The organism is Arthrobacter sp. YAF17 (assembly GCF_052113365.1).
Classification (GTDB): domain Bacteria; phylum Actinomycetota; class Actinomycetes; order Actinomycetales; family Micrococcaceae; genus Arthrobacter.
In genome coordinates this window covers 1-56,814 of sequence record NZ_JBFRDB010000020.1, presented here as the reverse complement: position 1 = coordinate 56,814, position 56,814 = coordinate 1, and the positions used below count along the sequence as shown (strand labels likewise).

The following is a 56,814-nucleotide window of genomic DNA, read 5'->3' as shown; positions in this document are numbered from 1 at the left end:
CCTCGTCGCGGCGGCCGCCGCCGAATACGGCGTCGAACTTGTTGCGCTGGATCGCGTCCAGCAGCGGCACGGTCTGCAGCGGGTTGCGCGTGCCGTCGGCCCGCTCGGCCAGCTCGCCGGAGTCAATGAACTCCTGCACCGACCCGACGACGAGCCTGAGCCCCAGCCGCTCCACGGTCCGGTCACGGAACTCGATGACCTCAGGAAAGTTGTGCCCGGTATCCACATGCAGCACCGGGAACGGAACCTTCCCCGGCCAGAAGGCCTTCGTAGCCAGGTGCAGCATCACCACAGAATCCTTGCCGCCGGAAAACAGCAGCGCAGGCTTCTCAAACTCGGCAACAACCTCGCGAATAATGTGGATCGCTTCTGATTCCAAAGTGTCCAACGACGAAAGGCGGGCCGCGCGCGGGGCCGCAGAACTCAGGCGACCCGACCGCAGAGCCGCAGCGGCAGATGCCGCCCCGGGAGTGGCATCGGGCCTTCCGTAGCTGGACGGCATGCTGCTTGCAGCATTGCCGTCCAGCGAAGGGGCGGGGGCGGCATCTGCCGCGGAGGCGTAGCCGGCCGTCGTCGTCGTCGTGCTCAAGTTGCTCATACGTGTAGTCCGCATTCTGTCTTGTCGGTTCCTGCCCAGCGTCCGGCGCGGGGATCGTCGCCGGGCGCTACCTTGCGGGTGCAGGGCTGGCAGCCAATGGACGGGTAGCCCTGTGAAAGCAGCGGGTTGACGGGGAGGAGGTTGTCGTCGGAGTACTGGACCAGCTGGTCGAAGCTCCAGGCCGCGACCGGGTTGACCTTGACCAGGCCGTTGGTTTCGTCCCAGGTGACCAGGGGGGTGTTGGTGCGGGTGGGGGCCTCGTCGCGGCGGACGCCGGTGAACCAAAGTTCGTAACCGGCGAGGGTGCGGCGCAGCGGGGCCACCTTGCGCAGCGCGCAGCACTGGGCGGGGTCGCGGGCGAAGAGGTCCTTGCCGAGGAGCCGGTCCTGCTGCTCCACGGTGTTCTCCGGCAGCACGTCGACGACGTTGACGTGCAGGTTCGCGGCGACCTCGTCGCGGGTCGTGTGGGTTTCCGGGAAGTGGTAGCCGGTCTCCAGGAAAAGCACGTCGACGCCGGGGAGCTGGTCCGCGACGAGCGCCGGAAGGACAGCGTCGGCCATGGAGCAGGCGACGGCTACCGCCGGGAGATCGAAGTTGCGCGCCACCCAGGCGATCACCTCGCGGGCCGGGGCGTCCCAGCCGAGCTCGGCGGCACCGGCCTCGGCGAGGACCTTCAGCTCGTCGTGGGTGCGGAGGGAGGGGCCACCGCCTGCCAGCGGCTGAATGTTAGTCACTGCAGATCACCCTCGTCGGCCGCGAACGCCCATTCGGCGAAGGTCTGGCCCTCGGCGTGGTCGGCCACGAACTTCCGCACCACACGCTCCACATAGTCGGGCAGGTCTTCGGCCGTGACCTTAAGGCCGCGGACAGTCCGTCCCAGGCCCGCCTCCTCGCGGTCCGATGAAGCCAGCCCGCCGCCGAGGTGGACCTGGAAACCCGGGGTGGGATCGCCGTCGGGCGTGGGAAGCATCATGCCCTTGAGGCCGATGTCTGCGGTCTGGATCCGGGCGCAGGAGTTGGGGCAGCCGTTGATGTGCAGCGAGAGCGCCTGCGGGAGCTGGCTGGTTTCGACGAGGTCGGCGAGGCGGCGTTCCAGCTCGGCGACGGCGGTGGCGGCCGTGACCTTGGTTTCGACGATGGCCAGCTTGCAGTATTCGATCCCGGTGCAGGCGATGGTGCCGCGGCGGAACACGGACGGCCGGGCCGACAGGCCCAGGGCGTCGAGTTCGGCGACGAGCGGTTCCACGTCGTCCTTGGGCACATCGAGGACCACGAGCTTCTGGTGCGGGGTGGTGCGCAGCCGCTGGGAGCCGCGGGCCTCGAGGGTGTCCGCGAGCATGACGAGCTGGCTGCCGGACAGCCGTCCGGCCAGCGGGGTGGCTCCGATGAAGAACTTGCCGTCCTTCTGCTCGTGCACGCCGATGTGGTCGCCCGGGGTGGTGGGCTTGGGGGCGGCCGGGCCGTCGTCGAGCTTGTAGCCGAGGTATTCGTCCTCGAGCACCTGGCGGAACTTCACCGGGCCCCAGTCGGCCAACAGGAACTTCAGGCGGGCCTTGGTGCGCATGCGCCGGTAGCCGTAGTCGCGGAAGATGCTGGTGACGCCGAGCCAGACGTCGGCGGCCTGGTCGGGGCGGACGAAGGCGCCGAGGCGCTTGCCCAGCATGGGGTTCGTGGAGAGCGCGCCGCCCACCCAGAGGTCGTAGCCGATGCCAAGTTCGGGGTGGACCAGGCCCACCAGGGCGACGTCGTTGATCTCGTGGACCACGTCCTGGCTGGGGTGGCCGGTGATGGCGGTTTTGAATTTGCGCGGCAGGTTGGCCAGTTCGGGGTCGCCGATAAAGCGCTCGGCGAGCTCGTGGATCAGCGGCGTGGGATCGATGATCTCGTCCTTCGCGATGCCGGCGACCGGGGAGCCGAGGATCACGCGGGGGACGTCGCCGCAGGCTTCCGTGGTGGACAGGTCCACCGACTCGAGGCGGCGCCAGATTTCCGGCACGTCCTCGACCCGGATCCAGTGCAGCTGGATGTTCTGGCGGTCGGTGAGGTCTGCCGAGTCGCGGGCGAAGTCGACGGAGATCTGGCCGATGACGCGCAGCTGCTGAGTGGTGAGGGCGCCGCCGTCAATCCTGACGCGCAGCATAAAGTACTTGTCTTCGAGCTCGTGCGGCTCGAGCGTGGCGGTCTTGCCGCCGTCGATCCCGGGCTTGCGCTGGGTGTAGAGGCCCCACCAACGGAAGCGCCCGTGCAGGTCGGTGCCGTCGATCGAGTCGAAGCCATGCTTGGAGTAGACGGACTCGATACGCTCGCGGACGTTGAGGCCGTTGTCCTCCTGCTTCCAGGTTTCGTTGGCGTTCAGCGGGGCGGTGCCGTCCACTTTCCACTGCCCGTGCGGCTTTGCGGCGGGGCGGGCGGTGGGGCGCTTGGTGCGGCCTGGGGCAGCCTGGTCCGGGGACGCTCCGGCTAGAGCTGTATCAGTCATGGATCGACTGTAGGGGTGGCTGTAATGCCGTCACAAAGGGTCGGCAACGCGAGGTCACCTAGGGCAATAAATCGTCACGAAGCATCGGCGAGCCTTGAAGTGGCGGGGGTGGTGTGCTTGCGGCGACCGCCGTCGGCCGCCCGCCGCGCCGGTGTTCAGCCTCCCGCCGCGCGGGCGTTCAGCCGCCCGCCGCGCGGGCTGCGTCGTAGCGTTCCAGCGCGATTTCGGCGAGCACCGGTGACGGCAGCAACGGCGCCGTGACGAGGTCCGCGCCGGCCTTGGCGAGCTGGTCGTGGAAGAAGCCGGGGGCCAGCAGATAGGCGGCGATGACCACCCGGCCGCCCAGATCGACTCCGCCCGCCGACTCCCCCGCACCGGCGCCGCCGGCGGCCTCCTCCCGGAGCATGGCGACGGCGTCGGGCACCGAAGGCTTAGCCGACGCGCCGTACGCTGCCACGATCCGGTTGGAACGCAGGGCGCGGAGCTGGCCCGCGAGTTCCTCGACATTCTGCGCGGCGGTGGGGTCGGAGGAACCGGCAGCGGCGAGGATCACGGCGTCGTTGTCGGTCACGCCGGCTTCGCGGAGACGCTGGTCCAGCAGGGCCGCGAGTCTCGGATCCGGCCCCAGCGGAGCAGCGGCGCGGGTGTCCGGCCGGCTCTTGACGGCACGGGCGATGTCCACCTTGACGTGGTAGCCCACGCTGAGCAGCAGGGGGACGACGACGGCGGACTCCCCCGCCGGCAGGCCCGCGACGACGGCGGGCAGCTCGGGGTCCTGAACGTCGACATAGGCCTCGCGGATATCCAGTCCCGGCCGCAGCGCGGCGATTCCGGCGCGCAGCGCATTGACTTCGGCAGCACCCTCAGTACTCGAGGTGCCATGGGCGCAGGCGATCAGGATGGGGCTATTCATAGCCGTTAGCGTAACCTTGGAGCCGCCCCATCCGCCCCTCGAGATTCGACCGGGACGCTCCATGACTTTTTCCTTTAGCGCCGTCCTGATCTGGCTGGACCTGGCCGGCGTCTTCTTCTTCGCCGTGTCAGGGTCCCTGCTCGCGGCGCGGAAACAGTTCGACATCATCGGCTCGCTGCTGCTGGCCTCGGTGGTCAGCCTGGGCGGCGGCGTCATCCGCGACATCATCATCAACGCGGGTCCGCCCACGGCCTTCATCAACCCGGCCTACCTGGCGCCGCCGCTGCTCGCCACGGTGCTGGTGTATTTCCTGTTCTCCAGCGTCCAGCGCTTCACCTCCCTGCTGGTCCTGTTCGACGCCGGCGGCCTGGCCCTGTTCTGCATCACCGGGTCCCTCAAGGCAATAGCGGCCGGGATGAACCCCATTGCGGCCGTGCTCCTCGGGGTCACGACCGCGGTGGGCGGCGGCCTGCTCCGGGACATTACCGCCAATGAGGTGCCGCAGCTGTTCGACCCGAAGGATCTGTATGCGCTGCCGGCGTTCGCGGGGGCGGCCCTGACGGTGGTGCTGTCCGTCACCGGCACCTTCAACGCGGTCAGCGCGGGTGCCGTGGCTGCCGTCGTTTTCGCCTTCCGGGTCACTGCATGGCGGCGCAAGTGGCACGTTCCGCTGGCGGTCCGCGGCTGGCACCGGCTCGGCCTGAACACCGGGGATGGCGGGACCAAGGATTAGCTAGGATAAGAACCATGACTGACATGTTCCTCGAGAAGTTCCGCGCGCTTGTTCCGAAGTATCTCGAAGACGAATGGCAGGAAGAGGATGGACTCCCGGCCGACGAGCTGGATGCGGCCCTCGCCGAGCACAAGTTCCAGGTGCCGCTGGCATTGCGGGAGTTCTACCTCGCGGTCGGCGGCTGCGAGGACATCATGGAGGCGTACCACTACTTCTGGGACCCCGAAGAGCTCGAGGTCGATGACGAAGGCTTCCTCATGTTCCTCGAGGACGAGGAAGAACAGTTCACCTGGGGCTTCCGGGTCGGCGACCTCAGCGTTCCGGACCCGATCGTGTACCGCCGCAACAACGCCCGCGCCCAGTGGAAGAGCGAGGAAGGAACCTTCTCCGAGTTCGTCTTCGACATGTTCGAATGGGCGTTCAACGACGAGGACGAGGACTAACGCAGGCTCCGATCCTCCCCGTCCGCCGATCCTCCCCATGTTTGGCGGCCTTCACCGGGGTGTCGGGGCCGACCCGCCGGAAGTCTGCGCCGTCGGAAGTTCGTACGTGGGGAAATTCAGCGGATGACTCGGCCGCGCAGTACCTGCCACACCTCATCGATGACTTTTTGCGGGTTGTGGACCACATCTTGGTACCCATACCGAAGTACTGCGTAGCCCGTAAGGGTGCTGGCGTTGTTCCGCCGTCTGTCCTTCTTCACTTGAGCGGGCTCCAGATGGGTGCTTCCGTCAATCTCCACGATCAGGAACCCCTCAAGCAAAAAGTCCACACGGCCAATCCCGGGCAGCTCCACTTGCGTCTGTGTGTAGATGCCCTGGACCCTGAACAACAGCCTGGCAACGACTTCAATGGCCGAGTCCGCCGAGCCATCGACCAGCTCAAGAACCGCGCGGGCGGCACCGTTCCGATTTCCCGGCAGCCGCTGCCCCAAGTAGTCCAGCGTCGTACGCCCCTGCAACAGGGCGCTTTCCACCATCACCGCGGCTTCCATCGGGGGCAGGCACCGCAGAGCATGGAGCAGGGTGTCAGTCAGCCCGGCAACAGGACGGGGAAACTCCGGCGGCACCAAGCTGCCGCGGTGGATTACGACGCCGGCGGCGGACCCGTGCCGGCAAAGGAGATGAAGCCGCTCGGGTGCGTGGAGCCGCCACAGACCCTGGTGCGGCGCCGCCGACGCGCAACACAGCAGTCCATTGGTCAACACCGCCGCCACCAGATCAGGAGCTGCGCCCGCCAGTGTCACGATTCCATGGCGCAGCCGCACGATTTCCCCGGCCGAGACGGCGTCCCTGACAGTCCGTTCAGAGAAGCCTGCCTGCAAAAGCGTCCCCGTCCGTGCCACGGAACCGGCGTATTTCAGGTAACTGGTGAGGTCCATGCACCCAGCACAGTCCCGTACTCGACAGAGGGACAGGCGCAGTGCAGCCTATGTGGGCCAATCCGCCGCCGGCGATCCCCCAACTTTGGAGCAGCGGTACGGCGCGTCGCCCCGGTTTCAGGCTTGGCCCACGCCAAAGGTGAGGAGACTCCGCCAACCCAACCATCAAAACCCGTGACAACAAATTTACAGCCTGCCTAGACAGCGTGACATTTCTGTCATAGGCTCAGTCATGGGTTCACTAAATGCCTCCGGTGGATCTGATGCGAACGGAGAAATGGCCCCGGTTCCGCACAACGGATGACTCGAAACGTTGTGAGGAACCGGGGCCATTCCGTTTAAGACTGGCAGCCCCGCCTGCGGGAACTCAACCGGCAAATATCAGCTGGCGCGGTCCACCACGGCCAGCGCGAAGTTGGTCAGCGAGTCCTTTACCACTCCCTCGGGCAGCGGCGCGAGGGCGGCAATAGCCTCATCGGCCCAGGCACGGGCCACCACCCAGGATTCGGCCGTGACCGGGTGCTCCCGCAGGCCGGCGACCGCGGCCGCGAGGGCCTCATCGGAGCTGAGGTCACCGTCGATGAGCTTCAGGAGTTCGACGGCGGTCAGGTCCCCGTCGCGGGCGGCGTTGCGCAGCAGCAGCACGGGCAGCGTCGGCACACCCTCGCGCAGGTCGGTGCCCGGGGACTTGCCGGACTTGACCTTAACGCCGGTGACGTCGATGACGTCGTCGGCGAGCTGGAAGGCGACGCCCACCTTTTCGCCGTACTCGACCAGCATCGGCTCGTAGGCTTCATCGGCGCCGGAGAAGATCGCGCCGAGCTGTCCGGAGGCCGCCACCAGCGAACCGGTCTTGTCGGCGATGACGGACAGGTAGTGCTCCACCGGATCCTCATCCGGGCGCGGACCCACGGTTTCGTGCAGCTGGCCCAGGCACAGCCGCTCAAAGGTGCGCGCCTGGATGCCCAGGGCACGGGAGCCAAGTTCGGAAACCAGGATGGAGGCCCGGGCAAAAATCAGGTCGCCGGTCAGCACCGCGACGGAGTTCCCCCAGACCTCGTGCGCCGTGGGGGCGCCGCGGCGGAACGGCGCGGAGTCCATCACGTCGTCGTGATAGAGCGTCGCCAGGTGCGTCAGTTCAACGACGACGGCGGCCTGCACCACGGCGGGCAGCGAAGCGTCGCCCAGGTGGGCGCAGAGCAGGGTCAGGAGGGGGCGGATACGCTTGCCGCCCGCTTCCACGAGGTGGCGCGACGTCGCGTCAGCCAGCGGATCCGAGTTGGCAATGGCCTCGCGGAGCTTCTTCTCCACACGGGCCAGGTTCGTGGTGATGGCGGGCCCCAGTTCGGGGTCCCCCGCGATCGCGGCGAAGCCGGCCGGCAGCTGCAATCCGGTGGCGATGGCGGTGGTGTTGAGGTCGGGCTCAGAGCTCGGCAGGCCGTGTCCGGCGTGCGTCCAGCTTTGGTCTGCAGAGTTGGTCACGGGTTAACCCTAACTTTTGTTGCGGAATCCGCGGAGTTGGCGCTGGAGTGCGAAGTGCCGTGCGTGCCGGACGGGCCCTGGTTGGACGTCGCCGGGACCAGCGATTCCAGGACCCGGATGACGCGGTCCTCGAAGCCCTTGGCCGCGGGATCGGTCAGGTTGGCCAGCAGCCGCACCACGAACCGCATGAGCACAGGAATGGGCATGCCCGTCCGGAGAGCCAGTTTCATCACGGCCGGCTTCCCGATCAGGGCGGCGAAGGCGCGGCCCAGGGAGAAGTGCGACCCCCACTGGTCCCGCACGTAGTCCGCGTACCCTGCAAGCCGGGCATCGGCGTCGGAAGCGCTCCACCGGCCGGAGGCAGAACGGGACGCGGAAAGAGAAGCGGAACGAGACGAAGCGTCGATGATGAACTCGGCCGCGAAACGCGCGGACTCCATGGCGTAGGAGATGCCCTCGCCGTTGAACGGGGAGACCATGCCGCCGGCGTCGCCGAGCAGCAGCAGCCCCGGCGAATAATGCGGGGTGCGGTTGAAGCCCATGGGCAGCGCGGCGCCGCGGATCTCGCCCACCTGGTTCTCCGGGGTGAAGCCCCAGTCGGCGGGCATGCCGGCGGTCCATTCGCGCAGGACCTGCTTGTAATCCAGCTTGCCGAATTCCTTGGAGGAGTTCAGGATGCCCAGGCCGACGTTGGAGGTGCCGTCCCCGACGCCGAACACCCAGCCGTAGCCGGGCAGCAGTTTGCCGTCGCGGCCGGGGAGCTCCAGCCAGCCCTCCATCCAGTCATCATCGTGCCGCGGCGAGGTGAAGTAGGTGCGGACGGCGACGCCGAGCGGGCGGTCGTCGCGCTTCCGGAGGCCGAGCGAGACAGCGGTGCGGGTCGAGTTGCCGTCCGCCGCGAGGACGACGTCGGCGGGAAAGTCGCGGGTTTCGCCGGTCTTTCGCCCGGCGTCGTCGAGCAGCGCGGCCCGGACCCCGGTGACGCGGCCGTCGTCGGAGCGCAGTGCCTCGGTGACGCTGTGGCGTTCCAGCACGACGGCGCCCGCGGACCGGGCGTGCTGCGCCAGTTCCTCGTCGAAGCCGAGCCGGGTCCGGATCAGCCCGTACTGCGGGAAATCGGAGACCTCGGGCCAGGGAAGTTCGATGCTGCGGCCGCCGGCCAGCAGGCGCAGGCCCTTGTTGCGGCGCCAGCCCTCGGCTTCGGGGTGCGGCAGGCCGAGCTTCTGGATCTCGCGGACGGCGCGGGGAGTGAGTCCGTCGCCGCAGACCTTTTCACGGGGAAAGCTGGTCTTTTCCAGCACCGTGACGTCGATGCCTGCCCTGGCCAGGTAGTAGGCGGCAGTGGATCCGGCCGGACCGGCTCCGACGATCAGTACTTTCACGGCAGCGACGAACTAACGCGCGGGCCGGGTGTTGCGGCGCAGCCTCGCCACCGGTCCGGTGTGGGCGGCCAGGGCTGCGGCGCCCGCGGCGGGGCCGGACTCCGTTCCGGGCTTCACGGCCCGGTGCACGGCGACGATGCCGCCGCTGAGGTTGCGGTAGGTGACGCTCTCCCAGCCGGCCTCCTGCAGCCAGGCCGCGAGGTGGTCCTGGTCCGGCCAGGCGCGGATGGATTCGGCGAGGTAGACGTAGGCGTCCGGGTTCGACGAGACCTTGACGGCGATCGCGGGCAGCGCGCGCATGAGGTATTCGGTGTACATGGTGCGCCACAGCGGCACCACGGGCTGGGAGAACTCGGCGATGACCAGCTTGCCGCCGGGCTTGGTGACCCGCAGCATCTCGGCGAGGGCCTTTTTCGGCTCGTTGACGTTGCGCAGGCCAAAGGAGATGGTGCTGGCATCGAAGGTGTTGTCCGCGAACGGCAGGCGGGTGGCGTCACCGGCGATGAAATCGATGTCGGGGCGGCGGCGCTTGCCGACCTTGAGCATGCCGAGCGAGAAGTCGCAGGCGATCACGTCGATGCCGGCGTCGGCATACGGTTCGCTGGAGGTGCCCGTGCCGGCGGCGAGGTCGAGCACCCGCTGGCCCGCCTTCACATCCATGGCTTCGACCACGACCTTGCGCCAACGCCGTGTCTGCCCCATCGACAGGACATCGTTGACGACGTCGTATTTGGGGGCGACGTCGTCAAACATCGTGGCTACTTCGTCCGGACGCTTATCCAAGGATGCTCGGTTCACCCTGTCATTGTCTCAAATGTTCGGCACACCCACGAACCACGCCCTGAGCAGGGCCTCCGGCGGGTCGGGAGTAGGGTTAGTCTCACTATGACCAGCGCGCCCCGTACCAGAATTATCAGGACACTGACAGTCCCCCTCGATGCAGAATCATTTCCCGGGGGGCTGCCTTCGTTTCTGGTCCGCGACGACCTTCTCTGCTGGACCCGCCGCGAAGCGGGCCTGGTCGGCTTCGGCGAGGTGGCCCGGTTCACCGCCACAGGACCCGAGCGCTTCCTCGAGGCGGACATCTGGTGGCGCCACCTGGTCCTCGAAGCCGAGATCGAGGACGCCGTGGAGTGGCCCGGCACCGGCCCGGTCGCTTTCGGCTCCTTCGCCTTCTCCAAAGCCTCCGCGCATGAGTCGCGGCTGATCGTCCCGGAAATCGTCGTGGGGCTCCGTGGCGGCGAGGCCTGGCTCACCCAGCTGACGTTCGACGACGTCGAACTCACCGCAGCGGGCGCCCGCGCCGCACTGGACCGCTGGCTTGGCAGCGGCGGGGCCGTAGCCGGTGCCCGTGCTGGTGCGGGCGGCACCGTACCGGACGGCCCGACGTCGGAAGCCGGCGCCGGTGCCGCTGCCGCACAGGCGGGCAGCGCCGTCGTCCGCCCTGTGACGTTGGCCGCCGGGGCAACGCTGCACACCGGGTCGCTGAGCGAGGAAGCCTGGATGGCCGCCGTCGCCGCCGGCGTCGAAGAGATCCGGGCCGGTGCCCTCGAGAAGCTGGTACTGGCGCGGGACATCGTGGCCACCCTCCCCACCGGCGTCAATGCCGCCCAGGTGCTGCGCGAACTGTCGGCCCGGTACCGCGAATGCTGGACCTACGGCGTCGACGGGCTGGTGGGCGCCACTCCGGAGATGCTGATCCAGGTGGAGGGGCGCACCGCGCAGGCCCGCGTCCTGGCCGGCACCCTGGACCGCCGCGACGCCGACGGCATGGCGGGCTCGCCGCTGGAGTTCGCCGAGCGGGTACTGGCGGGGTCCGAGAAGCAGCGGCACGAACACGACATCGCCATCCAGTCGCTGACCACCCAGCTGGCGCCGTTCTCGGAGGCGATGAACGCGCACAGCGAACCGTTCATCCTGGAGCTCCCGAACGTCTGGCACCTCGCCTCGGACGTGAAGGCCGAGCTGACCGAGGTCGAGGGCCATGTGCCCACGTGCCTCGCCCTGATTAACGCCCTGCATCCCACGGCGGCGGTCTGCGGCACGCCGACCACCGTGGCGGGCGCCCTGATCCGCAAGCTGGAGCACCTGGACCGCGGGCCCTACGCCGGGCCGGTCGGCTGGCTGGACGCCGCCGGCAACGGGGAATGGGGCATCGCGCTGCGCGGCGCCGTCATCGAGTCACCGGAGACGGTGCGGCTGTACGCTGGCTGCGGCGTCGTCGAGGGCTCCGTGCCCGAAGCCGAGCTCGCCGAGACGTGGGCGAAGTTCCGGCCGATGCTGGAGTCCCTCGGCATCAACAGCTAGAGTCCGGGATAAGAGACACTGCGGGCCTGGCGGACCTTGCGCTAGTCTCGACATTAGTTATCCAATGGTGAAACAAAGTTTCCTGTGATGCACATCTCGTTTTCGGCGATACACTATAAGCCGTTTAAGTCACGCCTGCTCCTGCAATAACCTGCAACAAAAGGGAAGAAACCATGCAGCTCAAGTCCCTCGCCACGGCAAAGTTGTCCGCCAAGGCAGCCGCAATCCTCGCCGTCGGCGCTCTCACGCTCACGGCCTGTGGCGGCAGTTCCACCCCCGCAGCCTCCTCTGAGGGCGGCGTGCAGCTCATCACCCCCGGCAAGCTGACCGTTTGCTCGGACGTGCCCTACGAGCCGTTCGAATTCCAGAAGGACGGCAAGATCGTCGGCTTCGACATGGACATCGCAGCGGAGGTGGCCAAGGACCTGAAGGCCGAACTCAGCGTTGTGGACAGCTCCTTCGAGGCCATCGAGACCGGTACCGCCCTGACCCAGTGCGACGTCTCGATCTCCTCGATTTCCATCACGGACACCCGCAAGTCGGTCATGGACTTCTCCGACCCGTACCTTGACGACGACCTGACCCTCGTGGCCTCTGTCTCGTCAGGCATCACCAACCTCGAAGGCGCCAAGGGCAAGAAGGTAGGCGTCCAGCAGGCCACCACCGGCGCACAATATGCCAAGGATAAGGGCCTCGACGCGCAGCAGTTCGAGGACACGGGGCTCCTTGTGCAGGCGCTCAAGGCCGGCACCATCGACGCCGCCCTCGGCAACCAGTCCGTCCTCGGCTACGCCATCAAGGATGACTCCAATTTCAAGCGCGTGGAGAACTTCGCCACCGGTGAAAAGCTGGGCATCGCCATCAAGAAGGGCAACACCGCAATGGCCACCCAGGTCAACGGCACACTCAAGCGCCTGACAGACGACGGCACCATGGCGAAGTTCAAGACCACCTGGTTCGGCGAAACTTCCAAGTAGCCAGCACCCGGCCTGAGACCTACGCAGTTGAGGCCCCGTACCGCTGAACAACAGTCCGTACGGGGCCTCAACTGCGCGAAACGAATGTGAGAACACCATGGCAATGACCGCACGTCAACGAGCCAGAGTCAGCCTGTACGTCCAGGCGGGGATCTTTGTGGTGGCTGTGATCGCCCTGATCCTGGCCACGGACTGGAAGACCATCAGCAACAGCGTCTTCAACTTCGCCAAGATTGGCCCGATGTTCCCGGACATCATCCTGGTGGGCCTCAAGAACACCCTGATCTACACGGCCCTTGGCTTCATCGTGGGCCTGTCCGGCGGCCTGCTGCTGGCCCTCATGAAGCTCTCCTCCTTCCCGCTGTACCGCTGGATGGCCACCGGCTACATCGAGTTCTTCCGCGGCATCCCGGCCCTGCTGGTCTTCATTGCGTTCGGCTACGGCGTGCCGCTGGCCTTCGGTGTCTCCTGGAACGTGGCCGTGGTGGTCATGGTCTCGCTCGGCATGGTGGCCTCGGCCTATATTGCCGAAACCCTGCGCGCCGGCCTGCAAGCCGTGCCGAAAGGCCAAATGGAGGCCGCCCGGTCGCTCGGAATGCCGCAGTGGCGGGCGATGGTCTCCATCGTCATCCCGCAGGCGTTCCGGATCGTCCTGCCGCCGCTGACCAACGAGGTCATCCTGCTGACCAAGGACTCTTCGCTCATCTACGTGCTGGGCCTCACCGCTTCGCAGTACGAGCTCACGAAGTTCGGCCGCGACGGCATCTCCAGCCTCGGCGCGGGCCTGACGCCGCTCCTGGTCGCCGGCGCCTTCTACCTGGTGATCACCATCCCGCTGAGCCTCTTGGCCCGGAAGTTCGAAAGCCGCTCCGCGCGGACAAAGCGATAGGCAGGACAGTCATGAACGACGTCGTACACAACGCGAATGACCGCAGCGGGGCCGTCAAGGCCGCTGGCGTGTCCATCACGGACCTCCGCAAGTCCTATGGATCCAACGAGGTGCTCAAGGGCATCAGCCTCGAGGTGAAGCCCGGCGAGGTTGTCTGCCTGATCGGCCCGTCCGGCTCCGGCAAGTCCACCCTGCTCCGCTGCGTCAACCTGCTGGAGCAGCCGAACGAGGGCAGCGTCCACGTCGGCGGCTTCGAGGCAACCGACCTGGATGTGGACATCGACAAGATGCGCCGCAAGGTGGGCATGGTCTTCCAGCAGTTCAACCTCTTCCCGCACCTGAGCGCGCTGAAGAACTGCACCATCGCCCAGACCAAGGTGCTCAAGCGCAGCCAGGAGGATGCCGCGGCCGTGGCCATGAAGAACCTGGAGCGTGTGGGCCTCGGGCACCTCGCCGACCGTTTCCCTGACCAGCTCTCCGGCGGCCAGCAGCAGCGTGTGGCCATTGCCCGCGCGCTGAGCATGGACCCCGAGCTGATGCTGTTCGATGAGCCCACCTCGGCCCTGGACCCGGAGACCGTAGGCGATGTCCTGGCCGTCATGCGCAACCTGGCCAAGGAGGGTATGACCATGCTTGTGGTGACCCACGAGATGGGCTTCGCCCGCGAAGTGGCCGACCGCGTGGTGTTCATGGACGGCGGCGTTGTGGTGGAGGAAGGCGTGGCCGAGCGGGTCATCAGCGCCCCCACCCATGCCCGCACCAAGGAATTCCTGCGCCGTGTCCTCGACCCGACGCACATCGACATCGCGGAGTAATCCTTTCGCGCCGATTTCGGACAGCCGCTACGTGGATCCACGTGGCGGCTGTCCGTTTTCGTAGCGGATTCCCGGTCACCTACTGCGCGGAGAGGACTCCGGCCACCGCCGCGCCTACGGCGGCCCTGATGCGCACGTGCAGTTCGCGCAGCCCGCGCCGGTCCGTCCGCACCTCGATGATGCTGCGGCCCTCCCACGGTTCCGCCAGCGCCCCGGCGAGCTCCGCCGTCGTGCTGACCGGGCGGTGCGCCACACCGTAGGCCGCCGCGAGGGCCGCAAGGTTCACGCCGTGCGGGGTGCCGAAGAGGCGGTCGACGGCGGTTCCGTAGCGGCCCGCGGCCTCGACAGCACCGTGTTCCAGCAGCCCGAAGATGGCCCCGCCCGCGTCGTTGAGGACCACCATCCGCAGGTTGGGCTCCTCTTCCCCTGCACCCAGCAGCAGCCCGCCGGCGTCGTGCAGGAAGGTGACGTCGCCCAGCAGCACGGTGGTTTCCTGCCGGCCGCCCAAGGCAATGCCCGTGGCCGTGGCCAGCGTCCCGTCGATGCCGGAGAGGCCCCGGTTGGCGAACACGACGGCGCCCGGCTCCGCGGCGGGCGCGCCGGCGAGGTCCACGTCGCGGATGCCATTGGAGGAGCCGAGCACAAGCTGTCCGCGCGTATGTTCCCAGACCAGGGCGCCGACGGCGGGCCCCGAGACCTCCGCGGAACCGGAGAGCGCCGTTCCGGCCAACGCCACGCCGACGGCGTGCTGCGCGGCGGCCCCGGCCAGGAGCCAGGCATCGAGCCACGCCGCGGACCCGCGGCCGGCGAAGTCGGCCAGGTCCGCCAGGTTGTCGAGCGGGAGCTCGGTGCGGCGGCCGGGCTCGTACCAGGCCACGGGCACCGGCTGGTACAGGGCGGAGGGGACGTCGGCGCGGGCCAGCAGGGCGCTCACGGGCCGGGAGAGGGTGGGCCGGCCGAAGAGCACCACGCGCTCGATCGGCTGCGCGGCGTCCGGGCCGAACGCATCCAGGACAATCCGGTACGGTCCCACGGCGTTCGGGCCGAACCGCGCGTTGGAGGACGGCTCGGCAAGCAGCGGCAGGCCGTGGGCCCGTGCGAAGGCTTCGGCGACCGGACCGGCGTCGTGCCCTGCCAGCACCACGGTGCGCCGTTCCGGCAGGCCGGCCGAGGCGGGCGGGAAATCGAGGGCCAGCGGACCGCGGGGCGCGCGGTACACCCGGCGGCCGGATTCGGGCGGCAGCCGGTCGCCGGGCGCGGGAACGAGCGGGTCGCGGAAGGCCAGGTTGAGCTGCACCGGCCCGGGCGGGGTGTCCTCGAAGGCGCCAGTGGCGGCGCTCAAGGCGGTCTCGACCGCGCGCCGCGGGTCGCTGCCGGCGGGCACATCAGCCGCGAAGCGGACATGCTCACCGAAGAGATCCAGCTGCACCGTGGTCTGGTTGGCGCCCGTCCCGCGGAGTTCGACGGGACGGTCGGCCGAGATCACGACGAGCGGGACAGCGGCGTGGTTGGCCTCCATCACCGCCGGCAGGAGATTCCCGACGGCGGTCCCGGAGGTGGTGAGCACGGCCGCGGGCGCCCCCGTGGCCAGCGCCAGGCCCAGGGCCGTGAAGCCGGCGTCCCGCTCGTCGATCCGCACCAGCAGCTCGACCCGGCCGGCGGCGTCGGCCTCGGCCAGGGCGTAGGCCATCGGCGCCGAACGTGAACCGGGCGCCACCACCACATAGCGCACCCCCTCGAGCAGCAGGGCGGCGACCGCGATCCGCGCGGCATCAACCGCGCTCAGCTCCCCCGCGCCCGGGGCATCCCCGCCTTCGCCGTGCCCCGGGCTCACATGTTCTCCGGGGTCTCGATGCCGAGCAGGTCCAGGCCTTCGGACAGCCGGCGCAGGACCAGGGCACAGAGGGCCAGCCGCGACTCCCGGACCGAATCGTCGGATTTCAGCACGGGGCACTGGTCGTAGAAGGACGTGAAGAGCTGGGCGAGTTCGAACAGGTACGTGCACAGCCGGTGCGGCTCCAGCGCCTCGCGGACCTTGTGCAGCGTGGCGCCGTACTCCAGGAGGTGCAGGGCCAGGGCGCGTTCGGCAGGTTCGACGACGGCGATCACCGTCGCCGGCGTGCCGCCGTCGCTGTCGGTCCCGGCTGTTTCGGTCCCCGCGCCTTCGGTCCCGGCGGTGTGCTCCTCCAGCACACCGGCCTTGCGGAGGATCGAACGGATCCTCGCGGCGGCGTACTGCACGTAGGGGCCGGTGTTGCCGCTCAGGGCCAGCATCCGGTCGAAGTCGAAGACGTATTCGGTGTCGTGCCCCACGGAGAGGTCGGCGTATTTCACGGCACCGATGCCCACCTGCCGGGCGGTCGCAGCGCGTTCTTCCCCGGTGAGTTCGGGCCTGCTGGCGTCGATGACGGCGCGGGCGCGGTCAACGGCTTCCTCCAGCAGGGCCATCAGCTTGACCGGGGCACCGGAGCGTGACTTCAGGATCTTCCCGTCCTCACCCAGCACGTTGCCGATCTGCACGTGCACGGCCTCCACCGTGTCCGGCAGCCAGCCGGCGTCGCGGGCTGTGGCCATGACCATACGCAGGTGCATGTTCTGCGGGGCGCCCACCACATACAGGACGCGGTTGGCCTCGAGCTCGCGGACCCGGTACCGGATGGTGGCGAGGTCCGTGGTTCCGTAACCGTAGCCGCCGTCGGACTTGCGGATGATGAGCGGCATCGGCTGGCCGTCGCGGCCGGTGAAGCCGGCCGGAAAAGTGCACAGGGCGCCGTCGCTGATCCGGGCGATGCCGCGTTCCTCGAGTTCGTGGCACAGCTGTGCCAGATGGGCGTCGTAGGAGCTTTCGCCGGCGATGTGGTCGTCGGTGAGGCTGATGCCCAGCATCGAGTAGATGGCGTTGAAGTAGCGTTTCGACTGGGCCACGAGCCGCTGCCAGACGGCGAAGGTATCCGCGTCGCCGCCCTGCAGGGCCACCACCCGGAGCCGCGCGCGGGTGGCGAACCCGTCCTCATCGGTGGCGGAGGCGTCGAACTTGGCCCGGGCCGCCTGGTAGAACGCGCTCGGATCATCGACCAGCAGCGCAGCCTCCGGGGAGTCCTCGCCGATCTCCAGCCAGTGCTCGATCAGCATGCCAAACGGCGTGCCCCAGTCGCCGATGTGGTTCTGTCGGATCACGGTGTCACCCAGCGCCTCAAAAACCTTCACAAGGCTGTCACCCACCACCGTGGTGCGCAGGTGGCCGACGTGCATTTCCTTCGCGACGTTCGGGGAGGAATAGTCGACGACGATGCGCTGGGCTTCCGCCGCGGCCGGGGCCCCGGGAGACTCGGCGTTGAGCAGCTCTTCGATCCAGGTCCCGTCGAAGGTCAGGTTGATGAAGCCGGGTCCGGAGATTTCGACGGCGGTGCAGATCCCGTCCAGGTCGAGGGCAGCGACAATCCTGGCGGCGGCGTCCCGCGGCGGCATGCCGACCTTCTTGGCCAGTGCCATGGCGGCGTTGATCTGGATGTCGGCGAATTGCGATGGCCGGACCACGGGATCCGTCCCGCGGTACTCTTCGCCGAACGCGCTGGCAATTGCTGCCTGGACTCTGGGGACAACCATTTCGGCCGGATTATTCACACTGTTCAAATTATCAGTTCCTCCCCGCCCCGACGCTCCCTCACATCCGGCGGACAAATCCGGAACGCCCCCGCAGATCTGGCCGCCACAAGAGGAACGCTCCCCCACTTCCTGTCCGTCGAGCAGAGGAAGTGAGGGAGCGCCGGCCCCGATCCCGCCAAACGTGCGGGAGCGTCAACCAACAGCCCGTCAGAAGTGAGGGAGCGCCGGTCCCGACCCGCCCAACGTGCGGGAGCGTCAGGAAGGAGCTAGCCGTCCTTGCGGAAGACCTGAACGACCGCGGGGCGCGGGGCGCGTGCCTGGCCCCGCGCCGGCGTCGTCCCGGCCGGAACGTAGTCCGGGAAGTAGGACAACGGGGCCTCGAAGGTGCCGTCCTCGCCCGGGTGCTGCACGGAGACGAACACCGTGCGCTCCTGGTCGTGGATGATCGGCCCGCAGGTTTCGCCGTCGCGCGGGACGGCGAGGAACTGCTCCACCCGTCCCCGCTCGGCGCCGTCGAGGGTGACCTTGAACAGTCCGTCGGCCTTGCCGATGCCGGAGGGGGCGCCGTCGGTGGAGATCCAGAGGTTTCCCACCGAGTCGAACGCGAGGTTGTCCGGGCAGGAGATGGGCGAGACCTGGTCCGCCGGGAAGCCGGAGAAGTAGGTCACGTCTCCGGAGGCGGGATCGCCGCAGACCATCAGCAGGTTCCAAGTGAACTTCGTGGAGGTCTGGTCGCCGGTCTCGGTGATCTCCACGACGTGGCCGTCGCGGTTTTCGTTGCGGGGGTTGATTTCGGTGGCGCCTTCCTTGCCGGCCTTGCCGCGGTCCGAGTTGTTGGTGCAGGCGACGTAGACCTTCCCGGTGTGCAGGCTGGGCTCGACGTCCTCGCAACGGTCCATCTTCGTGGGGCCCAGCTTGTTGCCCAGCGCATCCACCCTGCCGGCCTTGTCGGCAGCCACGCGGGTGTACACGAGCACTTCCTCGACGGACATCCCGGCCACCTTGGATTCCCCGCCGACCACGAGCGGCAGCCACTCGCCCGTGCCGTCGAAGCTGCCGTCGGCCGGCACTGCACCCGTCCCGGTGATCTCGGCAACCGGGGAGTTGCCCGTAAACCTGGCAACGTACAGGTCGCCGGCGGAGAGCAGCGTCATGTTGTGCTTGCGGTCGCCTTCGCGGTACTTGCCGGCGGAGACGAACTTGTAGAGGTAGTCGAACCGCTCGTCGTCGCCCGAATAGGCCACCACGTGGCCGGATTCGGCCACGATCACGTTGGCGCCCTCGTGCTTGAACCGGCCCAGGGAGGAGTGCTTCTTCGGCGTCGACGTCGGATCGAACGGGTCTACCTCCACGATCCAGCCGAAGCGGTTGGCTTCGTTGGCGAAGTCGGGGTTGCGGGTGTCGAAGCGCGGGTCGTCGAGTTCCCACCGGCGGGCCGTGGGCTTGTTGGTGAGCCCGTAGCGCTTGTCTTCGGCGGAGGTGCCGGGCGAGACGAAGTACCCGTTGAAGTTCTCTTCGCCGGAGAGGATGGTGCCCCAGGGGGTGGTGCCGCCGGCGCAGTTTCCCAGGGTTCCGAGGATGGTGCGGCCGGTCGGATCGGCCGCGGTGCGGACCAGCGGCGAGCCCGCCACCGGGCCGGTGAGCTCGTACGCCGTGGTGTTCAGGTAGCGCCGGTTGAGCTTTGCGCCCTTGACGTAGCTCCAGGGCTTGTTCTTGTTTTTGCGCTCCAGCTCAACGACGGAGAGCCCGTGGGCCGCGGCGCCGATCGCCCGGACGTCAGCGGCGGCCAGCGAGGCGGGGAACATGATGGTCTCATTCGTGTATTCGTGGTTGGCGAACAGCACGGCACGCCGGCCCTTGCTGCCGGGAAGTTCGAGGATGTCCGTGTAGTCGTTGTTGTAGCCGAACTGCCGAGCCTGGGCTGCCGCGCTCTGGTTGTTGAGGTCGAAGTCCGGGGCATCGTCAAAGATCGGATCACCCCAGCGGATCAACGGCTGCCAGGTGAAGCCTTCCGGAACGGTGAAAGCGTCGACGGCGGCGTCGACGGGCGCAATGGCGTCGAACCGGAGCTTGGACGGGCCGTAGCCGTTCTTGGCTGCCGCGGAAAGGCCTGTTCCGCCGTCGGCCACCGCAGTCCCGGGCGAGGTGAGGGCTCCCCCGAACGCGACGGCGAGCGCGCCGGCGGCACCGAAGCCCAGGGCCGTGCGGCGGGACATCGTGGCCGAGGCGATGTCGCGGAAGTAGCTGTTCGAGCTGGTGTTGCAGACCTCGCCCGAGCAGGCGTTGTCGCACTTCAGCGCGCAGGTGACGGGGCTGCGCTTGCCTTTGGTGTGGCCAAGCATGGGCAGCAGGGAAAATTTGCGTCCGGAGGAGACAGACATGGAGAGACCTTCCACGGGGTGGTTGCGGGCCTCCCCACCGTTCCAGCCCCGGGGTACGTGCAGGGGTCGCCTGGGTAAAGTTGCGGTGAATTCGCCGCCAGAACTGAGGGAGCGTCACGCCCACGCCCGCCAGAACTGAGGGAGCGTCACGCCCACGCCCGCCGGAGGTGAGGGAGCGTCGCACACACGCCCACCGCAAGTGAGGGAGCGTCCTAACGGGACGGGGCGGCCAGCACCGCATGGACCCGCCGCAGCCGGTCCAGCCACCAGTCCCTGCGTTCCGGGGACGCGGCGTAGCGGGACAGCAGCCCCGGATCGGCGGCGACCTCGCGGAGGCGGATGGCGCCGTCGTCGGGGACGAGGGAATCCCGGGTCACGTCGGCGCCGAGCAGGGAGACGGTCCCCAGCCCGCAGGCGTAGGGAAGTTCGGGCAGGGCCGCAGCGAGCGCCAGCCCGGCGCGGATCCCCACGGACGTGTCCAGCGCCGAACTGACGACGGCGGGGAGCCCGGCCTGCGCCACGATGTCGAGGGCGCGCCGCACTCCTCCCAAAGGGGCCACCTTTACGACGATCAGGTCCGACGCACCGGCGCGGGCCACCTTGAGCGGGTCGTCCTCCTTGCGCACGCTCTCGTCCGCGGCGATCAGCACCGGGACCCCGGCGGCGCGCAGCCGGCGGCGGACCTCGGCGAGGCCGGCGATGTCCGGGACCGGCTGTTCCGCGTATTCCAGCCCGACGCCGGCCAGCCGCGTCAGTGCCGCGACGGCGGTCGGCACGTCCCAGCCCCCGTTCGCGTCGACCCGGATCGCGGCGTCGGGGAGCGCTTCGCGGACCGCGGCAACCCGCGCCGCGTCGTCCTCAAGCGACTGGCCCGGCTCGGCGACTTTGATCTTGACGGCGTCCACCCGCCCGAAGCGGGCCAGGATTTCCGGCACCCGGTCCGCAGCGACTGCGGGGACCGTGGCATTGACGGGAATCACCGTACGCAGCGGGGCCGGGAAGCCCTGCCACCCGGCTTCGACGGCTGCGGCGAGCCAGCGGGCGGCTTCGACATCGCCGTACTCCGGGAAGGGACAGAACTCGCCCCAGCCCTGCGGTCCGGGGAGGAGCAGGGCTTCGCGCTGGGTAATGCCCCGGAACCTCACCCGCATCGGCAGGCTCACCACCCGGGCAACGTCGAGAAGCTCATCCAGTCCAGGGAGCTGCACCATCTAGCCGACCGTCGAATCGGTAAGGTGTGTCAGGTCGGCCAGCAACGGAAAAACGACCTCGAACAGCACGAACAGAGCGCCCGCCAGGATAGCCGCCGACAGAAGGATCCGCACCCAAAAAGGCCCGGGAAGTTGCCGAAAAAGCCAGGCGTACATGGTCTACCCTTTCCCCTGCAGCGCAGCGAGCTGCTTGGCGATGGCCGCCGGAGGTCCGGCGTTGAGCGGCTGCCATGAATCGAATACCGAGTAGGCGATGATGCGCTCCTCCGACCCAAAGCGCGGATTGCAGCTTGTCATGGTCAATAGTCGTTGATCCGGCTGGACGCCGGGTTGCGCCGGCACCGGCAGGATCACATCCGTGCGGTCCGGGAGGACGATCTCCTGGTTCCGGAAGACGTAGGTGTAGAAACCGTCGGCGGTCTGGACGTAGATCTTGTCCCCCGGCACCAGTGTGTGGATGTTGTCCAGGACTGCGCCGTGCGTCTGGCGGTGCCCTGCCATCGCAAAGTTCCCCACGGCTCCGGGCATGGCCGTTCCCGCGTAGCGGCCCAGCCCCAGGGTGTCGATCACGTCGCTGCTGGTGCCCTCGATGATCGGCCGGCTGTACTCGGCCCCGAAGCGGGGCACATAGACCACGCCGATCGCCTGCCCGTGACGGGCTGCGCTGCCGACCGGCACGGCCCCGGAATCCGCAGGGTCAGCAGGATCCGTCTTCCCCGGCAGGGTGCCGGCGGGATCGCCCGGAACGGGCACCTGGTGCTCCTGGACGAACTGCTTCACGGCCGCCCCCTGCGCCGCGTCCGCCTCAACGTTTGTCCACCACAATTGCCAGGCGACGAAGAGAGCCGCAATCACGCCGAGTGTTATCAGCAGTTCGCCCATGATCTGGACGGCCAGCAGGGAACGACGCCGGCGGGGGCGGTGCGTTTCTCGCGCAACTTCGGCGCGGCCATTCAGTAGGTTCGACATGCCACTCCTGTTGACTACCGCTGGACGCTGCCGATGAAGCATCGCCCATTCGGAAGAATCGGCAAGACCGACGATTGCACAGTTCCGGACCGGATCTGCGCCATCACACATTCGTTCTCGCCCAGGACTCCGACGTCGACGGCGTCCGCGGCCAGTCCGGTGGGGGTCCGGGACGCCGAAACCTCGACGGCGGCCGGGGCGAATCCGGCCGCGGACAGGCTCTCCAGGACCTGTGCTGTACTCGGTTGCGGCGAGGACGCCACCAACGTGCGCAGCGCCGCCTCGACGACCGCGGACACGCCGGACGGGGCCGGGGTCTTGGCCGGTCCCGCAGCGGATGAGGAAACGGTAGGGACATCTGATGCACGTGCCGGAGCGGCGCTCACCGATCCGGCGGACACGGTTGATCCGGAGGTGACCGTGGGGGCGGGGGCCGAACACGCCGCCATCCCGACGATAAACGGCAGGAACGCTGCTGCCAGGCCCACGTGCACGCCGCCACTGAACCGGCTGCCGATGGACCCGAGGCCGCGGCGGCGGAGGGGTGCCTGGTCGCGGGAAGTCATCGGAATCATCCTTTCATAGAGTGGCCGCCGCTCCGGCTCCCGGGCCCCAGGGACGGACATGTCCCACCCCGGGCCGGCGGACGCGGAGGACATGACCAGTGGGCGCGTCCAGGAGTGGACATATTGGCACGATGTCCGCTCTTGGCGGCAAGGGAGGGGCATGTGCCGGGCGCTAGGGAAGCGCCGGGTGCCTCAGTTCCCAGACGTCCGCTGCGGCGCCGTGCGGCAGTTCCAGCTGCCACTCCTCACCGGGGCCGGGGTAGGCACGCACGGTGGTGGGCACCGAGCCGTGGCGGTAGACCTCCACCATCGAGGCATCAACGAAGATTCTGAGTTCGTCGCCGCCGGCGACCGTGTCCGCGAGAATGGTCCGCCGCTGCCCTGCCGACGCGAGGACCAGCCGGATGGCACCCTCTCCCCCGACCACCCGGACCTCCGCCCCGGCCGGCAGCCTCAGGGTGCCCGCGGCACCGCGGTGGAGGCGTGCGCCACGGTAGGCACGGAGCTCGGTCGCGGGTTCGACGGCGAGGACCCCGCCGTGAACGGAGAGCTGGCGGGGGAAAGTCAGGACCCCTGCCCAGCCGGCGTCGTCGATTTCTCCCTGACTGCGCCCGGGACGTCCCTCACGGTCTTCCGCCTCGCCGGACCACCCCCACAGCAGCGCCCGTTCCGGTAGTGCGAGAATCTGCGGGGCGTAGAACTCCCGGCCCAGGTCGGCCCTCCCGCCCGACGCCGGACGGAACACCGGCAGCCCGGCGGCGTTCGGGGCGAGCGAGCCCAGGAGGTAGCCGACGCCGTTGGGGTGGTCGTGGTGGTCGGTCCCGAGCCACAGCGAGGCCATCAGGAGCCAGGTGTCCGCCCCGGACGAATCCGGGACCCGGACCAGCTGCGGGCACTCCCAGATCTCCGCGGGCAGGTGCCTCGCAGCGAGCGGGTCCTCGGTGCTGACCCAGATCCCCTCGTACCTCCAGTGGCGGAGGTCGTCGACGGTGTACAGCAACACGGCCGCGTGGCCGGAGGCCAGCCCGGCACCCTGGAGCGCGAAGCGGCGGCCCTGGAAGATGAAGAGAAAGGGGTCGCGGACGGCGGTGACCTGCGGGTCCGGGGGTATCTCCGCGGCAATGTGGCCCTCCTGGGTCCAGGTACGCAGGCCCTTGTCCGCCCGGGCCAGGACCACGCGGGCATGGCCGCCCACTGCCTCGACCCCGGAATACGCGGCGGTGGGGACGCCGCCGTCGTCCGTCACGACGCCCGACCAGCAGCCGAGCGCGTCCGGTCCGCCGGGCTGGGGCCGGAGCGCCACCGGTTCCTCGTCCCAGTGGACCAGGTCCGGGGAACTCAGGTGTCCCCAGCAAATGCCCTGATGCCGTGCCGAATCCGGGTTGTACTGGAAGAACACGTGAAAGCGGCCGTCCGCGTAGCCCAGGCCGTTGGGATCGTTGATCCAGCCCCGCGCGGGCCTCGGATGGAACTGGGGAAAGGCCGGGTCCGGATGCTGCGCCGCGGTGTCCATGGCCAAAACACTACCCGCGCCCTACGGCGGGCACCCTCAGAAATTTCGCAGAGTTGTGTGGGAACCTGATACGGATGAGTTTTCGGCAGGATCACACCAGCAGGCACACGGCGTCGGGCTACCCGCAGCCGCCGTCCAAGCCTGCCCTTAACGGCCCCGCCGCGAACCGCGCGGCCGGCATTCCCGGACGGGGATCCGGCTTCCTGTTCCTGCTGGCCACCCTCGGCAGCATGGCCGCGCTCGCCGCGACGTACTATTTCTTCGTCCGCACCACCACCGGCCAGTTCATCGACGAATCAGCCCTCGTGGAGGCGGTGGAGATCCACGGCACCGCCGGCAAGGCCGCGAACCAGCTCCTCGACTGGCTGCCCGCGCTGTCCCTGCTGATCGCCACGGTGGTGGTTCTCTTCGTGACCGTGATGCGGCGGCGCTGGGCGGCCGCCGGGATTGCAGTGGCGGCCTGCGTGGGCGCCAACGTGGCCACCCAAATCCTGAAGGACATCGTTCCCGTCCGGCCCTACCGAGGGGTCGAAACCCTGGAACTGAACTCGCTGCCTTCCGGGCACACCACCCTGGCCGCGTCCGCCGCGGCCGCGGTGTTCCTGATGGTCTCCCCGCGCTGGCGGCCCCTCGTTGGCTTCCTGGGCGGCAGCTTCGCCGTCGCCACCGGCGTCTCCACGCTGATCAACCAGTGGCACCGGCCCGCCGACGTCGTCGCCGCCTTCCTGGTGGTGGCGGTTTTTATGCTCCCGGCGGGCTGGCTGATCATTCGCAAGGGGCCGGACTGGAACGTCTGGGACGGCTACGGACAGCATTGGGCATCCTCGCGGCTGTGGCTGGCGCTTCCTGCCATGGCGGGTCTCGTCGCGGCCGCGGTTGCCGCCTTTTCCCTGCTGAGCGTCGCCGCAGGAACCGGTCTGGAGAACAACACCACGCACTACTTCTGGGCCGGAACCGCGCTGATCGTTATCGCGGGCTACCTCGCCACGGTCACCGGCGTGTGGCTGTTCGGGCATGCGGCACGACGGCGGCCCACGCCCCGCCGCTGACCTGCCGTTTACATCCGGCCCGCCGGGGGCCAGAATTAGTCCCGCACAGCCACTGGCTCAGGAGCTCACTGGGCCGACCCAGGGTAAAGCTTCCACGTCGCGAGGGACTTTCATGAGCACTGATTCTCCGGTATCACGGAACGCTTCACCAGGCGTTTCACGGCGCGCCGCCACCCTCTCGTCCGTCCCGTCGCAACAGCGGATCAACACCTTCCTCCGGAACTCCGTCTACACCCGGCGCCAGCACGAACCGGGGATCTGTGACTTCGCCCTCGGCAAYCCGCACGAGATGCCGCAAGCCGCCTATGTCGAAGCCTTGGCGGACTCGCTGACGCCACGGAACGAGCGGTGGTTTGCCTACAAGACGAACGAGCCGGCGGCGCAGGCCGCGGCCGCGGCCTCCCTGCAGCGCCTCCTGGGGCTGCCCTTCGAGCCTGCGGACATCCATCTCACCACGGGAGGCTTCACCGCGATTCCGCTGGCGCTGAAGGCCGTCGCTGACCCCGGTGACGAGGTCATCTTCACCCTGCCGCCCTGGTTCTTCTACGAACCGCTCACGATCGAGGCCGGGCTGGTGCCGGTCAAGATCCGCTGCGACCCCGAGACGTTCGACGTCGACCTGGCGGCGCTGGGGGCCGCCATCACGCCGCGCACCCGCGTGGTGATCGTGAACACGCCCAACAACCCGACCGGCCGGATCTACCCGCCCTCGCTCCTGCAGGATCTGGCCGACATGCTGGAAGGGGCCTCGCGCAGCAACGGGCGGCGGGTCTACCTGCTCTCCGACGAGCCCTACAACCGGATTGTCTACGACGGCGCCCGGTTCCACAGTCCCGCCGAATACTATCCGTACACGCTGCTGGCCTACTCCTATGGCAAGACGCATCTGGCGCCCGGGCAGCGGATCGGCTACCTGGCGCTGCCGCCCACCATGCCGGACCGCGGGCCGCTGCGTGAGGCGCTCACTGCCCTGCAGATGGCGATGGGCTGGATCCACCCCAACGCCCTGATGCAGTACGCCCTGCCGCGGCTGGAAGAGTTCGCGATCGACGTCGGGCAGCTGCAGCGCAAACGCGATCTGATGGTGGCGGCGCTGACCGCTGCGGGGTATCAGGTATCGCGGCCGGAAGGTGCCTTTTATCTCTTCGTCCGCACTCCCGCCGACGACGACGAGCAGTTCACCGCCGCCCTCGCGGACCAGGACGTGTTTGTGTTGCCGGGAACGCTTTTCGAGACGCCGGGCTATTTCCGGATTTCACTCACGGCCTCCGAGGACATGATCCAGCGCGCCCTGCCGGTCTTTGCTGCAGCGATCCAGCGCTCGGGCGGCGCCGTGGCCACTTAGCCGGCAGCTGCGGCCGTCATCAGCGCTGAGATACAGCCCCTGCTACAGGTTGGATGGGCGGGCGGCAGCCGGACGTGAACCAGCGGCTTAGGCGAGCGCGGCAACCAGCGCCCTGGCGATCCACGCCCGGTAGGCCGGCAGGGTCCAACCGGCGTCCCGGACCAGTGCCCGGTAGACCTGCGGGTGTCCCAGCGACCAGATGGCGGCGGCCGCCTCGGCATCGGACATCCCGGAACTCAGGCCGCCGAGCGTCCGGGCCGCCGCGGCGGCCTCCCCATAGCGCCGGAGCCGCTGCTGCCCGCGGTCCCTCTCCAGCTGCGCCGCCGAGTCATCTACAGCCGCGGCCTGGGCGATGACAGCGTTGATCCCGGCCGTGCGCGGATGGACCTCGACAAACCAGTCCGCCAGCACATCGACCAGCGCTTGAAAGTCGGCCGCCTGCCGCGTGCGCTCCCGCATGAAGTCCAGCACGCCCGCCTGCGCTCCCGGCCCCGCCGCCGCGCTGTCCAGCACGGCCGAGAGCAGGGCGGCCTTGTTGCCCACGGAGTTGTACACGGTCTGGACGGCCACCCCGCTCTCGGCGGCGATCCCGTCAATGGTGGTGCGGACGTACCCGTCGGCAGCGAACAGCCGGCCGGCCGCCTCGACGATGGCGTCCCGGGTCCCGGCCGCCTGGATCGACCGCCTCGTCGTCTTTTCCATATCATTAGACTATCGCTCTAGCCACTAGAACGGTATTCTAATTGATACGAAGAAGGTTCTCCCAGCTAGGAGCCGGCCATGGATCAGAACAGTCAGCCGCTTGATGCCGTGGTGATCGGAGCGGGCCAGGCAGGCCTGGCCGCGGGTTATCACCTCGCCCGGACGAAACTCCGGTTCGAGATCCTGGAGGGCGACACGCGGCTCGGCGAGACCTGGCGCCGCCGCTGGAATTCCCTGCGACTGTTCACCCCGGCCCAGCACGACGGACTCCCCGGGCTGCCCTTCCCGGCGCCGCGGAACACATTCCCGGGCAAGGACGAGTTCGCAGACTACCTTGAGGGCTACGCTGCGCATTTCGGCCTGCCGGTGCGGACGGGGGTCCGGGTGGAGGGCGTCCGGCCGGCGGGTGCCGGGTTCGCCGTCGCAACCCCGGCCGGCACGGTGCGGGCGCGCAATGTCATCGTGGCGGCCGGGGCAAACGTGCTCCCCCGCATTCCGCACCCCGCCACCGGGCTGGACTCCTCCATCCAACAGCTTCACAGCTCGCAATACCGCACGCCCGCCGACATCCCGGAAGGTGACGTGCTGGTGGTGGGTGCCGGAACGTCGGGCGCGGAAATTGCCTTGGAGCTGTCCGGCAGCCACAGGGTGCTGCTCTCAGGCCGTCCAACCCCGCACGTCCCCGACCCCCTGCTCCGCTACGCAGGCGCGGCGTATTGGCGGTTCATCCACTCGGTGCTGACGCTGGGCACACCGATCGGGCGCAAGGCTGCGGCGAACTTCCACCAGCGCGGGGCACCGTTGATCCGGATCTCCCTCAAGGACCTCGACGGCGCCGGAGTGGTCCGGGTGCCGCGGATGACCGGCACCACGGACGGCCAGCCCCGCTTTGACGGAGGAGGGTCCGCCGTCGTGCGGACGGTCATCTGGGCAACGGGCTACAGCCCCGGCCTGGATTGGATCGACGGGCTGGAACGGTCGCCGTCGGGCTGGCCGCACACCGAACGGGGAGCCGTCCCGGGGATTCCGGGGCTGTACTTCGTCGGCCTGCCATTCCAGTACGCCCTCACCTCGGGCCTGGTCGGCGGGGTGGACCGGGACGCGGCGTACGTCGTCCGGCAGCTAGAAAGGCGCCTGCCGGATCCCTCAGTAGTTGCGCCGGTGCTTCAGCCTGGGGATGGTGACGGCGAAGACCGCGGCAGCCGCGAAGCCCAGCACTCCGGTGGCGGCCACTCCGGCGCCGAGCGAGACGACGGCGGTCACACCTGAGAGCAGCACCGGTCCGCCGGTGGCCCCGGCGTCGGCCATGAACCGCCAGATGCCCAGGAACTGGCCGCGGCCGTTGTCGGGCGAGAAGTCGGCGCCCAACGTCATGTTCAGGCCCGAGCTGATGCCGTTGCCGAAGCCGATCAGAAGCGCGGCGAGCAGCAGGCCCGTGAAGCCGGCGCTGAGCGGGATCAGCAGCAAGGCTGTACCCATGATGAGGGTGGACGGGATGGCCACCCATTGCCGGCCCTTGCGGTCCATCAGCTTGCCGGCCGGATAGAAGACCAGCATGTCGATGGCGCCGGACAGTCCGTAGATCAGGGACGCCTGCGTCGCGTCCATCCCGAGGTGCTCGGCCCAGAGCGGGATCACCACCTGCCGGGACGCCCGCAGCGCACTGAGCAGCAGCACTCCCATGCCCACGGTCAGGAAGACCCCGGCGTGGGAGACGGCGACGCTGCGCAGCGTTGCCTGCTGGACGGCGACGCCGTCGTCCGCCGCGGGCTTGGCCACGAGGTCAGGGATGGTGACCGACAGGACAGCAGCCGCGGCCATGGCGATGACGCCCACCCAGTAGGCGCCGGTGATGCCGGAGAACTGCATCACCGCAGCGCCGATGAAGGGGCCGATGAAGATGCCGATCCGGTTGACGCCGCCGAGCGTGGACAGGGCACGAGCCCTGATCATCACCGGCACGGCCTCGGTCAGGTACTTCTGCCGGGCCAGGCTGAAGACGCTCGCTGCCATGCCGACAACCACCATGGCCGCGGCCAGCAGCCAGATCCCCTCGGGCAGCAGCGGGGACAGTGCGGCGGCGGCCAGGGCGAGGGTGCTCGCGGCGGCTGCACCGACCATGGCCCAGCGTTCGCCGAACTTCATCGTGATGAGTGAGGCCGGCAGGTTGAAGAACCACGAACCGAGCCCGATCAGCGTGACGATCAGTGCGGCGACGGCCACCGAGGCGCCGAGGTCGCGGGCGGAGAGTGCCACCACGGGCAGGATGGCACCTTCGCCGAGGCTGAACAGCAGTGCCGGGCCGAAGGCGGGGACGGCGATGCTGCGGAGGCTGAAGGGCGCGTGGCTGGTGGTGGTCATCCCCCTCATCCTAGGCCCGATTTACCGCACCCTCCGGCCGACCGTGGCGCGGCCGACCTTTCCGGTGCACTCGACATAGCCTGGCAGGTCCCCCAGTAAAGTTCTCCCGCGCGACTACCGTTTACGCAGGCGGTCTTTTACCCGGCGGTACCGCCGGCGCAGTAGGCTGACCAGGCTGGCGTCGTTGATGGCCTCCTCGAGGGACTTGAGCCGCTCCTCGGTGCGGGCGGAGCTCTCGACAAGCTCCCGGAGGAGACCTTCGGAGTAAGTCTGGCGGTGGTGGAAGTGGCCTATCTCCGCGTCCTGGTGCTTCGTGAGGTACAGCATGCCGCCCAGACCGACCTCCGAAACATATTTCCGCAGGTATTTTTCCCGCACGGCGCGATCGAACGTCTGGTGTGCAGAGTCGGCGACGATGACGCTGTTGCCGAGGTCGCCGGTGGCTTCCCTGCGCTGGTGCCAGAAAGCAAGGGGCGCCCCGTCGATGAATCCGAGGTGATGGCCCTGCAGCATCCGGAGCTGGAACTCCCAGTCGCCCACGGCCTCCAGCGCCTCGTCGTAGTAGCCCACGGAGTCGTGGACTGAACGGCGGTACAGCAGCGAGATCGGTACGCACCGGTTGGACCGGAGAGTATCGGAAAGGGTAATTGCGCGGACATTGGGTTCAAATATTTCTCGGCTTACCTCCTCGATTCGGCCGTTCCCCAGCCGCTCGAAGACGATTTCGGTCCGCACACCCACACCAGCATCATCGGCCGCGCGGAGATGGTCGACGGTTCGCTTCAGGAAGTCCGGATGCCAGGTGTCGTCGTCGTCGTGGATGGCGATGAACTCGGATTCGCTTGCCGCTATACCAGCGTTCGAGGCCGCTTCCATTCCGAGGCTGATTTGATGGGTGAGGATCCGGACCCGGCCGTCGAGTTCATGCCGGTGCCGTTCGATCACGGGGTCGACCTCGGAGGTATTTCCGCCGTCGTTGACAACCACCAGAATCCAGCCCGTGAAGGTCTGCGCCAGGACGTCACGAACGGCGCGCTCAAGCAGCACAGCCCGGTTCTTGGTCCGCATGATGATCGCGACGGAAGGCAGTGATTCACTCGTCATTTGATTAGTTTCCCCACGAGAGTCCGGATCGGTGCAAGTTTGCGGATGAGCGCGAAGCTCCTCGAGTCGAGCCAGCGTTGTAGCTGCTCCCTGGCCACTTCCGCGTCCCGCGTCGCGGCACCCAGCCGGCCGGAAAGGTGTTCCCGTTCGACTCGGAGCTCCGCCGTTTCAGCGGACAGGGGCAGGAAGAAGGCTTTGCTGAGGGCTGCGCGCTTGACCCAGGTTCCCTGGAAAGACAGGTCCGTCGCGTGAGAACCAGGCTCGATGTTGGCGTCGATGCCAGCCAGCCCGTCGGCGCCCGCGAGTGCCGCAGTGACCCTGTCCCACCAAAGGGCGAATTCCTCAGCCTTGACGGTCCGGATCGCTGCCAAATGGGCCGCGACGTCGCTGCGGCGCTTCCAGACTTCCTCAACCGCCGAGCTGAAAGTGCCGTCGAAAAGCGATGGAAGTGTGAGAGCCAGCGGGCCTAGCCCCCAGTTCTGCAGTGCCCCGTTCAGACGGGCGTGGCTGTAGTCCTCGCAGGCCAGCGCCACCACAGGAAGACCCGCGTCGAGGGCGAAGACCACCGAATGGTAGCGCGAGGTGATGACCATGGAAGCGCCGGCGGTTAGGGCGGCTGTGTCCTCGGCTGACAGAATCGGCGGCGCCACCACCGGAACAGTCATGGCCGCTGCTATTTCGGAATGCACCCCCTCGTCTCCGTCGCCCAGGCCAGGGGTGCTCATGTGCGCCAGCAGTACGACGGCGCATCCGGTAGCCAGCGCCGCCTGATCCAAGGCGGCGGCAACCGCCTTGATGTAGGCTTCCCGGTCCGCGGGGCCGTGACCCCCCGAGAACGTGGCCGCGATGTACGGGCCTGCGGGTGCTAGGGAATCGCCGACGTCGACGCTCTTCACCTTGGCGGCGGCCCTCCCCGCATAGAACGTCGCATCATCCAGGCAAGATGCCACCTTGTGCTGCCCGGTCTCTGCCAGGTGGCGCGCCAAGGACAGTGTGTAGGACTCCCGGGCGCCGACCAGCGCTGCCCGGCCTATCAGGTCCTTGGCGACATCGCGGTCCCGGCCGTAGAGGACAGGACCAATCGTCTGACCCGCGATGGCCACAGGCAGTCCCAGCGCACACGCGATCCCAGCGACGGCGGCGCGTTCGTAGAGCAGCCAGCCGTACGTCGAATTCATGTTGCCGCCGCCGGCGATCAGCAGAGCATCACAGGCCCGCATGGCAGTGATCAGGTCCCATACTTGGTCCTCCGGCGGCAAAGCATCAGTGTCCCCATGCGCTGCCCGGATGACCAGGTCCAGGTACTCGGCACGTTCCTCGGGCGGCCACGGAAACTGCAGGGTGGGCGCTGCGGCTTTCCTGAAGAGGCGGCGGGTTTCCTCCACATTTCGGGTCAGCAATAAGACGTCCTCGTGCCCTCGAGCCCCAAGCTCGTCCACGCAGGCGTGGGCCATGGCCTCGTCGCCGACGTGGTAAACCGGCTGTCCGACATCCCCCAATAGAGCAATTCGCATGCCCCAATTCTGCCGTATGGGACTTGTGGCAACGAATCCGCTTCCAAGGTCAACCGGCAGCTGAACGCCGCCCCGTGCCCTGTCCGGCGCGCACGATGGTCCCTGGAATCTGCGGCGATTCGGACTACGCAATGAACAATCACTCGTTCCGCGCCGACTGGACTCGTTGAAGAAAAGTAGTGGCATAATCTGGTGAGCTGCCGCATACTCGGCATCTTTTGATGGCTTCCCGTTCCTCTGGACGGACTGTTGGGGGAAATCTTGAATATTGCTCCGCGTCGTGGTGTCACTCCACCTGCTAATCCACCGAAGGGCCTGAAACGACGCATCGCCGCAACGTTGGCGGCAATTGCTGTCGGCTGCCTGCCCGTCGCGTACAACCCGGCGGCAGCGTCAGCGTACGCACCGACCCTGGTGTCATCCGGGCTGGAAGGTACCGCGTTCATCGACGTCGACCCGTCAAACCAGTTCTACAACGAGATCAGCTGGCTGGCGGCCGAACGGATCTCGACAGGATACTTCGACCAGACGTTCCGACCCGTCCAGGCGGTGAACCGCGACGCGATGGCCGCGTTCCTGTACCGGCTGGCTGGTTCCCCCGATTACACACCACCGCCAGAATCCCCATTTACGGATGTGACCCCGGCGACGCAGTTCTATAAGGAAATCACTTGGCTGGCGTCCCGGGGTATCACCACGGGCTACTGGGACAGGTCCTACCGTCCGCTGCAGCCGGTGAACCGGGATGCGATGGCAGCCTTCCTGTACCGGTTCGCGGTCAAGCCGGCCTTCACCGCCCCTGCTTCTTCCCCGTTCGGGGACATCGGGGTGAACACGCAGTTCTACAGCGAGATGAGCTGGCTTGCGGACAAGGGCATTTCCACCGGATGGTCCGAGGACCGTACCTACCGTCCCCTGCAGCCGGTGAATCGTGACGCGATGGCGGCGTTTATGTACCGGTTCAAGATCAAGCTGCCGCCGAACAACCAACCCTCCTTTGGCTCCACAGCCCTGGACATACTGGCCACCCTGCCCATCAAGGGCCGGGCGCCGAAGACCGGGTATGACCGCGAACAGTATGGCCCGGCGTGGTTCGACGTCGACCGCAACGGCTGCGACACCCGCAATGACATCCTCCGCCTGCAGTTGACCTTCCGCGGCGACAACGGCTGCATCGTGGAATACGGGCACCTGGAGGACCCGTACACGGGCACGGGGCTCGACTTTGTCCGCGGCACCACCACGAGCTCGGCAGTGCAGATCGACCATGTCGTAGCCCTCTCGGATTCCTGGCAGAAGGGAGCGCAGCAGCTCAGCTACGAACAGCGTCTGCAGTTTGCCAACGACGCGTTGAACCTACAGGCCACCGACGGACCCACCAACCAGCAAAAAGGCGACGGCGACGCCGCGACTTGGCTGCCGCCGAACACCTCCTACCGCTGCGAGTACGTCGCCCGGCAGGTTTCCGTCAAGGCAACTTATGCGCTCTGGATCACCCAGGCCGAACACGACGCCATGGCGGGGATCCTCAGTAACTGTGCCGGACAGCTGGCTCCCACCAACCAGACGGTGCCCGTCGCACTGCCACCTGCCCCCAAGCCGCCTGCTCCGGAGCCAACGCCTACTCCCACGCCGACGCCGCCCCCGGGACCGGTCGTTCCGGCCAACCCCGGTGACGCCGTTAACTGCGGAAGCTTTGCCACGTGGCGAGATGCGCAGAACTGGTTCAACACCTACTATCCGTACTACGGGGACGTGGCGAAACTGGACGCCAATAAGGACAGGATCGCCTGCGAGACCCTCCCGGGCCACCCATAAGTGAGTCGTTGGTTCCGGTAACAGGCCCAGATTCGGCACTTCCTCAACAGCACATCAAACCGCAGGATTTAGTGGGACCAATGAACAATGAGACATTGCCAGGAAACCCGACGCCGGCAATCGCGGCTTTGGCTTTGGGCTTGCTGTTGTCCGTCACGGTTGCGCCGGCGGCCAGCGCTGCCGTGACCCCCACTTCCGGCCAACGCCTGCTCGCCGCGGAGGCAAGCCAGCGGTGGCCGGATCTCCGCGGAACCATACAGCAGGCCGAAGCTTCCTCGCCGTCGTTCGCCGATGTCCACCCCGGGTCCCCCTTTGCAGCCGAGATCCAGTGGCTTGCGGGCAGGGGCATCAGCACGGGCTGGGCCGAGCCGGACGGCACCAGCACCTTCCGGCCGCTGAGCCCGGTCAACCGAGACGCCATGGCGGCCTTCATGCACCGCCTCGAAGGCAAACCGGATTTCTCGCCCCCACCCGTCTCGCCGCTCGTCGATGTGGCGCCCACCGACATGTTCTTCAAGGAAATCATCTGGATCACCGCCCGGAATATTTCCACCGGATGGGATGAAGGCAGCGGCACGAGGTCTTACCGCCCAGGCCAGCCGGTTAACCGGGATGCGATGGCCGCTTTCATGTACCGACTTGCAGGCAGGCCCGCTTTCAACCCGCCTGCAGTTTCGCCCTTCGCTGACGTATCCAAAGACAACGTCTACTACCACGAGATCACGTGGCTGGCCGCCCAAGACATCTCCACCGGCTGGACCGAAGCGGACGGAACGAAGACCTTCCGACCGGTCCAACCCGTGAACCGCGATGCCATGGCCGCCTTCATGTACCGGTTTGATGCCAAATCCGCCTGGATCTAGAACAAGTGCAGAGTGGGCTGTCCAGTCCCCAGGGCAACACGTAACCTTCATCCCAGCCTGTGCTGTTTTCTTCGGCCGCCAGCCAGCCGACCTCCGTGAAGAATTGATTTTGCCCGCCATGTCCTGGAATGCTGGCGAGGCTGTGAGTCCGGTTTGCCAGCGAGGCGGCAGAGGAAGGCGGCCAAGGCGTCGCGGTTCACGGGCTGAAGCGGACGGAAGGTGCGGTCCTCGGGCCGACCGGTGGAGATCCCCTTGCTGGCGGGCCAGGTGATTTTCTTATAGAAAAGGTTGTCGGTCGCCACATCGACAAACGGAGAGAAAGCCGGCGGCGTAAATGCAGGCTAGCCAGCCAACCTGTACAGGAAGGCCGCCGGGGCATCCCGGTTGACCAGGGTCAAGGGACGGGAGACATCGACCCGCCCGGTTCCGTCCAACAGGACGCTTCCCCGGCCCGACCATGTCCGTAGACCGGGATGCAATGGCAGCGTTCATGTACCGCTGGAACACCAAATACGGCACGCCCTCACGAGCCAAGCAAGCTGAAAGAAGCCGGACCAGCTCACCGAGCTGGGCCGGCTTCTTTCGTTGCCGGGCTCTGTCGGCGGCTGGCAACCGTGCAGGGGCCCAATACGGCGTCGGGCCCTAGAGACGGACAGGGCCGGCGCGCCGGGGGCGGTCAGGCATCGAAGTGCGTGCGGACTTCCCCCGCGGTGAGGTTGCGGAGGACCTCGGCGGCGACGTCGCGGAGCTTCTGGTTCCGGTTGCTGGAAACCCGGGTGAGGATGCTCATGGCTTCCTCCTGGGAGCACCGGTTCTGGGCCATTACGACGCCGCAGGCCAGATCGATCGCGGTGCGGTGTTCCATGGCAGCCTGGAGGTCCTCGGCGCGGGACTGCGCGGTGCCGATGCGGACGGCCAGGCGCAGGGAACGGCCCGCGAGGTCGGCAAAGCCGGATGCCTTGGCAATGATGTCCTCGGTGAACACTCCGGTGGCGGGGCCAAAAAAGTTCAGGGCGGCCACTGCGTCCTGGCCGATTTCCAGTGGTACGCCGAGGGTGCTGCGGCAGCCTTGCGCCGCGAGCTGCAGCTGGTAGGTCGGCCAGCGCGGATCAGTGTCGACGTCGGCCAGCAGCACCACGGACCGGGTCCGGAGGGCTTCGATGCACGGGCCGTCGCCCAGGCTTTGCTCGATGCGGTCCAGGGTCACAGCCCGGGGACTGCTCCCCGCCACGGTGGCCGTCTTCTTCCGGCGCTGCAGCGTCACGCCGCATTCGATCTCGGCGCCGGCGGCGTGACTGAGCGTGGCCGCCGAGAATTCGGCGAGGCGGCCGAGGAAGTCCTCGACGTTCCCGGTGTCCATGAGGAGGTCCTGCAGTTGCAGTGCGGCGTCGTCCCCGGCGTTGTTGGTCATTCCTAAAATGTAGGTCGGACCCCGGCCGGGCACAACTTCCGCCGGCTGCGCCACGGGCCCACGCGCCTAGACGTAGCCGTCGACGATCGCGGCGGCGATCTCGCGGTAGGCGCGCCGGGTTTCCGGGCGGAGCACGTCGAGGGTGACCAGGTCGCCGTCGGCCACGCCGCGGTCGTGCGGCACGGCGATCAACTGGCGGCAGATGCCGGACAGGTGGTCCTCGATCGCGTCCTTATCCACGCGTGAGGAAACCTCGTCCTTGTCCGTGATGACCACGATGGCGTTCCGGGCGAGTTCCTCGTACCCGTGGCCGGCCAGCCAGTGAAGGGTGCTGCGGGCGCGCTTGGCGCCGCTGACCGCATAGCCCGCCGCGATGATCAGGTTGTCCGCGGACTGCAGGATGCCGCTCATGGCGTTGTGCGTGACGCCGGTGCCGCAGTCGGTCAGCGCCACAGAATAGTAGGCGGAGATGAGTTTGCGGATCCGCAGGTATTCCTCTGCGGTCAGGGAGTCGGAGACCTCAGGATCCTGTTCCCCGGCGATCAGGTGCAGCCGCCCGGCGTGGTGCATGTACCGGGCCAGGGCGGTGAGGGAATCGATCGACTCGATGTTCTTCAGCAGGTCGGTGATGGTGCGGGGTGTCTGCTGCTGGTAGATACCCTCGCCGAGGGCACGCTCAACGAGGTCGCCGGAGTCCGGGTTCGCGTCGATGGCGCACGGCGGGTCACCGCGGAACTCGGCGAGGGTCAGCCCGACGCCGACCGTTGTGGACGTCTTGCCGATCCCGCCCTTGAGGCTCAGGACGGCGGTGTTGTAGCTGCCCTGGAGTTGGCGGGAGATGCGCCGTGCCAGTTCGTCCTCTTCGCGCTGCCGGGCGCTCGGGCCCAGGTTCAGTCCGCCGCCGGTCAGGGAATAGAGGGCGCCGCGGAGGCCGCCGACCGGCCGGGGCTTCTGCTCGCGGACAAAGAGGCCAGGGGAGCTGATGAAATCGGGGGCCGGGGAGGTCAGCGCTGCAGCCCGGCTGGCGGAGCGGGTGGCCCGGGCCGGCGGCGCGGGTACGGCGGGGGCGCTTTCCGGCGCCGCCGGCACGGCCGAACGCCGGCACAGGGGCGCGGCCGCTTCGAAGGCAGGCGACTCGGCCTCAAAGTCCTCGAACGCCTCTTCATCGAAGGCCTGCTCGTCGAACGCCTGCTCGGCAAGGTTAGTTGCCGGGCCGAAGCCTTGGGCGGCCGAGGCGGGCGGAGCCGCAGGCGGCACCGGCGTGGCGGGGACCTGCCGGATTACGGGAACGGCGCCCGTGGCGGCGTTTCGTTCGTCGGCTGCTTCGGCAGCTTCCGCCCAGGAGTTGCGTCGCAGGGGACGCGCCGCCGGATTGTCGACGGCGTCGGAGGTTGTGATCGGCATGGTTCCTGTCCGGGCGTCCGAGTCCTCGCCGCGGCGGCGGTCACGCCGGCGCCGGAGTTCGGGTTGTTTTGCCTCAGCGGCAGCGTTGGCTGTGTTGTTGTCCACCGGATCGGGCATATTGGTCCCCCCTGGGACTCACAGCGCAGGCGGCTGCGGTGCTCGTTTGAATTGGTCCAAACTGCAATTCTAGGGGCATTCCCAAGTCCCCTTACCATCGACGGCCCAAACCCGCGGACTCAGTGGTGCGCGCGGGTCTCCTGCAGCCGCGTGATGAACCAGCGGGACTGCTCCGGCCCGTAGGGCAGGATCGGGATGGCCTTGGTGGCGTCGTCCGGGGTTTCCCGGGTCGCCTGGGTAGCCTGCCGCACGGCAGTGGTCATGGTGTTGGCCATGGTCTTGACGAACTGGTCGCTGCACGGTTCCCCGTGGCCGGGAATCAGGAATTCGTAGCGGTGCCGCAGGGCCGAGAGATGGCGGAGGGCGTCGGCCCATTCCTCGGGAAAGGAATCCTCGAAGGACGGGTGGGAGCCCTGCTCCACCAGATCGCCGGCGTAGAGGGTGGTGCCTGTTCCGACGAGGAGGTCGCCGTCGGTGTGGCCGTGGCCGAGGTAGAAGAACGTGACAGTCTGGCCGCCGAGGTCCAGGAGGACCGGCTGGTCTTTGACGATCGCGTTCGGGACGACAATGTCGGTGGTGCTGCCTTCGCCGGCAGCCATTTCGGGCTCATCGGCCCCGACGGCGCGGCGCTGGCTGTCGCCGTTTTCGCCGATCTCCGCGGCGCAGTTCTCATGCGCCCAGAACTCGGTCACACCGGCATCGGCGAACACCGCGTTGCCGAAGAAGTGGTCGTAGTGGGCGTGGGTGTTGACGACGACCAGCGGCAACTGCGTCTTTTCCCGCACCGCATCCAGGATCTCGCGACCCTGCCGGGGTCCGCTGCCGGTATCGATCACCAGGGCGCGTTCGGCGCCGACAACCAGGCCGGTGTTGAGCAGGGAACTTTGGGTGGTCAGGACGTAGTTGTCCTGGCCAACCTCGAGCCATCGTGACATTAAATCTCCGTATTCCGGGCGGTGTTCCGGCGTCGTTGGTGCGATGTTCTGCCCTCAATTGTACCCACCGGAGCTGGCCGGAAGCTGGAAGCGGGCCCCGCGCGGGCGGTCTTTCCGCCCGCGCGGCGCCGGCCGCGTTCAGAGGTCCGCGAGCACCGAGCCGGGGTTCTCGATCGCGTCGGCCACGTAGCGCAGGAAGCCGCCGGCGGTCCCGCCGTCGCACACCCGGTGGTCGAAGGTGAGGGTCAGTTCCGTGACCTTGCGTACGGCCAGTTCGCCGTTGACCACCCAGGGCTTGTCGATAATGCGCCCGACGCCGAGGATCCCGACCTCGGGGTGGTTGATGATGGCGGCCGAGCCGTCCACCCCGAAGACCCCGTAGTTGTTCAGCGTGAACGTGCCGCTGCCCAGCTCCGCCGGGGTCGCTTTGCCGTCGCGCACGACGGCGGTGAGCCGCCGGATCTCGGCGTCCAGTTCGCGGGCACTGAGTTTGTCCGCGTTCCGCACTGACGGCACCATCAGGCCACGGTCGGTCTGGGCCGCGAAGCCGAGGTTGACACCGTCGAAGGCAACAATCTCCTGGGACGCTCCGCCGGTGGTGTCTTCCGTGGTCACGATCCGGGTGTTCAGCTCCGGGAACTTCTTCAGCCCGGCAGTGACGAACCGTGCGATGAACGCCAGCAGACCCGGCGTGTGGTGCGGGTCAGCCTTCTTCAGCGCGGCACGCATCTCCACGAGGGCAGTGGCGTCTACATCCACCCACACCGTGGCTTCCGGGATCTCGGAACGGCTGCGCGTCATGTTGGCCGCAACGGCCTTCCGCACGCCGCGGACCGCGGTCCGCCCGGTAACGCCCAGCCCGGTGCGCGCATCGGTGTCGCTGCTGCCCGCAACCGGCGCTGCCGCTTGGGTTTCTACCGGCGCCGCCTCCGAACGCTCAACGACAGACGGCTTGATACGAGCCTCAACGTCGCGCCGCATGATGAGCCCGCTGGCCCCCGAGCCCTGGAGTTTCCCCAAATCAACCCCATGGTCCCGCGCCATCCGCCGAACGAGCGGAGAAATAACAGCCCCCAACTTCCCGGGAACCCGCGTCCGCATCAGCAACAAATCGTCCGCAGCCTTCTCCGCAGCAGACACCCCAGCAACCGGCTCAACCACCGCAGTCCCGGCAGCCCCCTTACGAGCCCGAGTCCGCCGAGCAACCCCATGCCCGCCAGGAGTCCCGTAACCAATCAAGACATTCCCGGACCCGGCCTTCTCCTCCTCGCGATAGGCCTCAGCGGCGGCAGCAGCAGGCGAGGAAGAAGCGGCAGGCGAGTCAGGCGACAAATCAGCAGCAGGCGAGTCGGAGACCCTGGCAGGTGAGTCGACAGCGCTACCAGCCGGCGCAGGCAATGCCGCCCCGGGAGTGGCATCTAAGGCACCGGACGAGGGCCCCGATGCGAGCTTGCGAGCATTGGGAAGTCCGGGGCCGCTGTCGGAGCCGGACGGCATGCTGCTTGCAGCAATGCCGTCCGGCGAAGGGGCTGGGGCGGCATTGCCTGTGGCGGCGCCACCAGCATCATCCGCGCCGGCCCCCCGGGCACCCGCACCGGAGGCAACGGAAGCACCAACTGGAGTCACCGAAATCAAGGGCTTGCCGACGTCGAGCGTCTGGCCGGGCTCGCCGTGCAGCACGGCCACGGTCCCGGCGTACGGGGAGGGCACCTCGACCATGGACTTCGCGGTCTCAACCTCGGCGATCGGCTGGTCGACGCGGATCTCGTCACCCACGGCCACGAGCCAGTTCACGAGCTCTGCTTCGGTGAGGCCTTCGCCCAGGTCCGGGAGGAGGAATACTTTCGGTTCGCTCATGGTCAGTCTTCCCACTGGAGGTCGTCAACGGCGTCGAGGATGCGGTCAACGCCGGGCAGGTAGTAGTGCTCAAGCTTGGGCGCCGGGTACGGCACGTCGAAGCCGGTGACGCGGCGGATCGGCGCGGCCAGATGGTGGAAACAGCGTTCCTGGACCCGGGCCACGATCTCGGACGCCACGGACGCGAAGCCGTGGGCCTCTGCGATGACCACGGCGCGGCCGGTCTTGCGGACCGAAGCGCAGACCGTTTCGTCGTCGAACGGCACGATCGAGCGGACGTCGATCACCTCGAGGGAGCGGCCTTCCTCGGCGGCCGCCGCGGCGGCGGCGAGCGCCGTCGGGACGGACGGTCCGTAGGCGATCAGCGTGGCGTCCGTGCCGGGGCGGGCGACGGCGGCCCGGCCTTCGGAGGACGTGCCGCGCTCGATGTTCTGCGTGTGTTCGGCGCGGAGGGCGCCCAGGTCCACCTGGTCCTTGGACCAGTACAGCTTCTTGGGCTCCATGAACATCACGGGGTCATCGGAGTCGATGGCCTCGCGGAGCATCCGGTAGCCGTCGGCGACGGTGGCGGGCGTGAAGACCTTGAGCCCGGCGGTGTGGGCGTAGTAGGCCTCGGAGGAGTCGCAGTGGTGCTCCACTCCCCCGATGCCGCCTGCGTACGGGACCCGGATGACGATAGGCAGCTTCACGGTGCCCTTGGTGCGGTTGTGCATCTTGGCGACGTGGCTGACGATCTGCTCGAACGCCGGGTAGGCGAAGGCGTCGAACTGCATCTCGATGACCGGGCGCATGCCGTTCATAGCCATGCCCACGGCCATGCCGACGATGCCGGATTCGGCGAGCGGGGTGTCGAAGCAGCGGCTCTTCCCGAAGGTCTTGGTGAGGCCGTCGGTGATGCGGAAGACGCCGCCGAGCATGCCGACGTCCTCGCCGAAGACCAGGACCGACTCGTCGGCGTGCATGGCGTCGGCCATGGCAGTGTTCAGGGCCTTGGCGAGGGTGATGGTCTGCGGGCCGGTCTTTTCGGCTTCAACAGCAGCCTTGGCGGCCGCCCGGGCGGTCGCGGCGCTGACGTTGCCGTTGACTTCGGAGGACGTGGTGATGGTGGGGCTCATCGTGAGGCCTCCTCGGAGGTCGTGGCGGATGCGGCGTCGCGGGCGAGTTCGTCGGCAAGCAAAGCGGACTGTTCCTTCAGCTGCGGCGTCGGTGTGGAGAACACGTATTTGAACAGGTCCTGCGGTTCCACCGGGACTTCCTCGCTCAGGCCTTCGCGGAGCTGGGCCGCAACGGCTTCCGCCTTCTCGGCGATCCCGGCGGCGCGCTCGTCGTCGAGCAGTCCGCGGTCCGTCAGATAGGTCTTCATCCGGCTCAGCGGGTCCTTGGCCACCCATTCGGCGACTTCGCTGTCCTGACGGTACCGGGTGGCGTCGTCGGCGTTGGTGTGCGCCTGCATCCGGTAGGTGTGGGCCTCCACCAGCAGGGGGCCGGAGCCTTCCCGGGCGAGCTTTACGGCCCGGCCGAGCACGGCCAGGAGGGCCACAATGTCGTTGCCGTCCACGCGTTCGCCGGCCATGCCGTAGCCCACGGCCTTGTGCGCGAGGGACGGCGCGACGGACTGGTGCGCCAGCGGCACGGAGATCGCGTACTGGTTGTTCTGGACGAAGAACACGACCGGGAGGTGGAACACCGCGGCGAAGTTCAGCGCCTCGTGGAAGTCCCCTTCGCTCGTGGCGCCGTCGCCGCACATGGCCAGGACAACGGTGTCCTCGCCGCGCAGCTTCGCTGCGTGGGCCACGCCGACGCCATGCAGCAGCTGGGTGGTCAGCGGGGTGCACTGGATGCCGACCTTGTGCTTGGCCGGGTCATAGCCGCCGTGCCAGTCGCCGCGGAAGAGCGTCATGGTCTGGACGGGATCAACGCCGCGGGCCATCACGGCCACGGAGTCGCGGTAGGTGGGGAATATCCAGTCACCGTCGGACAGGCAGAGGGCGGCGGCCACCTGGCAGGCCTCCTGGCCGTGGCTGGACGGGTAGACGGCCATGCGGCCCTGCCGGACCAGGGCGGAGTTCTGGTCGTTGACGCGACGTCCGACGACGAGCTGCTCGTAGGCGGCCACCAGCTCCTCGTCGCCGGGGAGGGCGTACTCGTGGCCGGGCTGGGTGCCCTGCTCGGTGTGGGGGTTCAGGGTGCCGTCCGGGCCCACCATTTGGATCTGGTGCCGGGCCGGCAGCATGTAGTCCTCAACAGTGATGCCGAACTTGCGCACCGCCTCGCTGACGGCGTCTCCCGGGGCTCCTGCTGGAACTTCCGGGCCGGGCGCGGCAGCGCTGGACGCTTGGTCGTCGGCTCCCGCTTGCTGCGCAGTGTGGTCTGCGGAGATCGTCATTGGTCCGTCCTTCTGTAGCCACTATTCATTCCCAGTATGGCTCGGGGAGATGTTTCGTATCCAGCTCCAGCGGAAATCGTGGAGAAGTCCAGAATATTGGCCTATTCTGGAAGACAAATCGTAAGTGTGAGCTGGATTACCGGCGGAGGTTGTGGACAAATGGCAGAGGCCGAGGCGGAACCGGCGGCGGTGCCGCTGGATGATGTGGACCGGAACATCATTGCGGAACTGACCAGGGACGGCCGGATGTCCGTCACGCAGGTCGCGGAGAACGTCCACATCTCGCGCGCCCATGCGTACACGCGGATAGCCCGGCTGACCGGCGAGGGGGTGCTGACCAAGTTCACGGCGCTGGTGGATCCCATTAAGGCCGGCCTGAAGTCCTCGGCCTATGTGACCCTGAAGGTCCGGCAGCATTCCTGGCGGGAGCTCCGGGAGCTGCTGCGGGCCATCCCGGAGGTGCACCACATTGCGCTGGTGGGCGGCGACTTCGATGTGATCCTGCTGGTGCGTGCAGTGGACAACATTGATCTGCGCCGGGTGATTTTCGACCAGTTGCAGTCCATGCCCGGCGTGCTGGACACTCAGACGTTCCTGGTGTTCGAGGACCTGGACACGCGGTAGCGCAGCGACGGCGCGCTAGCTGACGAAGGCCTTCATCCAGGCCTTGAGCTCCTCGCCGAATTCCACCCGTTCGGAGGCGATCGAGATGACCGCCTTCAGGTAGCTCAGCTTGTCGCCGGTGTCGTAGCGGCGGCCAGTGAAGACCACGCCGTACACGCCGCCGCCTTCGCAGCCGGAGACGGCCAGCGTCTGCAGGGCATCCGTGAGCTGGATTTCCCCGCCGCGGCCGGGCTCTGTTTGCTCCAGCACGTCGAAGACCGCCGGGTGGAGCACGTAGCGGCCGATGACGGCAAGGTTTGAGGGGGCATTGGCTATGGACGGTTTTTCCACGAGTCGGTTGACGCGAACATGGCCTTCGCCGTCGACGGCCGAAACATCGGCGCAGCCATAGGCGCTGATCTCGGCGGGATCCACCTCGATCAGGGCAACCACCGAGCCGCCGGTCCGGGCCTGCACGTCGATCATGGTGCTCAGGAGGTCGTCGCGCTCGTCGATCAGGTCATCGCCGAGCAGGACGGCGAACGGCTCGTCGCCGATGTGCTGGCGGGCGCATAGGACAGCGTGGCCCAATCCCCTCGGGTCCCCCTGCCGGACGTAGTGGAGGGGCCCCAGCGCGGAGGCGTGCTGGACGGCTTCCAGCTTTTCGAGGTCGCCCTTGAGCTCCAGCGCGCGTTCGAGGCTGGGCTCACGGTCAAAGTGGTCCTCGAGGGCGCGCTTTTGCCGTCCAGTAATCATCAGCAGGTCGGTCAGGCCCGCGCGGACAGCTTCCTCAACGACGTACTGGATGGCCGGCTGGTCGACCACGGGCAGCATTTCCTTGGGCATCGCCTTGGTGGCAGGCAGGAAGCGTGTCCCGAGTCCCGCGGCCGGAATGACAGCCTTTGTTACTGCTTTCCCCGAAGTCATAACCGAACCATACAAGCGCATTTTCTAAATGAGAATGGCTTCAACCAAAGACAAGTACCGAGACAACCCGGTCTCAGTACCGCCCGTTTTCCGGCCCGGCTAGCCCCTGAAAACCGGGGTCCGCTTCTCCTGGAAGGCCCGGAATCCCTCGGAGTAATCCTCGGTCTTGCAGAGGCGCGCCTGCTCGGCGTTCTCTTCCTCCATGGACTCCCAGAGCCCCAGCCGCTGGTCCCGGATGTGCGCCACGAGATCCTTGCTTGCAGTGAACGCGCTCGTGGCGCCGGTGGCGGCCTTGGCCACGATCGCCCGGGTGTTCTCCAGCAGGTCAGCCGCGGGCATGGCCCGGCTGAACATCCCCTGGGCCACGGCATCCGCGCCGCTCATGAGTTCGGCGGTGTAGATCAGGTCCAGCGTGCGGTGCATGCCGAGCCGTTCGGTGAAGTACCAGTGCCCGCCGGAATCGAGCGTGGCACCAAGGTTCGCGAAGGGGGATCCGAACTTGGCGTTCTCCGCCACGTACACGACATCCGTGGCGAGGAGCAGCCCCAGCCCCACACCCAGGCAGGCCCCCTGGGCCGCCGCGAAGGTGGGGGCAGGGAAGGCTGTCATCTTCTTCAGCAGCGGCTGCAGGAGCCCGCCCAGGTACCCCTGGACGTCGTCGGTCTCCGGCGTGACGCCTGCGATGTCCCGTCCCGCGCAAAAAGCGCGGCCCTCTCCCCTGAGCAGCAGCGCCCGCACTTCACCGCGCGAGGCGGCGGCAGCGGCGTCGTCGTACGCCTTCGACAGGTCCCGGAGGGCCTGCTCGTCCAGCGAGTTCAGCTTGTAGGGGGCGTTGAGGACGATCTCGGCGACGCCGTCGGCGATGGAGAGGGAAATCATGGGGCTCCTCGTTGGAGTGGTACCGGGTGGTGGGTTAGACGTCGAAGTCGACGGTGACTTCCGGCGTCGTGGGGTGGGACTGGCAGGTCAGCACGTAGCCCTTGTCCAACTCGTCCTGCTCGAGGGCGTAGTTCTCGTCCATCGTGACGGCACCGGTGACCACCTTGGCGCGGCAGGTTCCGCAGACGCCGCCGGCGCATGCGAACGGGACGTCGGGGCGGACCCGCAGGGCCGCGTTCAGGATCGACTCGCGGGCGTGGGTGGGGCTGGCCACCTCACCCTGGAGGCCGTCCAGCTTGAAGGTGATCTTGTACGTGGCCTGCGACTCGTCCACAACCACCGGACGGCCGGCGTTGCCCTCGGGGCGGTCCGRCTTGCCTGTGGTGAACAGCTCGAAGCGGACGTGGTCGGCGTTGACGCCGCGCTCGGCCAGGGTGTCCCGGCACAGCTGGACGAGCTCGAACGGGCCGCACAGGAACCACTCGTCGACGTCGTCGGCGTGGATGGCGGTCCCCAACAGGGCCTGCAGCTTCTCCGCGTCGATCCGGCCGCTGAGCAGCGGGGCGATCCGCTGTTCACGGGAGAGCACATGGTGCAGGGCGAGCCGGGACGGGTACTTGTCCTTCAGGTCGGCGAGCTCCTCGAGGAACATGACGTCCATGGCGGCCTTGTTCGCGTAGACCAGGTCGAAGCGGGTTTCCGGGTGCGCGGCGAGCAGGGTGCGGGCAATCGCGATCACCGGGGTGATGCCGGAGCCCGCGGCGATCGCGACGAAGGAACCCGGCTCCCCCGCCAGCTCGCTGGCCATCTCCTCGGGGTGGTTCATCGAGTTCATCAGGTTCTGCTCTTTGCCGTCCCGGCCGTGCTTGGACACAAACGCGCCCATCGGGCTCATGACGTCCAGGACGTCCCCGGCTTTGAGTTCGGCGTTCGCCCAGGTGGAGAACAGCCCGCCCAGGTCCTTCTTGATCGCGACCCGGATCTCGCTGCTGCCGTCCGCGAAGCTCCGCGGCTCGGCGCAGATCGAGTAGCTGCGCCGGATTTCCTTCGGCTCGCCGGACTCATCCGGCAAGGTGGTGCGCAGCGCGACGTACTGGCCCGGGAGGTAATCGAACTGGCCGGCGAGTTCAGCCGGCACGCCGAAGGTCACCTCGATCGCATCATCAGTGAGCCGGCGGACCTCGTCCACCGTCAGCGGGTGGAAGGACGCACGACGGCGGCCGGTGGCTGCAGCCGTTTCAGCGGCGGTCTGGCGGACAACAGTCATGGGAGCACCTGTTCCTTACAAAACTTTGAAGTAGTCGAACGGTTCCTTGCAGTCCTGGCAGACGTACAGCGCCTTGCAGGAGGTGGAACCGAAGCGGGTGAGTTCCTTGGTGTTCAGCGATGAACACTGCGGGCACTTGACGGCGAGGGACAGGCGGACCGGCCCGGCGTGCCGCAGGGCGGCCGAGTGTCCGGACGGCGGAGCGATGCCGTACTCCTGCAGCTTGGCCTTTCCGGCCTCGCTCATCCAGTCGGTGGTCCAGGCCGGGGAGAGGACCATCTCGACGTTGACGCTCGGGTAGCCGCCGCTTTTAAAGGCAGTCTTGAGATCGTCCCGGATGGCGTCCATCGCAGGGCAGCCCGAGTAGGTCGGCGTGATGGTGATATGAACGGTGGGCACCATCACGCCGTCGGCTGCGTTTGGTTCCTTCGTCACCTGGACGTTGCGCAGGATCCCCAGGTCCTCGATGGTGAGGACCGGGATTTCCGGGTCGCAGACGGTGGCGGCGAGTTCCCAGGCCTTCTGCTCGGGTGTCTTATGCTCCGCCGGGCGGCCGTCCGCGGCCGTGGGGTGGCTGACATACATTTCCATGGTGGTTACCAGCTGGCTCCGGGGTACTCGCGGGCGAGCACCTGCATTTCGGCGAGGAGGTAGCCGAGGTGCTCGGAGTGCAGTCCCCTGCGTCCGCCGCCGGGAGCGGGCTGGACCTTGGGAACTTCCAGCTCGGCCGCGGCCAGGACCTCGCCGGTCAGGCGGTCGAAGTCGGCGCGCAGGCTGGACGGCTCGACGGCGGCGCCGCTCGCGCTGAGGCGGGCGGTGAGCTCGTCGTCGCGGAACAGTTCGTCCACGTAGGGCCAGATGGCCTTGAGTGCGTGGATCATCTTCCCGCGGGACTCTTCCGTGCCCTGGGCGAGGCGCAGCACCCACTGGGCGCTGTGATCGCGGTGGTAATCCACTTCCTTGACGGCCTTCGCGGCAATGCCGGCGAGGGTGGCGTCGGTAGACTGCGCCAGCCGGCGGTAGAGCTCGAACTGGTAGTAGCTGACCACGAACTGGCGGGCGATGGTTACGGCAAAGTCGCCGTTGGGGAGTTCGAAGATCTCGACGGAGCGGAACTCGGGCTCGCGGCGGAAGTAGGCGAGGTCGTCCTCGCTCCGGCCGTCCAGTCCGCCGGCGTAGCTGAGGAACGAACGGGCGTGGCCCAGCTGGTCGAGGGCGATGTTGCCGAGGGCAATGTCCTCTTCGAGCTCAGGGGCGCGGGAGATCCAGTGGCCCAGGCGCTGCGCGAGGATCAGGGCGTCGTCGCCCAGCCGCAGGGCGAACTCGGCGACGTCCTCGTCCGGCTTCGCGGTGCCGCGGCTGACAGCGAGCGCGATGTCCTCGGGGCGGAGGGCGTTGCCGGGGGTGATGCGGGTGGCGCTGGCCGTGGCCTCGCCAGTGCCGCTTGCGCCCTTGACGCCGACGTTGAGGTCGCCGTGGCCGCCGGTTTCTGCCGTAGTTTCGGGTGAGGTGCTCACAGGTGCTTCACGCCCTCGCTCTTGGTGTAGTACGTCGCGTGCCGGTAGTCCTTGCCCTGGGGCGACTCGAAGAACGATCCCTTGGCATCAGGGTCGCTCGAGGCGATGGCGTCGGCCGGGACAACCCAGATGGAGACGCCTTCGTTGCGGCGGGTGTAGAGGTCGCGGGCGTTGCGCAGGGCCATGGCGGCGTCCGGCGCGTGCAGGGAGCCGGCGTGGACGTGGGAGAGGCCGCGGCTGGAGCGGACGAAGACTTCCCAGATGGGCCAGACGTTTCCTGCGTGCGGTTCGGGGGTTGTCATGCTGCGGATTCCTTCTCTGCTTGCTTTTTGGCCTGCTTTTCCGCGTACGCTGCTGCGGCTTCGCGCACCCAGGCGCCGTTGTTGTGTGCTTCGCGGCGCCGTTCCAGGCGCTGGGCGTTGCAGGGGCCGCGTCCGGCGAGGACCTCGTGGAATTCATCCCAGTCCAAGGGGCCGTGCTCCCATTTCTTGGTGTCTTCGTTGAACCGGATGTCCTTGTCCGGGAGGGTGAGCTCCAGGACCTTAACCTGCTCCATCATCATTCCGACGAAGCGGTTGCGCAGTTCGTCGTTGCTGAAGCGCTTGATGTTCCAGGCCATGGACTGCTTGGAGTTGGGCGAGTCGTCATCCGGCGGGCCGAACATCATCAGGGCCGGGGCGTACCAGCGGTTCACGGCGTCCTGGGCCATCTGCTTCTGCTCCGGCGTGCCGTGGGAGAGTTCCAGCAGGATCTCAAAGCCCTGGCGCTGGTGGAAGGATTCTTCCTTGCAGACGCGGACCATGGCGCGGCCGTAGGGGCCGAAGGAGGCGCGGCAGAGCGGCACCTGGTTGGCGATAGCGGCGCCGTCGACCATCCAGCCGATGGCGCCCATGTCGGCCCAGGTGCGGGCGGGGTAGTTGAAGATGGAGGAGTACTTGGCCTTGCCGTCCATCAGGTCCTGCATCATCTGGTCGCGCGGCTGGCCGAGGGTTTCGGCGGCGGAGTACAGGTACAGGCCATGGCCGGCCTCGTCCTGGACCTTGGCCATGAGGATGGCCTTGCGCTTGAGACTGGGGGCGCGGGAGATCCAGTTGGCTTCCGGCTGCATGCCGATAATCTCCGAGTGCGCGTGCTGCGAGATCTGGCGCAGCAGGGTCTTGCGGTAGGCCGGGGGCATCCAGTCGCGGGGTTCGATCCGCGAATCGTCCGCCATGACTTTGTCGAAGTATGCCTGGCCTTCAGCGTCACGCCGGGCCGCATCTTCGGCGCTCTGTTCGTGCCGCGCCGCTGTTGGTTCTCCGGGCACTGACTGCAGGGTCTGCGATGCCATGGTTGCTCCTATGCATTTCCGATAAATAATTACCGACCGTTCGTTCAGGATATGCGGAAGGCGGGAGATGCGTCAAGCACAACGGCGCCCCGCAGGCAGGCATGACGGCGGCCGTCCGGCGCGGCTGTCATCAATGCGCATATTGTGGCGCCTGTCACTATTTGGCGCGCCGCGGTGGTAACGTCCGGCCATGGAAACGTCGCCGGAACCAAAGGAAGCTGCCGCAGGCCCCGCCGCGGCGCCGGGCGGGATGGACCGCCGTCGGACAATTATCATCGCCATCATCGCCGGCCTGGCAGTGGTCGCAGTAGCCTTTGCGGCATTATTGCTGAACCAGCCGCGGACCGAACCCGCGGCCACCGTGGAAACTTCCGCCCCGGCGCCGGAGACCACCCCCGCACCCACTCCGACTCCCACTCCGACGCCGACTCCGGATCCGCCGCCTACGGCGCTGAACATCCTGCTGATCGGCAGCGACAGCCGCGTGAACGACCGCGCAGTCGCCGCGTCCGGCGGAACTTCCGACCAGCGCGGGGACACCCTCGTCTTCATCCACCTCCCGGCAGACCGCACGAGCGTCTACGGCATCTCCATCATGCGTGACCTGTGGGTGGACATCCCCGGCTACGGGTCGGCCAAAGTCAACGCCGGACTCGAACTGGGCGGCGTGCCCCTCATGACCCAGACCGTGGAGGCCTTGCTGGGCCAGAAGATCGACCACACGGTGATGGCGGACTTCCAGGGCTTTGCTGCCATGACGGACGCCCTCGGCGGGGTGGACGTCGATATCAAGCAGCCCTTTCAGGGCACGATCGACGACCACGTCTATTTTCCAGCCGGCGTGAACAAGCTCACCGGGCCGCRGGCGCTGTCCTTTGTCCGCGAGCGCAAGGCGTTCGCGGACGGCGATTACCAGCGGGTGCGGAACCAGCAGACCTTCCTCAAGGCCCTGATGGCCAAAATGGCGGCCGAAGGCGGGCTGTCGGACCGGAATACGGTGAAGCAACTGGTGGCGACCGTCCTCCCCCATGTCACGGTGGACCCGGGGCTCACAGTCGAGACGCTGGAACGCCTCGCCTTCAGCCTGCGCAGCACGGCCCCCGGCAACGGCGTGTTCTTCACGCTTCCCACCGCCGGCGTCGGCACCACCGGGACCGGCCAGTCAGTCATCTGGCAGAACCCGGCCGCCACCGCCGCCGTCGCCGCCGCCCTGTCGTCCGGCACCCTGGGCGAGTACATTGCCGCGAACGGGCTGCAGAACGGGAACTAAGGGCCGCGCCGGCAACTCGGGCGCGGCAAATGAAGGCACRCGCCCGTTGCCCTGATAGTAGATTGGACAAATGACCCAGACTCCCGCGCAGCCGTCCCCTCAGCCCCCTGTTGCCAAGAAAATTCCCGCCCTCCGCACCCACCACGGCGATGCCTTCGAGGACAACTACGAGTGGCTGAGGGACAAGGAATCCGCTGAGGTCGTGGAGCTGCTCAAGGCTGAGAACGCCTACCAGGAGGCAGTGACGGCCCACCAGGAGCCGGTGCGAGAAGCCATCTTCAAGGAGATCAAGGGCCGCACCCAGGAAACGGACCTTTCCGTTCCCAACCGCAAGGACGGCTGGTGGTACTACACCCGCTCCGTGGAGGGCCAGGAATACGGCATCCAGTGCCGCGTCCGGGCCGAGGACACCGGGGACCGCGTGGCCGACTGGACTCCCCCGGCCGTGGAGGTCGGCGTGGAGATTCCGGGGGAGGAAATCCTGCTGGACGGCAACGTCGAGGCAGCGGGCAAACCGTTCTTCGCCGTAGGCGGGGCCGCCGTCACCGTTGACGGGAACCTCTACGCCTACGCCGTGGACAACGCCGGTGACGAACGGTTCACGCTGCGCATCAAGGACCTGCGGACCGGGGAGCTGCTTCCCGACGTGATTGAGAACGTTTTCTACGGCATCTCGTTCTCCCCCGACGGCACACGGATCTTCTACACCGTGGTGGACGACTCCTGGCGCCCCTACCAGGTGAAGTCCCATGTGCTCGGCACGCCCGTCGCCGATGACGAGGTCATCTACCAGGAGGACGACGTCGCCATGTGGCTGGGCTTCGAGCTCTCCGCCGACCGGCGCCACCTGGTGCTGAGCATCGGCTGCTCGGAATTCAGCGAGACCCGCCTGCTGCGCTTCGACGCGCTCGACGCCGGACTCCGCACCGTGATCTCCCGCGACGAGCGCATCCTCTACGAGGCCGAGCCGTTCCTGCTGACGGACGCCGCGGGGCAGCAGGCCGAGGCCATCGTCCTGACCCACAACAAGGACGCCATCAACTCCATGGTCTCCCTCGTGGACCCGGCCGAACTCGCCAAGCCGCTCGCCGAGCAGCACTGGACCGCCGTCGTCGAACATTCCGACCAGGTGCGCGTCAACGGCGCCGGCGTCACGTCGACTCACCTGGTGGTCTCCGTCCGCAAGGACACCATCGAGCGCGTGCAGGTCCTGCCGCTGGCCGGGCTGGGCACGCCGGAGCAGGGTGCACCAGTGGAGCCCGCTTTCGAGGAGGAGCTCTACACCGCAGGCGTCGCCGGCTCCGACTACGAGGCGCCCGTGATCCGGATGGGCTACACCTCCTACTTCACCCCGTCCAGGGTCTACGACTTTGTGCTTCCCACCCCGGAACAGCCCGCCGGCGAGCTGCTCCTGCGCAAGGAGAGCCCGGTCCTGGGCGGCTATTCCGCCGCGGACTACGTCGCCACCCGCGAGTGGGCCACGGCCGCGGACGGCACGCGGATCCCGCTCTCCGTCCTGCGCCACGTCACCGTTGCCCGCGATTCGACGTCGGCGGGCCTTGTGTACGGCTACGGCTCCTATGAGATGAGCATGGATCCGGGCTTTGGCATCCCCCGGCTCTCCCTGCTGGACCGGGGCATCGTGTTCGTCATCGCCCACATCCGCGGCGGCGGCGAACTCGGCCGGCACTGGTACGACACCGGCAAGAAGCTGCAGAAAAAGAACACCTTCACGGACTTCATCGCGGCCACCGACTGGCTGGCACAATCCGGCTGGGTGGACCCGGCACGCATCGCGGCCATGGGAGGATCGGCCGGCGGGCTGCTGATGGGCGCCGTCGCCAACCTGGCCCCGGAAAAGTACGCGGCGATCGTGGCGGCCGTGCCGTTCGTGGATGCCCTGACCACCATCCTGGATCCCGAACTGCCGCTCTCCGCGCTGGAGTGGGAGGAATGGGGCAACCCGATCACCGACAGCTCCGTGTACGAGTACATGAAGTCCTACACGCCGTACGAAAACGTCCGGGCAGTGGCGTACCCCAAGATCGCTGCGGTCACCTCGTTTAATGACACGCGGGTGCTTTACGTGGAGCCCGCCAAATGGGTTCAACGGCTGCGCGAACTCAATACCGGCAGCGAGCCGATCGTGATGAAGATCGAGATGGAAGGCGGCCACGGCGGCGCCTCGGGCCGCTACGTGCAGTGGAAGGAACGCGCCTGGGACTACGCCTTCGTCGCCGATTCCCTGGGCGCCACGGACCTCCTTCCGGGGGCCGGGGTTAAGTAGCGTTCCCCTCATCGGTTGCTCCGTACCCGCCCTTTTGGGACCGCATGAGGGCCGTTACGGAGCAATCGACGGGTCAGGGTGTGCCTTGCCGGGCCGTCACTGTGGCGGCGCCACGCCATCGCCGATTCGCCACGAGTGGCCGCTATGAGACGCCTCATAGCGGCCATTCGCGTCCAGCGGTCGGGCCAACCACGCTCGACGCCGGCCCGTCGCCCATTCGCGTCCAACGGGGGAACCAACCCGGGCTCGACGGCGGCCCGTCGCCCATTCGCGTCCAACGGGGTGATCCGTTGCTCCGTAACTGCCCTCTTGAGGCCGCATTAGGGCAGTTGCGGAGCAATCGTTGGCGGCATCGTCACGGATTTTCGGGAGTCGCCTACCGGATAGATGCTAACCATGCTTACTATTGACCAGCATGAGGCACATCGGTCTGGAAACTGCTCACTGGGGGCAGCAGAAACTGTGCCGGAACTGGAGCTATTCATGAGCACTGAACAGGGATTGACCCCGCTGAGCGACGCTGAACTGATGGCGGAGGCAGGCACTGCACTACCGGACAAGGAGGTGGCCTCCATCCTGGACCTCAACGCAGACCTGGACCTCGGCATCAACGCCGCCGCACCGATCGACCTCGCCATCGCGGCCAACGCCAACGTCGCGGCCCCAATCGACGCTGCGGCCTCCGCGAACATCCTGTCCTTCGGTTCCGACGCCCAGGCGCTGTCCGATCAGGGCGTCATCATCAACCAGGGCATCGACGCCGATGCCACCGCAGAGTCCGCGCAGGACAGCACGATCGAGCAGGACACTGGCAGCACCGACGGCACCGACACGGGCGCCACGGATGTCACGGCCGAGGAAAGTGCCCTGCCCACCGACGTCGCCGGAGCCCTCAACTCCAACCTGCTCAACGTCAACGTGGACCTGGACGCCGCTGCCGACATCGCCGCCCCGATCAACGGTGCCGTGGCCGCCAACGCCAACGTCGCCGCCCCGATCGACGCCGCCGTCGCCGCCAACATCGGCTCCATCGACAGCAACGCCTTCGCCGTCTCGCAGCAGGATGCCATCATCAACCAGAACATCACGGGCGAAGCCACGGCTACGGCCGACCAGCAGTCCGACCTCCGGCAGTAGTTCCCCGGATGAGCACTCCCCTCGGCGGGCCGTCCAACCCGGACGGCCCGCCGGTTTCCTCTGCGCCTGATTCCCCGGCGCTAGCTTCATCTGTGCAAGCTTCCCCTGCGCCGGCTGCCGGCACCCTGCCGGTCCCGGTCCGGGCCGACGGCGTCCAGCTCCTCGGCGAGACCAAGGGTTCCGGCTACCGCGAGGCGCCCTCCCTGGTCCGCCGCGCCGACGGCCAGACCCTCCAACTGACGCCGCTGCTCTATCTGGTGCTCGAAGCGATCGACGGCACGCGCGGCGTCGAAGAAATCGCCAGCCGCGCCAGCACCGGATTCGGCCGGCTGGTCACTGCCGAGAACATCCGGACGCTGATCGACTCACAATTGCTGCCGCTGGGCCTGCTGCAGCTCGCCGACGGCTCACAGCCGGAGGTCCGCAAGGCCGACCCGCTGCTCGGAATGAAGTTCCGCTACACCGTCACGGACCCGGAACGCACACGCCGCATCACCGCCCCCTTTGCCGTGCTCTTCAACCCGCTGATCGTAGTCCTGGTCACCGCGGCGTTCCTCGCCAGCTGCTGGTGGGTGCTGATGGTCAAGGGCCTGGCCTCGGCCACGCATGAAGCGTTCGCCAATCCGGGCCTCGTGCTGCTGATACTGGTGGTGACCGTGTTGTCCGCTGGGTTCCACGAATTCGGGCACGCTGCGGCAGCCCGGCGCGGCGGAGCAACCCCCGGCGCGATGGGCACCGGCCTGTACCTGATCTGGCCCGCGTTCTTCACCGACGTCACCGATTCCTACCGGCTGGGCCGCGCCGGACGCATCCGGACCGACCTCGGCGGCCTGTACTTTAACGCGATCGTCGCCGTCGCCATCATGGGCATCTGGTGGGCAACCGGCTTCGATGCGCTGCTGCTCGTCGTCGTCACCCAGGTGCTGCAGATGGTCCGGCAGCTCCTGCCGCTGGTCCGCTTCGACGGCTACCACATCCTCGCCGACGCCACCGGGGTTCCCGACCTGTTCCAGCGGATCAAACCCACCCTGCTGGGGCTCCTGCCGTGGCGCCGGACTGACCCCGAGGCGCAGGTCCTCAAGCCGTGGGCCCGCGCCGTGGTCACTGCCTGGGTGCTCATCACCGTTCCGCTGCTCCTCTTCAGCCTTGTCCTCATGGTGCTGTCCCTGCCGCGGCTCCTCGGCACGGCGTGGGACAGCGCGCAGAAGCAGTACGCCATGTTCAACCACAGCTTCGGCAGCGGGGACATGGTCGACGCCGCAGTGCGGATCCTGGCGATTGCCGCCGTCGCGCTTCCCGTGGTTGGCATCTTCTACATCCTGTTCCGCCTGGGACGGCAAATCATCACCGGCCTCTGGCAGAAGACCCGCGGCAAGGCGCTCCAGCGCGGGACGGCCCTCGCAGTGATCGCGTCCGTGGTGGCAGGACTCGCCTGGGCCTGGTGGCCCGGCGCCGAAACCTACCGCCCCGTCCAGCCCTACGAGCGGGGCACCCTGGCCGACGCCACCACCGCCGTCTTCCCAGCCGGCGCAACCACAGGCATGAGGGAGGGCCAGTCAGGGCGAACCGTCGCGCTCTGGCCCGCCGGCGCCCAGAAGCCCACCCGTGAGCAGCCGCAGCTCAGCATGGTCCTGGTGCCGCGGAACGCCGGGACGGCCGGGGCCGGGAATGCGGCGCCGCCGTCGTGGGTGTTCCCCTTCGACCGGCCGGCCGCACCCGAGGAGGACGGCAACCAGTCGCTCGCCGTCAACACCACGGACGGTTCCGTTGTCTACGACGTCGCCTTCGCGCTTGTCTGGGCCGACGACGGCGGGGACGTCACCACCCGCAACGAGGCCTACGCCTTCGCCAGCTGCGCGGACTGCGCCGCCGTCGCGGTCGGTTTCCAGGTGGTGCTGATCGTGGGGCAGACCGACGTGATCGTCCCGGAAAACCTCTCGGCGGCCGCGAACTACAACTGCGCGCGGTGCCTGACGTACGCCCTGGCGAGCCAACTGGTCCTCACGCTGGACGGACCGTTGAGCGCCGACGGTATGACCAGGCTCAACGCGCTGTGGCAGCAGATCGCGGAGTACGGGCGGAACCTGCGGAACGTGCCGCTCTCGGAGATCCAGGGGCGCCTGGACGCCTTCAAGCTGCAAATCATGGAGGTCATCAGGAGCGACCCCAGCGCCACCCCGGGCGGTTCCACCGGCACGGCCCCCGCCACGACGGGCAGTTCGCCAGGTCCTTCGACCGCACCCCCTGCCACGCCGGGTCCAACGCCCGGGGCCACTCCGGGTGCCACCTCCGGGGCCACGCCTGGTGTGGCGGGTACGGCGCCAGCAGCTACCTCCACTGCCACGGCGCCAGCAGGGACGGGCCCGGCCGGACCGCAGCCCACGCAGTCCGCGGGAACGGCCACCGGGCCGGCGCCTGTCACTCCGTCGGCCGCTCCAACCGCCACAGCCCCGCCGGCACCGTAGGCACCGCTCCGGTTCCGGCTGACGACGCGCCAACGGACCAGCGCTACGCGGATTCCCGTAGCGC

Annotated in this window: 47 protein-coding genes and 3 pseudogenes (1 of these 50 only partly in view); 16 read left to right on the top strand and 34 right to left on the bottom strand. The window is 67.8% G+C overall.

Going from position 1 to position 56,814, the window contains the following annotated elements; all coding sequences use genetic code 11:
* The 4 genes from cysD to AB4Y67_RS15835 form a co-directional block, all read right to left on the bottom strand.
* Window positions 1-598 carry the 5' portion of a sulfate adenylyltransferase subunit CysD gene (gene cysD / locus AB4Y67_RS15850; RefSeq protein WP_441406719.1) on the bottom strand. Its footprint begins 491 nt before the window's first position, so only the first 598 of its 1,089 coding nucleotides appear in the window; the start codon lies at window positions 596-598; its stop codon lies beyond the left edge, outside the window.
* Window positions 595-1,332, bottom strand: coding sequence for a phosphoadenylyl-sulfate reductase (locus tag AB4Y67_RS15845; protein ID WP_441406718.1), 738 nt, complete (start codon window positions 1,330-1,332; stop codon window positions 595-597). Before AB4Y67_RS15845 ends, cysD begins: the two co-directional genes overlap by 4 nt.
* The gene (locus tag AB4Y67_RS15840) at window positions 1,329-3,077 is read right to left on the bottom strand and encodes a nitrite/sulfite reductase (RefSeq protein WP_441406717.1); all 1,749 of its coding nucleotides are present in this window, start codon (window positions 3,075-3,077) and stop codon (window positions 1,329-1,331) included. The genes AB4Y67_RS15845 and AB4Y67_RS15840 overlap by 4 nt, the downstream gene beginning before the upstream one ends.
* A 178-nt stretch (window positions 3,078-3,255) precedes the next feature.
* A complete protein-coding gene (locus AB4Y67_RS15835; protein ID WP_441406716.1) occupies window positions 3,256-3,990 on the bottom strand; it encodes a sirohydrochlorin chelatase in 735 nt (244 codons plus the stop codon).
* A gap of 61 nt (window positions 3,991-4,051) precedes the next feature.
* Between AB4Y67_RS15835 and AB4Y67_RS15830 the strand changes: the two genes are divergently transcribed.
* Both AB4Y67_RS15830 and AB4Y67_RS15825 read left to right on the top strand, forming a co-directional pair.
* Entirely contained in the window at window positions 4,052-4,723 is a 672-nt protein-coding gene (locus AB4Y67_RS15830) for a trimeric intracellular cation channel family protein (protein WP_441406715.1), read from the top strand.
* Between the two features lie 14 nt (window positions 4,724-4,737).
* Window positions 4,738-5,166 (top strand): hypothetical protein, encoded by a 429-nt coding sequence (locus AB4Y67_RS15825; protein ID WP_441406714.1) that lies wholly within the window; start codon window positions 4,738-4,740, stop codon window positions 5,164-5,166.
* A gap of 116 nt (window positions 5,167-5,282) precedes the next feature.
* On the opposite strand, the gene AB4Y67_RS15820 is transcribed toward AB4Y67_RS15825, so the two are convergent.
* From AB4Y67_RS15820 to AB4Y67_RS15805, 4 genes are all read right to left on the bottom strand, one after another.
* Window positions 5,283-6,104, bottom strand: a complete 822-nt coding sequence (locus AB4Y67_RS15820; protein WP_441406713.1) for a DUF559 domain-containing protein — start codon at window positions 6,102-6,104, stop codon at window positions 5,283-5,285.
* A 381-nt stretch (window positions 6,105-6,485) separates the two neighbouring features.
* Complete coding sequence (locus AB4Y67_RS15815; RefSeq protein ID WP_441406712.1) at window positions 6,486-7,586, bottom strand: polyprenyl synthetase family protein; 1,101 nt, start codon at window positions 7,584-7,586, stop codon at window positions 6,486-6,488.
* Window positions 7,583-8,968 (bottom strand): geranylgeranyl reductase family protein, encoded by a 1,386-nt coding sequence (locus AB4Y67_RS15810; RefSeq protein WP_441406711.1) that lies wholly within the window; start codon window positions 8,966-8,968, stop codon window positions 7,583-7,585. The genes AB4Y67_RS15815 and AB4Y67_RS15810 overlap by 4 nt, the downstream gene beginning before the upstream one ends.
* 12 nt (window positions 8,969-8,980) lie before the next feature.
* Complete coding sequence (locus AB4Y67_RS15805; RefSeq protein WP_441406710.1) at window positions 8,981-9,766, bottom strand: demethylmenaquinone methyltransferase; 786 nt, start codon at window positions 9,764-9,766, stop codon at window positions 8,981-8,983.
* 87 nt (window positions 9,767-9,853) lie between these two features.
* Between AB4Y67_RS15805 and AB4Y67_RS15800 the strand changes: the two genes are divergently transcribed.
* From AB4Y67_RS15800 to AB4Y67_RS15785, 4 genes are all read left to right on the top strand, one after another.
* Window positions 9,854-11,275 (top strand): isochorismate synthase, encoded by a 1,422-nt coding sequence (locus AB4Y67_RS15800; RefSeq protein WP_441406709.1) that lies wholly within the window; start codon window positions 9,854-9,856, stop codon window positions 11,273-11,275.
* A 173-nt stretch (window positions 11,276-11,448) separates the two neighbouring features.
* Complete coding sequence (locus AB4Y67_RS15795; protein ID WP_441406708.1) at window positions 11,449-12,252, top strand: ABC transporter substrate-binding protein; 804 nt, start codon at window positions 11,449-11,451, stop codon at window positions 12,250-12,252.
* A 97-nt stretch (window positions 12,253-12,349) separates the two neighbouring features.
* A complete protein-coding gene (locus AB4Y67_RS15790) occupies window positions 12,350-13,141 on the top strand; it encodes an amino acid ABC transporter permease (protein WP_441406707.1) in 792 nt (263 codons plus the stop codon).
* Window positions 13,142-13,152: 11 nt separating this feature from the next.
* Window positions 13,153-13,956 (top strand): amino acid ABC transporter ATP-binding protein, encoded by an 804-nt coding sequence (locus AB4Y67_RS15785; RefSeq protein ID WP_441406706.1) that lies wholly within the window; start codon window positions 13,153-13,155, stop codon window positions 13,954-13,956.
* Between the two features lie 79 nt (window positions 13,957-14,035).
* Here AB4Y67_RS15785 and menD read toward each other — a convergent pair whose 3' ends face one another.
* The 8 genes from menD to AB4Y67_RS15745 all read right to left on the bottom strand — a co-directional run bounded on the left by menD (window position 14,036) and on the right by AB4Y67_RS15745 (window position 24,202).
* Window positions 14,036-15,790 (bottom strand): 2-succinyl-5-enolpyruvyl-6-hydroxy-3-cyclohexene-1-carboxylic-acid synthase, encoded by a 1,755-nt coding sequence (gene menD, locus AB4Y67_RS15780; RefSeq protein ID WP_441406705.1) that lies wholly within the window; start codon window positions 15,788-15,790, stop codon window positions 14,036-14,038.
* Window positions 15,787-17,562: an arginine--tRNA ligase gene (gene argS, locus AB4Y67_RS15775; protein ID WP_441406704.1), complete on the bottom strand. Its 1,776-nt coding sequence runs from the start codon at window positions 17,560-17,562 to the stop codon at window positions 15,787-15,789. The genes menD and argS overlap by 4 nt, the downstream gene beginning before the upstream one ends.
* A 266-nt stretch (window positions 17,563-17,828) precedes the next feature.
* On the bottom strand, window positions 17,829-19,943 hold the full coding sequence (locus AB4Y67_RS15770; RefSeq protein ID WP_441406703.1) for a PhoX family protein: 2,115 nt from the start codon (window positions 19,941-19,943) through the stop codon (window positions 17,829-17,831).
* A 212-nt stretch (window positions 19,944-20,155) separates the two neighbouring features.
* Complete coding sequence (locus AB4Y67_RS15765) at window positions 20,156-21,154, bottom strand: o-succinylbenzoate synthase (RefSeq protein WP_441406702.1); 999 nt, start codon at window positions 21,152-21,154, stop codon at window positions 20,156-20,158.
* Complete coding sequence (locus AB4Y67_RS15760; RefSeq protein ID WP_441406701.1) at window positions 21,155-21,310, bottom strand: hypothetical protein; 156 nt, start codon at window positions 21,308-21,310, stop codon at window positions 21,155-21,157.
* A gap of 3 nt (window positions 21,311-21,313) precedes the next feature.
* Window positions 21,314-22,123, bottom strand: a complete 810-nt coding sequence (locus AB4Y67_RS15755) for a class E sortase (protein WP_441406700.1) — start codon at window positions 22,121-22,123, stop codon at window positions 21,314-21,316.
* A 14-nt stretch (window positions 22,124-22,137) separates the two neighbouring features.
* Window positions 22,138-22,689 (bottom strand): DUF6993 domain-containing protein, encoded by a 552-nt coding sequence (locus tag AB4Y67_RS15750; RefSeq protein WP_441406699.1) that lies wholly within the window; start codon window positions 22,687-22,689, stop codon window positions 22,138-22,140.
* A gap of 172 nt (window positions 22,690-22,861) precedes the next feature.
* On the bottom strand, window positions 22,862-24,202 hold the full coding sequence (locus tag AB4Y67_RS15745) for a glycoside hydrolase family 32 protein (protein ID WP_441406698.1): 1,341 nt from the start codon (window positions 24,200-24,202) through the stop codon (window positions 22,862-22,864).
* Between the two features lie 74 nt (window positions 24,203-24,276).
* On the opposite strand from AB4Y67_RS15745, the gene AB4Y67_RS15740 reads away from it, so the two are divergent.
* Complete coding sequence (locus AB4Y67_RS15740) at window positions 24,277-25,251, top strand: phosphatase PAP2 family protein (protein WP_441406697.1); 975 nt, start codon at window positions 24,277-24,279, stop codon at window positions 25,249-25,251.
* A gap of 112 nt (window positions 25,252-25,363) precedes the next feature.
* Window positions 25,364-26,596: an aminotransferase class I/II-fold pyridoxal phosphate-dependent enzyme gene (locus AB4Y67_RS15735; protein ID WP_441406696.1), complete on the top strand. Its 1,233-nt coding sequence runs from the start codon at window positions 25,364-25,366 to the stop codon at window positions 26,594-26,596.
* A gap of 87 nt (window positions 26,597-26,683) precedes the next feature.
* On the opposite strand, the gene AB4Y67_RS15730 is transcribed toward AB4Y67_RS15735, so the two are convergent.
* Complete coding sequence (locus tag AB4Y67_RS15730; protein WP_441406695.1) at window positions 26,684-27,298, bottom strand: TetR/AcrR family transcriptional regulator; 615 nt, start codon at window positions 27,296-27,298, stop codon at window positions 26,684-26,686.
* A 78-nt stretch (window positions 27,299-27,376) separates the two neighbouring features.
* Between AB4Y67_RS15730 and AB4Y67_RS15725 the strand changes: the two are divergent.
* Window positions 27,377-28,333 (top strand): annotated as a pseudogene (locus tag AB4Y67_RS15725) (flavin-containing monooxygenase); the annotation flags it as partial.
* A gap of 111 nt (window positions 28,334-28,444) precedes the next feature.
* On the opposite strand, the gene AB4Y67_RS15720 reads toward AB4Y67_RS15725, so the two are convergent.
* The 3 genes from AB4Y67_RS15720 to AB4Y67_RS15710 form a co-directional block, all read right to left on the bottom strand.
* Complete coding sequence (locus AB4Y67_RS15720) at window positions 28,445-29,659, bottom strand: MFS transporter (RefSeq protein ID WP_441406694.1); 1,215 nt, start codon at window positions 29,657-29,659, stop codon at window positions 28,445-28,447.
* 114 nt (window positions 29,660-29,773) lie between these two features.
* The gene (locus AB4Y67_RS15715) at window positions 29,774-30,763 is read right to left on the bottom strand and encodes a glycosyltransferase family 2 protein (RefSeq protein WP_441406693.1); all 990 of its coding nucleotides are present in this window, start codon (window positions 30,761-30,763) and stop codon (window positions 29,774-29,776) included.
* Entirely contained in the window at window positions 30,760-32,277 is a 1,518-nt protein-coding gene (locus tag AB4Y67_RS15710; protein ID WP_441406692.1) for a polysaccharide pyruvyl transferase family protein, read from the bottom strand. The genes AB4Y67_RS15715 and AB4Y67_RS15710 overlap by 4 nt, the downstream gene beginning before the upstream one ends.
* A 339-nt stretch (window positions 32,278-32,616) precedes the next feature.
* Between AB4Y67_RS15710 and AB4Y67_RS15705 the strand changes: the two genes are divergently transcribed.
* Window positions 32,617-34,095, top strand: a complete 1,479-nt coding sequence (locus tag AB4Y67_RS15705; protein ID WP_441406691.1) for an S-layer homology domain-containing protein — start codon at window positions 32,617-32,619, stop codon at window positions 34,093-34,095.
* A gap of 248 nt (window positions 34,096-34,343) precedes the next feature.
* Window positions 34,344-34,958, top strand: a pseudogene (locus AB4Y67_RS15700) (S-layer homology domain-containing protein); the annotation flags it as partial.
* 149 nt (window positions 34,959-35,107) lie between these two features.
* On the opposite strand, the pseudogene AB4Y67_RS15695 reads toward AB4Y67_RS15700, so the two are convergent.
* The 7 genes and pseudogenes from AB4Y67_RS15695 to pdhA form a co-directional block, all read right to left on the bottom strand.
* Window positions 35,108-35,362, bottom strand: a pseudogene (locus AB4Y67_RS15695) (carboxypeptidase regulatory-like domain-containing protein); the annotation flags it as partial.
* Between the two features lie 272 nt (window positions 35,363-35,634).
* Window positions 35,635-36,369 carry a GAF and ANTAR domain-containing protein gene (locus AB4Y67_RS15690; RefSeq protein WP_441406690.1) on the bottom strand — a complete coding sequence of 245 codons (735 nt, stop codon included), beginning with the start codon at window positions 36,367-36,369 and terminating at the stop codon, window positions 35,635-35,637.
* 66 nt (window positions 36,370-36,435) lie between these two features.
* Complete coding sequence (locus tag AB4Y67_RS15685) at window positions 36,436-37,878, bottom strand: MinD/ParA family ATP-binding protein (protein WP_441406689.1); 1,443 nt, start codon at window positions 37,876-37,878, stop codon at window positions 36,436-36,438.
* Window positions 37,879-38,009: 131 nt separating this feature from the next.
* Window positions 38,010-38,825 (bottom strand): MBL fold metallo-hydrolase, encoded by an 816-nt coding sequence (locus AB4Y67_RS15680; protein WP_441406688.1) that lies wholly within the window; start codon window positions 38,823-38,825, stop codon window positions 38,010-38,012.
* 138 nt (window positions 38,826-38,963) lie between these two features.
* Complete coding sequence (locus AB4Y67_RS15675; protein ID WP_441406687.1) at window positions 38,964-40,682, bottom strand: dihydrolipoamide acetyltransferase family protein; 1,719 nt, start codon at window positions 40,680-40,682, stop codon at window positions 38,964-38,966.
* Between the two features lie 2 nt (window positions 40,683-40,684).
* Complete coding sequence (locus tag AB4Y67_RS15670; protein WP_441406686.1) at window positions 40,685-41,797, bottom strand: alpha-ketoacid dehydrogenase subunit beta; 1,113 nt, start codon at window positions 41,795-41,797, stop codon at window positions 40,685-40,687.
* Window positions 41,794-43,068, bottom strand: coding sequence for a pyruvate dehydrogenase (acetyl-transferring) E1 component subunit alpha (gene pdhA / locus AB4Y67_RS15665; RefSeq protein WP_441406685.1), 1,275 nt, complete (start codon window positions 43,066-43,068; stop codon window positions 41,794-41,796). Before pdhA ends, AB4Y67_RS15670 begins: the two co-directional genes overlap by 4 nt.
* A 159-nt stretch (window positions 43,069-43,227) precedes the next feature.
* Here pdhA and AB4Y67_RS15660 point away from each other — a divergent pair, with 159 nt between their 5' ends.
* Window positions 43,228-43,692, top strand: coding sequence for an Lrp/AsnC family transcriptional regulator (locus AB4Y67_RS15660; protein ID WP_346925226.1), 465 nt, complete (start codon window positions 43,228-43,230; stop codon window positions 43,690-43,692).
* 15 nt (window positions 43,693-43,707) lie between these two features.
* Here AB4Y67_RS15660 and galU read toward each other — a convergent pair whose 3' ends face one another.
* The 7 genes from galU to paaA all read right to left on the bottom strand — a co-directional run bounded on the left by galU (window position 43,708) and on the right by paaA (window position 49,591).
* Window positions 43,708-44,598 (bottom strand): UTP--glucose-1-phosphate uridylyltransferase GalU, encoded by an 891-nt coding sequence (gene galU, locus AB4Y67_RS15655; RefSeq protein WP_441406684.1) that lies wholly within the window; start codon window positions 44,596-44,598, stop codon window positions 43,708-43,710.
* A gap of 99 nt (window positions 44,599-44,697) precedes the next feature.
* The gene (locus AB4Y67_RS15650; protein WP_441406683.1) at window positions 44,698-45,477 is read right to left on the bottom strand and encodes an enoyl-CoA hydratase/isomerase family protein; all 780 of its coding nucleotides are present in this window, start codon (window positions 45,475-45,477) and stop codon (window positions 44,698-44,700) included.
* A gap of 34 nt (window positions 45,478-45,511) precedes the next feature.
* Window positions 45,512-46,744 (bottom strand): 1,2-phenylacetyl-CoA epoxidase subunit PaaE, encoded by a 1,233-nt coding sequence (paaE, locus tag AB4Y67_RS15645; protein ID WP_441406682.1) that lies wholly within the window; start codon window positions 46,742-46,744, stop codon window positions 45,512-45,514.
* Window positions 46,745-46,759: 15 nt separating this feature from the next.
* Window positions 46,760-47,329: a 1,2-phenylacetyl-CoA epoxidase subunit PaaD gene (gene paaD, locus AB4Y67_RS15640; protein ID WP_441406728.1), complete on the bottom strand. Its 570-nt coding sequence runs from the start codon at window positions 47,327-47,329 to the stop codon at window positions 46,760-46,762.
* Window positions 47,330-47,340: 11 nt separating this feature from the next.
* A complete protein-coding gene (gene paaC, locus AB4Y67_RS15635; RefSeq protein ID WP_441406681.1) occupies window positions 47,341-48,261 on the bottom strand; it encodes a 1,2-phenylacetyl-CoA epoxidase subunit PaaC in 921 nt (306 codons plus the stop codon).
* Window positions 48,258-48,563, bottom strand: coding sequence for a 1,2-phenylacetyl-CoA epoxidase subunit PaaB (gene paaB, locus AB4Y67_RS15630; RefSeq protein ID WP_024367847.1), 306 nt, complete (start codon window positions 48,561-48,563; stop codon window positions 48,258-48,260). The genes paaC and paaB overlap by 4 nt, the downstream gene beginning before the upstream one ends.
* Window positions 48,560-49,591: a 1,2-phenylacetyl-CoA epoxidase subunit PaaA gene (gene paaA / locus AB4Y67_RS15625; RefSeq protein ID WP_441406680.1), complete on the bottom strand. Its 1,032-nt coding sequence runs from the start codon at window positions 49,589-49,591 to the stop codon at window positions 48,560-48,562. Before paaA ends, paaB begins: the two co-directional genes overlap by 4 nt.
* Window positions 49,592-49,781: 190 nt before the next feature.
* Between paaA and AB4Y67_RS15620 the strand changes: the two genes are divergently transcribed.
* From AB4Y67_RS15620 to AB4Y67_RS15605, 4 genes are all read left to right on the top strand, one after another.
* Window positions 49,782-50,861, top strand: coding sequence for an LCP family protein (locus AB4Y67_RS15620; RefSeq protein ID WP_441406679.1), 1,080 nt, complete (start codon window positions 49,782-49,784; stop codon window positions 50,859-50,861).
* A gap of 70 nt (window positions 50,862-50,931) precedes the next feature.
* Window positions 50,932-53,148, top strand: coding sequence for a S9 family peptidase (locus AB4Y67_RS15615; protein WP_441406678.1), 2,217 nt, complete (start codon window positions 50,932-50,934; stop codon window positions 53,146-53,148).
* Window positions 53,149-53,631: 483 nt separating this feature from the next.
* Window positions 53,632-54,285 (top strand): peptidoglycan-binding protein, encoded by a 654-nt coding sequence (locus AB4Y67_RS15610; RefSeq protein ID WP_441406677.1) that lies wholly within the window; start codon window positions 53,632-53,634, stop codon window positions 54,283-54,285.
* Window positions 54,286-54,377: 92 nt separating this feature from the next.
* Window positions 54,378-56,750 carry a hypothetical protein gene (locus AB4Y67_RS15605; protein ID WP_441406676.1) on the top strand — a complete coding sequence of 791 codons (2,373 nt, stop codon included), beginning with the start codon at window positions 54,378-54,380 and terminating at the stop codon, window positions 56,748-56,750.
* The last annotated feature ends 64 nt before the right edge of the window (window positions 56,751-56,814 follow it).

Excerpts from the sequence above, each read along its gene's own strand:
- AB4Y67_RS15840 (WP_441406717.1), bottom strand. The coding sequence starts at position 3,077 with ATGACTGATACAGCTCTAGCCGGAGCGTCCCCGGACCAGGCTGCCCCA.
- AB4Y67_RS15835 (WP_441406716.1), bottom strand. The coding sequence starts at position 3,990 with ATGAATAGCCCCATCCTGATCGCCTGCGCCCATGGCACCTCGAGTACT.
- AB4Y67_RS15830 (WP_441406715.1), top strand. The coding sequence starts at position 4,052 with ATGACTTTTTCCTTTAGCGCCGTCCTGATCTGGCTGGACCTGGCCGGC.
- AB4Y67_RS15825 (WP_441406714.1), top strand. The coding sequence starts at position 4,738 with ATGACTGACATGTTCCTCGAGAAGTTCCGCGCGCTTGTTCCGAAGTAT.
- AB4Y67_RS15820 (WP_441406713.1), bottom strand. The coding sequence starts at position 6,104 with ATGGACCTCACCAGTTACCTGAAATACGCCGGTTCCGTGGCACGGACG.
- AB4Y67_RS15800 (WP_441406709.1), top strand. The coding sequence starts at position 9,854 with ATGACCAGCGCGCCCCGTACCAGAATTATCAGGACACTGACAGTCCCC.
- AB4Y67_RS15795 (WP_441406708.1), top strand. The coding sequence starts at position 11,449 with ATGCAGCTCAAGTCCCTCGCCACGGCAAAGTTGTCCGCCAAGGCAGCC.
- AB4Y67_RS15790 (WP_441406707.1), top strand. The coding sequence starts at position 12,350 with ATGGCAATGACCGCACGTCAACGAGCCAGAGTCAGCCTGTACGTCCAG.
- AB4Y67_RS15785 (WP_441406706.1), top strand. The coding sequence starts at position 13,153 with ATGAACGACGTCGTACACAACGCGAATGACCGCAGCGGGGCCGTCAAG.
- argS (WP_441406704.1), bottom strand. The coding sequence starts at position 17,562 with ATGGTTGTCCCCAGAGTCCAGGCAGCAATTGCCAGCGCGTTCGGCGAA.
- AB4Y67_RS15770 (WP_441406703.1), bottom strand. The coding sequence starts at position 19,943 with ATGTCTGTCTCCTCCGGACGCAAATTTTCCCTGCTGCCCATGCTTGGC.
- AB4Y67_RS15765 (WP_441406702.1), bottom strand. The coding sequence starts at position 21,154 with ATGGTGCAGCTCCCTGGACTGGATGAGCTTCTCGACGTTGCCCGGGTG.
- AB4Y67_RS15760 (WP_441406701.1), bottom strand. The coding sequence starts at position 21,310 with ATGTACGCCTGGCTTTTTCGGCAACTTCCCGGGCCTTTTTGGGTGCGG.
- AB4Y67_RS15755 (WP_441406700.1), bottom strand. The coding sequence starts at position 22,123 with ATGTCGAACCTACTGAATGGCCGCGCCGAAGTTGCGCGAGAAACGCAC.
- AB4Y67_RS15750 (WP_441406699.1), bottom strand. The coding sequence starts at position 22,689 with ATGACTTCCCGCGACCAGGCACCCCTCCGCCGCCGCGGCCTCGGGTCC.
- AB4Y67_RS15745 (WP_441406698.1), bottom strand. The coding sequence starts at position 24,202 with ATGGACACCGCGGCGCAGCATCCGGACCCGGCCTTTCCCCAGTTCCAT.
- AB4Y67_RS15740 (WP_441406697.1), top strand. The coding sequence starts at position 24,277 with ATGAGTTTTCGGCAGGATCACACCAGCAGGCACACGGCGTCGGGCTAC.
- AB4Y67_RS15730 (WP_441406695.1), bottom strand. The coding sequence starts at position 27,298 with ATGGAAAAGACGACGAGGCGGTCGATCCAGGCGGCCGGGACCCGGGAC.
- AB4Y67_RS15720 (WP_441406694.1), bottom strand. The coding sequence starts at position 29,659 with ATGACCACCACCAGCCACGCGCCCTTCAGCCTCCGCAGCATCGCCGTC.
- AB4Y67_RS15715 (WP_441406693.1), bottom strand. The coding sequence starts at position 30,763 with ATGACGAGTGAATCACTGCCTTCCGTCGCGATCATCATGCGGACCAAG.
- AB4Y67_RS15710 (WP_441406692.1), bottom strand. The coding sequence starts at position 32,277 with ATGCGAATTGCTCTATTGGGGGATGTCGGACAGCCGGTTTACCACGTC.
- AB4Y67_RS15690 (WP_441406690.1), bottom strand. The coding sequence starts at position 36,369 with ATGACCAACAACGCCGGGGACGACGCCGCACTGCAACTGCAGGACCTC.
- AB4Y67_RS15680 (WP_441406688.1), bottom strand. The coding sequence starts at position 38,825 with ATGTCACGATGGCTCGAGGTTGGCCAGGACAACTACGTCCTGACCACC.
- AB4Y67_RS15675 (WP_441406687.1), bottom strand. The coding sequence starts at position 40,682 with ATGAGCGAACCGAAAGTATTCCTCCTCCCGGACCTGGGCGAAGGCCTC.
- AB4Y67_RS15670 (WP_441406686.1), bottom strand. The coding sequence starts at position 41,797 with ATGAGCCCCACCATCACCACGTCCTCCGAAGTCAACGGCAACGTCAGC.
- pdhA (WP_441406685.1), bottom strand. The coding sequence starts at position 43,068 with ATGACGATCTCCGCAGACCACACTGCGCAGCAAGCGGGAGCCGACGAC.
- AB4Y67_RS15660 (WP_346925226.1), top strand. The coding sequence starts at position 43,228 with ATGGCAGAGGCCGAGGCGGAACCGGCGGCGGTGCCGCTGGATGATGTG.
- galU (WP_441406684.1), bottom strand. The coding sequence starts at position 44,598 with ATGACTTCGGGGAAAGCAGTAACAAAGGCTGTCATTCCGGCCGCGGGA.
- AB4Y67_RS15650 (WP_441406683.1), bottom strand. The coding sequence starts at position 45,477 with ATGATTTCCCTCTCCATCGCCGACGGCGTCGCCGAGATCGTCCTCAAC.
- paaD (WP_441406728.1), bottom strand. The coding sequence starts at position 47,329 with ATGTATGTCAGCCACCCCACGGCCGCGGACGGCCGCCCGGCGGAGCAT.
- paaB (WP_024367847.1), bottom strand. The coding sequence starts at position 48,563 with ATGACAACCCCCGAACCGCACGCAGGAAACGTCTGGCCCATCTGGGAA.
- paaA (WP_441406680.1), bottom strand. The coding sequence starts at position 49,591 with ATGGCATCGCAGACCCTGCAGTCAGTGCCCGGAGAACCAACAGCGGCG.
- AB4Y67_RS15615 (WP_441406678.1), top strand. The coding sequence starts at position 50,932 with ATGACCCAGACTCCCGCGCAGCCGTCCCCTCAGCCCCCTGTTGCCAAG.
- AB4Y67_RS15610 (WP_441406677.1), top strand. The coding sequence starts at position 53,632 with ATGAGCACTGAACAGGGATTGACCCCGCTGAGCGACGCTGAACTGATG.